This is a genomic window from Caloramator quimbayensis (genome assembly GCF_900167605.1).
Lineage (GTDB): Bacteria > Bacillota > Clostridia > Clostridiales > Caloramatoraceae > Caloramator_B > Caloramator_B quimbayensis.
Window position 1 is genome coordinate 1 of record NZ_FUYH01000018.1, and the last position, 54,586, is coordinate 54,586.

The window sequence follows — 54,586 nt, forward strand, 5'->3', positions numbered from 1 at the left end:
AAACAAAACTACAAATGTAATCGTTGAAATTTCAAATGGGGATTTCACTCTTTTTTTATTTAAGGTATTGATTTTTTCTCCAAGATGATATACTTTAGAAAAGTAAGTGAGCATTTGTTTTAAATAACTTTTGTTCATTTCATCAGCATCCTTTTTATGTTTGTTTGTGGTAAAACTATTATAAAAAGGATGCTTTCTTTATGCAATTTTTTTCTCTATATTTTCCAGTAAAAATCGGAAAATACCTAATTTCTACTTACTATTTCTTAACCATTATAAATCAACGGGCTTATCGCCCTAAAAATTTTCAAGTGCGAAATCTCTGCTATTTTTTAAATTTTACCTACGATTACAAGATATTGAATATTATTTTAATATCTATAGGATTTGTAGGGATATTTTTATTGATTAACTTGACTATTATAAAGATAGATATATCTATAGAAGAAGGTAAATACTATAGATTTGATAAAGACAGCAGTGAATTTTTAATCATCAATTTAATAGTGTCCATTTTATTAACAGCGCTGCTTTGTATAGTACATGAAGCCTCAGGGATTATAGGAACAGCATTAGTCTTATTTAATATTTTGATTACTCATTACTGCTTATATATATATCGAAAGCTTTTTGACAGAAATGAGGCTATAAAAAGCCTTCTTAAAGTAACCTGCGATATTGTAAAATACGGAGATTTTAGGGACAAGTGTAAGCACCTGCTTGTAAGCCTAAATGAGCTCATACCATATACTCTTTGTGCAATATATACTTTTGACATTAATAATGATAATATAAGTTATCCAGTTGCATATAATAGTAAGGATATAATAGACATTGGAGATTTAGGATTTAATCTTACTGAGGATTCAATTACATTAAAAATTGTAAGGCAAGGTAAAATATACGTATGTAAAGATATAAAAAAAGATAAGAAAGTGAGAATAGAGGGAAGATTATTAGAAATAGTAAATTCTATGGTTCTCGTTCCAATAGTTATAGGTGAAAACGTTGAAGGACTCATATTGATTGGAGGAGATCAAGAGTTATTAGACTTTACTTATAAAGGAATTGAAGATATATTAAGTATATTATCAAACCAGATGGCCCTTGCAATAGAAAATGATATCTTCTATAGAGGTATTAAAAATAAAGCTGAGGTTGATTCTTTAACAAAGCTTTACAATAGAAGAGTTTTTAATAGAGAAATAGAAAAATTAATAAAAACAAATACAAATTTTTCCCTTGTAATATATGATATAGATAATTTTAAACAAATAAACGATACTTATGGGCATCTTATTGGAGATGAAGTGTTAGAGAGAATATCGGGAGTAATTTTAAAATCCATTAGAAAAACTGATGTTGCATGCAGATATGGAGGAGAGGAAATAGTTATAATATTTAAAGATCTTGGAAAAGAAGATGCATTAATAATATCTGAAAGAATTAGACAAAGCATAGAAAGCACAATAATACATTCAGGTGCTGCGGATATTTCAGTTACAGTTAGCGGAGGGGTTGCTTCATTCCCAGAGGATGGACCTCATAAAGAAGACATTGTAGGAAATGCAGATAAGGTTCTATATTCTGAATGTAAACTCAAGGGAAAAAATAAAGTGTTTGCATATGGCAGAACAGAAAAATATGCTCTTTATAATTAAGTAATAGAAAATTCACAGAATATGCATCAATATTTAATAAAGATTTTATAAAATAGTAGACAAGATATATTATAGCGAGGGATTATTAATGAGAAAGATGATTGAAATACTTGTTAAAGATTATAAAAAAGTAGCCGGAAGGCTATTTTCCCTTATATCTATTATTTTTACATCTGCAATTTATAGATATCTTAATGTCTATAGAGGAAGGGTATATCATATACCAACCGTTATAGATAGTATGATACCCTTTAATAAGTATTTCGTCATACCATATTTAGGCTGGTATATATATCTTGGTTTTTTCCTATTTTATTATTCGGTAGTAGATGAAAAAAAGTATTTTAAGATTCTATGGGGAATTAATGCGGGTATGATGATTTGTTACATTATTTACTATGCTTTTCCGACATATGTTCCCCGCCCTGAAATTCATGGAAACGATGTATTTGATTATCTGATGAGATTTGTGTATAATAGGGACAACCCATATAACTGCTTTCCAAGCATTCATGTGTTTGATGCTGTACTTTTTGGAATATATATTAATAGAGACAACAACTTAAATATTTTTACAAAGATAGTATCAAGCAGTACTGTTATTTTGATAATTTTTTCTACATTTTTCGTAAAACAACATTACATTTATGATGCGGTTTCTGGTATTTTTATTGCATGGTTAATTTATATATTGTTTAATTATAAAGAGGTTATAGTAAAACTCCAAGAAAAACAGGCAGTTTATAAATTAGAAAATAAAATAGGAGAATGATTTGCTTGAAAATAAAATGTAATATATGTCCAAGGTTTTGCAATGTTGATAGAGATAAAGAGATTGGATACTGTAGAGCAAATAGCAGCATTAAGGCAGCAAAGGCTTTTTTGCATATGTGGGAAGAGCCTTGTATATCTGGGGAAAGAGGCTCAGGAACTGTTTTTTTCACAGGGTGTAATCTAAGATGTGTTTTCTGCCAGAATCATGATATAAGTCAAGATGGTAAAGGAAAGGAGATTACTGTAGATAGACTATGTGAAATTTTTTTAGAGCTTCAGGATAAGAAAGCTCACAATATTAATCTTGTAACTCCAACCCATTATACCCTTCAAATACGTGAGGCGTTAATTAAGGCTAAGAGCGAAGGGCTTAAAATACCTGTTATATATAATTCTAACGGTTATGAGAGAGTTGAAACATTAAGGCTCCTTGAAGGGCTTATAGATGTATATCTTCCTGATATTAAGTACTATGATGACAAATACAGCATTAAATATTCAAAAGCTCCGAGATATTTTGAATATGCCTCAAAGGCTGTATTTGAGATGTATAGACAGGTAGGCTCTCCGGTTTTTGACAGTGAGGGTATTATTAAAAAAGGTATTATGATAAGGCATCTTATGCTGCCAGGACTTTTATTTGATTCCAAAAAAATAGTTGATTTTGTTTTAGATAATTTCCCGACAGAAGTTTATTTAAATATTATGAGCCAGTATACTCCAATGCATGATGCAAATAATTATAAAGAGATTAATAAGAAAATTGATAAGAGACATTATGAATCATTAATAGATTATGCAGTTTCTAAAGGACTTAAAAATGGATATATTCAAGATTATGAGAGTTCTACTGCTGAGTATGTACCGGATTTTAATTTTGAAGGAATTTAAAGAGCCCCTATGGGCTCTTTAAAAATTGCTTTTTATTATTTCTTTATAATCAGTTATTTCGATGTTTTTATAAAAAATCTTTAAAATATCTTCATAATCTTTTCCTTCACGAACAAGGCCTATAACACCATATTGACTCATACCTGCCCCGTGCCCAAAGCCGCCGCCGTATAATGTTATTCCCTGCAATTTATTATTTGTCACTTGTTTGTCGATTATAAAAAAACCAGAAGGAATTGCTGATGCATTTTTTATTTTATCTCCGTATAAAGGCGTTATATCAAAATTATCGCTTTTAGGCGTAATAACGTTTCTAATGTTGGACTCCTTTATAATTTTATATTCTCCCGTATCTGAAACTATAACTGCCTCCATTATTATTCCAGATTTTCCTCTTTTGCTTATATATATGTCTTTAATGTTTCCTATGCCTTCTTTAGGTATATCTGCTTTTCTATATATATTAAGAAACCATTTCTTTTTAAAAAATTCAGGATTATTTTTAGCTCTTGAATATATGTTTTCATTTATTGTTTTGCTTAAGACGGATTTATCAATTTCTATTTTCCATCTGAAATATGGGGAATTAGAGTCGTAGGCTTTTACTGTCCAATCCTTTAAAAATTTAGAAGCTGATTCCTCATTAGACAAATCTTTAATGCCGCTATTCGTATAATCTTTAAAGTCGAGATAAGGCTTTGAGTTCTTTTTTAAATCTTTGTTTGTATTAAACCATATTTCATTGAAGGGTGCTCCAACACCGCAGGATGTTGAAAAATATTTTGCATCGATTATCTTTTTATCATAGGAAAGAATTTTACCTCTCGTTTCTTCTATAGCTTTGTCGCATATTGAATTGGAGGGCTGACTGTTATAGGATTGGCTTAAGGTTGTATCATCAAGGTTAAAACCGTATTTTGCAAAACGGCCCGATAGAGTATCTGAAAGAGCATAGGTTCTTGCTGCAATAGCTTGAACTTTATAACCTTCAAGACCTCCGTAGCTGAGCATTTCAGATGGAACAACAAACCTTAAATAATCCTCAATATTAGTTTCGTTTATAAGTCTCATATTATTATCTACTATAGATATTTCAAGCTCGCCGTAATATAAAGGTGTATACCCGTTTTTCCTTTTAAGGCTTGATATTGAAATAGGATCCTTTGAAGAAGATGAAACATATATCCTTTGACTGAATAGTCCAAGGTCTAAAACCTTTTCTTCAGTTGTTTTGCTTATTTTATATATAGAGAGTGAAATAAAATGGTTTTTTAAATCTGCCTTTAAACTCTCGTCTTTTTTAGTTTTATATTCACCCTTTTCAGTTTTTACTATAAGACCTTTTTTTGATGAAAATATTATACTTGAGTGGTTTAATGAGGTAAAGTCAGCATTAGATATACCAATTCTTAAAGCATCAATATCGGGTATATCAACAAGCACAGCACCAATCTTTCCGCTTTCGTCGGCTATGAACTTATAGGAAGAGTATCCTACTATCACGCTGCTATTGGGAAGTTTTTTTATTTTTCCGTCTATTATTTGATAATAGAGAACATACGAACTCAGATTAAGTGTAGATGAATCAATTTCAATTTGGTCTTTGTTTTTCATAAGTACCTTACCTGCATATACTTTTGATGGAGATATTGATATTATTTTTTTTCCTTTAAGGTGTATATTATATGCTAATGAATCAGGTCTATAAAATCTTCTTGGTATATTTATCCATTTAATATTATCTTTGTAATATATTTTTAATGATATATTATTTTTAGATTCTTTCTTATCAAGTACAATTCCGCAGGTAATGTTCAGTGGTTTTAAAAAAAATATATAAAAAAGTCCAATGCTCATTAAAATAAGAATAAACATTGAAATAAAAATTCCTTTATAATTTTTTCTTCTTCTGTTTCTTCTCAAGCTATCACCTACAATCTCTAATATTAACATATCATATTATATAAAATATTGTATAACATTTTAAAGATATATGGATTAAAAATTTAAAAAATATTTTTCAAATGATTACAAATTATGGTCAAAACTTAATCGTATTTTAAGTTCTATTTTAGAGTAAAATATTTTAATATACATCCAAAAACGAATACAAAACTTACTGCACCAAAGGGAGGATACAATAACTTTATTAAATTAGTAAATCCAATAAAAGAGAAGGGAACAGATATTGTTATTACTATTAAAACTGAAATTCTGTAGGATATTTTATATGAATATGAAATTCTTTTGCATAAACTATAGATATTTCCTATTTCCGTCGAAAACATTTCAAGCCATATTACTATTGTAAGAAAAGAAGGAAGTATTATACCAAATTGTTTTGCAATATAAAGATTTGGGATTTCAACGTTAAAACTGTAAGGATAGTATAAAAGTATAGAATAGTTTATTATTAATGAAATAATTGTTAATACTATGCTTCCTAAGATGCAGCCCTTTACAAAGTTATTTTTGTTTTTTATCTCTGCAGTCATTGGACATAGTACGCCAATTGCACTCATTAGGTTAAAGGAAGAATAAAGAATGGAAGAAAGCAGCCAAGTATTTTTCATAGGAATAATATTCTTGAAAATAGAGTGTACTTGATATATTGAAGAACAGGATTTTAAAACAAAAAAACCTATTGCTAATATAGATATAGTTGAAAGAGGTACTATAAATTCATTTACTGTAATAAGGCCCTGTGTAGAGAAAAAACTTATTATTAAGACGAAAAATGCCATGATTAGAGTTCCTGCGGTTTTATTAATTCCTAAATATTCATTTAGCATTGCTCCTCCGCCAGATATCATTATTATGTTGCTTCCAAATATAAAAAATGTTAAGAATACGTCCACAACCGCTCCAACTTTTTTCCCAAGTACTGAATATATTATTTCTTTATAGGATTTAAAATTTAGTTTAAAACATAAAGCTATTATTATAGTTGATATAAAGATGTAGATTATACAGCACAGAATTATTCCAAAAAAACCTTTTATGCCGTATAAACTGAAAAATTGAAGTATTTCTTGACCAGAAGCAAGTCCTGCACCTATTATTATTCCTATGAAAACAGAAGCTATTTTAAAATCTTCTTTCATATTATTCTCCAAATATTGTTACATAAAATATTATTCTTTTAGATTTATAAAAATTCCAAAGCAATGAATTTAATAAAGTAACTATAATAATAAAATAAGTATATTTAAGGAATAATAGAATTAATAAAATATATACTATTTGAAGTAGTAATACCGAGGGTAGGTGAATAATATGAAAAAATGGTTTTGTATGTTTTTGATAATAATTTTAATTTTTACAACGGGCTGCCCCGGAAATGAGAAGAAAAAATCAAATGAATCAAACAAGGTTGAAGTAAATAAGAGTGAAAACAAAATAGACAAAAATGCAGCTTCTGCGTTTATTAACAATTATTTAGCCTATGTACTAAAAGGTGACTTTGATGGAATGAAGTCATTCTATAATGATGAGGTAAAATCCCAGATTAAAAGCATTCCCGTATCTTCAAGTTCAAGGCCTGTGGGTTATAAAATTGATACTGATGACAGCGGACTTGAAGAAAGTCAAAACGAGGGGAAGAGTGCTGCTTTTAAGGTTCATTTATTCAATAGCGGACAGGACATACCTTATTTTTCAGACGATTTGTACAAATATACAGTTGAACTTAAGAATAATAAAATGGTCATATCAAAAATAGAGAAAGAAAAAAGCACTGAAATTTATGAGAAAAATAAAGTTTTATATAAAAGGGAAGGGGACAAGATAAAAGGAGAAAAAATATTATCTTTAAGTGAGATGCCTGATTTTATAAGTTTGAGCAATACTTTATATCCAGGTCAAAAGATTCCTCTTCCTAAAGATGGTTTTGGTCCCTGTGCAATTTCTCCTGATGGGAAAAATATATTAATTACAACAAAGGGTACTTTAAAGACAGCGGGTGCGTCAGGAGGGAGTATAAAAAATGATGTTACCTATGCTTTTATTGCGATATTGAGTATGAAAGAAGATGAGCAGCAGAGTATTCAGCAGAATAAAAATACTAAGGACAGCAAGCAGGTAATCAAATTAGAGGGAGGGGGAGATGAAAAAAATAAAGAAGAGTCTTCGGGAAATGAAGAAAGCAAAACTGGAGCGGAAGGACAGGAGAAGGAGAAAGTCCAATTACCTTCTATAAAAACCCTCGATCTTTATGTAGAAGCAAAAATTAAAACGGCGGCATTTTCGCCGGATGGAAAGTTTATTATAGTTGAATATATACCTCCTTCGGGTTTAAATAGAATAAAAATGTATAAAGTTCAGGAGAGAGAGATAGTTGAACTTATCGTTGACAGACAGTTTTTACCTGATAGGTTTGGGATAGTTTCTCCAGCTTTCATATCTTTTGAAGAGCTGTCTTTCAAAGTAGTACCTTCAAAGGATGCAACATCTGAAGAGCAAAAATACGAAGGAATATGGAAGATGGACATTAAAGAGCAAAAATTAAAGCCCTTTTAATAAAATATAGCAATAATAATAATTCCGTATGTTTTGTAAAAACTTTAACTTTGTTGAAAATTAAAAATTGTTGGCCTATAATGAAAGTGAAAAAATATGATTGGGGTGGGGGTAATATGAGTTTTAACGAGGAGCATAGAGTGATAAGCTTGTGCCGTAAAAAGTTAGAAAAAAGAATCGATAAAATCATTCTGTTTTTTGATAAGCTCAACTTTTTCTTAAGGGAAACTAAAGATGAAAGGCAGAAAAATAATTACAAGACACCTATTGCGCATTGATTTTTGTTTAATATGTACAAACTATTCATATAATTTTGATATATCAATAATATTTAATTGATGTTAAAATTTTAATAAATAATTGAATTTGGGGGTTTTGTTATGGCAAAGGTGTTATTAAAGAATATTTACAAGGTTTATCCTGGAAATGTAGCTGCAGTTAAGGATGTTAATCTCGACATTGAAGATAAGGAATTTGTGGTTCTCGTTGGACCTTCAGGATGCGGAAAGTCAACTACTTTAAGAATGATTGCAGGTCTTGAAGAAATAACTTCTGGTGAATTGTATATAGGAGACAAGCTATGTAATGATGTTGCACCAAAGGATAGAGATATAGCGATGGTTTTCCAAAACTATGCACTATATCCACACATGACTGTTTATGAGAACATGGCTTTTGGATTAAAGCTTAGAAAAATTCCAAAGGATGTCATAGATAAGAAGGTTAGAGAAGCTGCAAAGAGTCTTGACATTGAACATCTTTTAGATAGAAAGCCAAAGGCATTATCAGGAGGACAAAGACAGAGAGTTGCTTTAGGTAGAGCAATAGTTCGTGAACCTAAAGTATTCTTAATGGATGAACCTTTATCAAATCTTGATGCAAAACTAAGGGTACAGATGAGAGCTGAAATTTCAAAGCTTCATAAAAGATTAAATACAACATTTATATATGTTACTCATGACCAGACGGAAGCTATGACTATGGGTACAAAAATAGTTGTTATGAAGGATGGAGTAATTCAGCAGGTAGACAGCCCTCAGAGGATATATGAGCATCCAGCAAACATATTCGTTGCAGGATTTATGGGAAGTCCTCAAATGAACTTTATAAATGCAAAGCTTACAAAAGAAGGAGAGAAAGTTTTTGTAAACTTTGGAAAAGTAAAACTATGTCTTCCACAGGATAAAGCTAATATAGTTATTGAAAAAGGATATGTTGGAAAAGACGTTGTATTTGGAATAAGACCTCAGCACATAGATGACAGCGTTGATGCTGTAAGCCAAAATCCTGAAACAGTTGTTGAGGCTAAAGTTGAATTGATTGAACATATGGGTTCAGAAACTTATTTGTATCTTGTTTGCGAGGAAAATAATATAATAGCAAGGGTTGCGCCAACAAGTAAGGCTCAAACTGAGCAGGTTATTAAAGTTGCATTTGAGATGAGCAATGTTCATATATTTGATAAAGAAACAGAATTGGCTGTTTTTTAATGGAGGATTTTATGGGCTTTTGTGAAGGTATCGAAAAGGCACTAAAATGCAATATAGGTATATATGATTTAAAAGGTAATATTATTTGCGGGAGCAATATTGGTTTTTGCTATACAGATGATATCTTGTATAGGGATAATTTAACTTATATTAGATGTGACAGAATTATTATTAGTGCAGATTGCTTGCTTTCACAGGATGCCATTAGTTTAATTAGGTTAATATCATCTTATGAACGGGGAAAAGAGGCTGCAGTTTTTGTGCAGCCTCTTGAGTATATTTTGAAAAATGATGTATCCTATGAAAGTTTAATAGGGAGATATGAAGGATATACTTCGTTATATATAAAATGCACGGAAGACGTAGAGGATGTTCTTTTTAATATCTACAGCGGATATGATGTAGAAATTATTAAGGATGAGAGTGGAATATACCTCATAAAGAAATTTGAAGATGTTGAAAATGAGGCAAATTCAATAATAAATGGGATTTGGGATGAAAGAGGTATAAATATAATAATAGGATCGGGAAGAATAGTTAAAGATAAATATACTATAAAGCACTCTTTTGAGGATGCAAAACTTTCAGCAATGCTTGCTGAAAAATTAGGGTTTAAGAACGGATACTTTATTTATGAAAAAATGGTAATTTATGATTTGATTAATTCCTTAGATAGAAATGATTTAGAAAAACTTTACGATGGAATATATGATGGTTTTTTTGATGTCATAAGGGACAGGGAGCTTATAAATACAGCAGAGGAATTTTTGAAGTGCGATTTAAATATTAGTGAGGCGGCAAGGAGACTTTATATTCACAGGAATACTCTTCTTTATAGAATAGAAAAAATAAAATCATTTACAGGGCTTGATATAAAATCCTTTGAGGAAGCAATGGTATTTAAGCTTCTTCTAACAATTTATCGTCTTAAATCAAAATGATATGGAATATTTTGTTTATACTTTTCCCCCATAATAGGTTAAAATATTATGGGGGTTGATTTTTATGAGGATTAATTTGATACCATCTATTGAATATATAAAAGAAGAAGAAATGGAGGGAAAAAATGTTGTTGTAATAGATGTTTTAAGGGCAACATCTGTGATAACAACTGCCCTCTATAATGGAGCATCTGAGGTTGTAACTGCAGTTGAAATCGATGAGGCTTTAAAATATAAAGATGAAAATACTCTTCTTGGAGGGGAGAGAAGGGCTCTTAAAATCGATGGATTTGATTTTAGTAATTCCCCAATAGAATACAGCAGGGAAGCGGTTTTTGGGAAAAGGATTGTTCTTACAACAACAAACGGAACAAAAGCTATAAATAAATCAATGAGGGCAGAAAAGATATTTATTGGCTGTATGATGAATGGAAAAGCAGCAGCAAAAAAAATAATTGAATATGATAAAGATGCTTTTATCGTTTGCGCGGGTACGTATGGAAAGTTCTCCCTCGATGATTTTATATGTGCAGGGAAAATAATAAATGATGCTGTTGAAGAAAAAGATGTACAGATAGATGATTTTGCTGCAGCAGCTCTTCTATCCTATAGAGATAATAGGGATGATGTAATATCCTATGTAAAAAACGCATATCACTATAAATATCTTATATCTATAGGACTTGAGGATGATATAAAATATTGCTTTAGGGAAGATGTTTTTGATGTCGTACCTGAGTATAGGAATGGGAGCATAAGGCTGTAAGTGTGATAAGCTATAATAAAGCTTCATTAAAAAGCAGAAGATTTTTAATGAAGCTTTATTTTTTCATAAGTTATATTCATATGGATTTAGTTGAAAATTTAAGTCTATATTACTTGAAGGATTAAAAATTTAAGATACAAGGTTTCTCCTGAATTCCAAAGCACGGGGTGGTCCTTTGCCTGAGTCCTATATTCTATCTGCCTTATGGTCTTTTTGGCATCCCTTGCCGCATCCATTATAACCTGCATAAATAATTCAGGATACATATAATGCGAGCAGGAACATGTTATTAAAAATCCACCGGGTTTTAAAAGCTTCATACCTCTAAGGTTAATTTCCTTATATCCTCTAAGAGCTCCTTCTATTGCAGAGCGGCTCTTAGTAAAGGCAGGAGGATCTAAGATTACAACATCGTATCTTTTACCTTCCTTTGCCCATTTGTGAAGAACGTCGAAAGCATTATGTGCTTCAAATTTACATACATCTGATAGATTATTTAACTGAGCATTTCTTCTTGCGAATTCTACTGCATGTTCAGAAACATCAATCCCAAGTACGCTTTTTGCACCGTAATATCCTGCATGAAGAGAAAAAGAGCCAGTGTGGCAGAAACAGTCGAGAACATCAGCACCTTTAACTATATCTTTAAGAGATGCTCTGTTTTCTTTCTGGTCAAGGAAATAGCCTGTCTTTTGACCTTCTGCTATATCTACGAAAAACTTAACGCCATTTTCTGAAGTTTCCACAGTTGTATCAAAGGGAGCAGATAAAAAACCTTTTACTTGGCTTAGGCCTTCAAGCTCTCTTACAGGAACATCGTTTCTCTCATAAATACCCTTTGGATTTATTACTTCGTTTAATACTTTTACTATAGTGTCCTTCCATTTATCTATTCCAAGAGCGAGAGTTTGTATTACAAGGTAATCTCCATATTTATCCACTATTAGCGCAGGAAGAAAATCGGCTTCACCAAAAACTACTCTGCAGCAGGTTGTTTCTATTGTTTTTTTTCTGTATTCATAGGCAGTTTCTATTCTTTTTCTAAAAAAATCTTCATTTATTTCTTCATCTTTATTTCGTGTCATAATTCTAACGGTTATCTGTGACTTTGGATTTATGTACCCTTTTCCAATAAATCTTCCTTTGAAATTATAAACCTCAACTATATCTCCAGCTTCATAATCCCCATCAATTTTTTCAATTTCATTAGAGTATACCCAAGGATGCCCTTCTTCAACTCTAAGCCCTTTTTTATAACCAAGATACACCTTTGCCATGAAAATTCCTCCATATTATAAATTACATATGTAGTATAGCATAATATTGAAAAAAATAAACAGGCATATGCCTGTTTATTTATGTTTGCTTACATAATTTCTTAATATATGTATGTCGTTAAGATTTAGAGATATGAATTCCCCTCCAGATGTATACCAGCCGTTTTCTGCTTTACTCCATTTAACCTTTATAAGAGCCTTGAAGGGGATGTTGTCTTCTACCCTGAAATAAAAGGACAAAAAACTTTCAACTGGAATAAAAAAATTTGATTGAAGGCATATCCCGGTTTCGGAAACGTTTAACACAAAAAGATGCCCTTCTTCTTTGAAGGTTCTTTGCTCCCCATTATATATTAAAGTTGGATATAAAATTTCACAATCCATCCTTGCTCTTTCATATTTACGTTTTTCTACCCCAACTCAATCCCTCCTATAAATATTTTATAATATTATATCAAATTTAAGAATTATTTGTAATATTAAATATTTTATATCTTTTATTTATAATACATCAAAAGTCATAAATGGTGCAAAATAATATTAAAGAATGGAGGGATATTATGAAAGTTTTCCCGATTGTAGCTATAGCAGATATAGTAATTATAATCGTTTCTTTTGCACTTTTTTCAGCTTTGATATCAGGTGAAAAAAGGCATAGGATATGGGAAAAATACATAAGTTCATTTTCGAGATTTGTAATATATATCTTTATAGTTACTATTGCAGTAAACGTTATAACTGCATTAATAGTTTATGCCTTAAGATATGAGCGATATCTTAATATAATTGCACCATCAATACAATCCATAATAATTGGATTTATTGCATCCTGTGTTCCAAGACGTGGCGTTGAACATAACAAGAGCAAAGATAAATAGTTTTAGCATCTGACAAAATGTCAGATGCTAAATAAAAATAAAAAATAATGCTTGCAAAAAATTAAAATCTGATATATAATTATCAATGTCAGGCATCGGGGTGTAGCGCAGATGGGAGCGCGCGTGGTTTGGGACCATGAGGTCGCAGGTTCAATCCCTGTCACCCCGACCAGTTGGTTTAGCTTATGCTAAACCAATTTTTTTAAACTTTAATATTTACGGGGCGTAGCGCAGATGGGAGCGCGCGTGGTTCGGGACCATGAGGCCGCAGGTTCAAGTCCTGTCGCCCCGACCAGTAAAGAGCTTGCAACTTTTAATGTTACAAGCTCTTTTGTTATATACAAAGAATTTATTTTCTTTTTTCAATCAGCTTATTAAAAAATCTGTTGTTATAAAATTCCATAATAACAATTAAGAATAGTGCTGCTATTAAAAACATCTTACTTGAGTTTAAAGTAATGACGTAGCTGAAAATACCTTCTCCATATATTCTTCCAAGAATAAACTTTAAAATTATTATCATTACTGCCATAAGAGCCAAGCCGTATACCTCTAACTTGCCGCTTTGCCTGCCGGAGAGCATTATTCTTTGAGATAGGGATGTTAAATAGGATTTTTCCTGAGAAGCTTTTTTTACTATTGGTATTATTATAAGAGATACTAAGCTTATTATTATAAATTGATTTACATTGATTCCAAAGGCAGCAATAGAATTATCCATCCTATTTAATGCAGCCATAAAAAAGGAAGTTAAAATCAAATAGAATAAGTAATTTTGAAAAAAATTAAAGATTGTGTAAAATACATTTTTGTCACTTGAATATTCTTTTATTATGGAATCACAGAATTTTTCATAATCCTTTCCTATGACAAAGCTTGCTGTTTTGTTTTGGTTTTGTGCTTCAAGGAGCATATCGAGTATCTGCTGAAGAATTTCTTCTTTTTCTACATCTGTAAGGCTACTGTTTCTTATATAAATTGTAATGCTTTTAAAAAGATATAGGTTTGTCTCGCTTAATTTTCTTTGCTGTTTTAATCTGAGCCTCTTAAGGTTTAATTCTAAAAACATATTTTATCCCTCCAAAACATTATCCACACTATTTTTTATTTCTTCCCATGATAATATGAACTGTTCAAGCTCTTTATGGCCTTCCTCGGTTAAGTAGTAGTATTTTCTCATAGGGCCTAAAGGAGATTCTTTTAAAACAGAGTAGAGCAGTTTTTTCTTCTCAAGCCTTATAAGAATAGGATAAACGCTCCCCTCGGATATTTCTTCAAATCCATATAAGCTGAGTTTTTCGCATATTTCATAGCCATAGGTTTCGTTTGAACTTACTATTTTTAATATGCATCCTTCAAGAAGTCCCTTTAGTATTTGTGTTGTACTTGCCAAAGAATCACCTACTTTGTAATACATAATAGATTATATAAAAATAATAACACTGCTATTATGCAATGTCAAGTAGTGAATAACCCATAATACTAAAAGTCAAAATTTTGTTTTTTAGTATTATGGGCTTTAAAATTAAATATAAATTATTTCAAAAACTCTTCTCCAATTTTATAAACATCTCCGGCACCCATAGTGATTAATAAGTCTCCATCTGAGAGTTCTTTCTTTGCATAATCTACTATTTCATCAAAGGATTTTATATATTCTGCATCAACACCATTTTTACAAATCGCATCACAGAGCATTTCAGAGCTTACAATTCCCGTATCCTTTTCTCTTGCTGCATATATATCGGTTAGTATCAGCTTATCTACATCGTTAAATGCCTTAGAAAATTCATCAAAAAGTGCTATGGTTCTGCTGTAGGTATGGGGCTGGAAAACGCAGCAGAGCTTTTTATGGGGATAATTTTTTGCAGCCTTAAGAGTTGCTTTTATTTCTGCTGGGTGATGAGCATAATCATCGATTACAGTAACTCCATCTTTTTCACCTTTCTTTTCAAACCTTCTATGGGTTCCTTTAAAGTTTATAAGGCTTTGAAACATTGTTTTTTTGTCAACTCCAAGAAAACTGCAGCATGCAATCGCAGATAGAGCATTTAATACGTTGTGTTCACCGGGGATTGAGAGTTTGAAGTCGTAAAAAAATTCTCCATTATAAAGCGCTCTAAAGGATGCACAGCCCTTATCATCATAAGCTATATTTGAAGCTGAAAAATCTCCACTGCTTAATCCGTATGTTATTTTATGGCAGGCAACTTTGCTCATTATGTCCATTACTCTTTTATCTTCACTGCAACCAATAAGACAGCCCTCATCAGGGATTAGTTTAGCAAAGCTTAAAAAAGTCTCATGTATTTCATCTATATCTTTATAGCAATCGAGATGATCGGCATCGATGTTAAGTATTATTCCGATATAGGGATAAAATTTGAGAAAACTCTTTTTGTATTCACAGGCTTCGGTTACAAAATATGGACTTTTTCCAGGCCTTACATTTCCTCCTATTGCATCCACTTCTCCTCCAACCATTATAGTAGGATCAAGATTTGCATCGAGGAGCATAAGGGATATCATAGAGGTAGTAGTGGTTTTGCCGTGGGTTCCTGAAACGGCTACACCTTTTTCATATTTTTTCATTATTTCTCCTAAAAACTCCGCCCTATCCATAACTAAAAGATTTAATCTTTTAGCCTCTATAAGTTCTGGGTTATCTTCCTTAACAGCAGCGGTATAAACAACTATATCTGCTCCGTGGACGTTTGAAGCGTCATGACCTATATATATTTTTGCACCAAGGTTATAAAGCTTTTCTGTCAGTCTTGAGGCTGCTCTATCGGATCCGGATACATTATAACCATAATCTATTAGTATTTCAGCAAGGCCGCTCATACTTATTCCGCCTATGCCTATAAAATGTACTCTTTTATTTACATCATTATAAAGGTCAAACATATAATCACTCCTAAGTATCTATTATTAATAATTATGGACAAAATAATTATAACATAATACATTTTTATATAATAATAAAAAATAAGTTTATGCTATACAATACTTATTATTTTCTTGAAATATATACTTTTTTGTTTTAGAATGAAATATATGATAAAAAAAAATAAAATTATTCGTATTTTAAGCCTTCTTATTAGATTTATGAATAAAATTTAACTTTTATGACAAAAATATATAAGAATGATAGGATGTGGTACTTTGAAACGTTTACATAGAAAGGAACGAGTAGCAGCAATATTAAAAATACTTTCTGATAATCCTAATAAAGTGATAAGCTTAGGATATTTTTCAGATTTGTTTCAGTCTGCAAGGTCTACTTTAAGCGAGGATATTGCAATAATTAAAGGTGTAGTTGAAAGCCTCGAATGCGGTGTTGTTGAAACAATACCAGGTGCTGCTGGCGGGGTAAAATATGTTTCTGGCGTTTCAAAAAATGAAGAGACAGAGTTTATAAATGAACTTTGCAATATGATAAAGAATCCTACAAGGATTATTCCAGGCGGATTTTTATATATGAATGATATAATATATTCACCAGATATTGCCTCGAAAATTGGTATTATATTTAGTCAGCATTTTAAAGATAAAAATCCTGATTATGTTATTACAGTAGAAACTAAGGGAATACCTATTGCGCTTATGACAGCAAAAGCTCTTAATGTTCCTTTAATAATAGTCAGACGAAACAGCAAAGTTACAGAGGGCTCAACAGTAAGTATTAACTATGTTTCGGGTTCTTCAAAAAGAATACAGACCATGAGCCTTTCAAAGCGCTCGGTGGAAAAAGGAAGCAGATGCATATTTATTGATGATTTTATGAAGGCTGGAGGAACGGCTAATGGAATAATTGAACTGATGAGAGAATTTGATTCTTCAGTTGTAGGAATAGGAATACTTATTGAATCTTTTACCGAGAGCAAGAGGCTTGTTGATGATTATGTATCATTAATGAAGCTTAAATCTGTAAATGAAGAAAGCGGAGAGATTGTACTATATCCTTCAAAGCAAATTTAAAAAAATTTTTAAAATTTATGTTAAAATAGCAGGAAAATTAAAAAAAATGAAGAATTATAAAGTAATAAGCAACTGGGAAGGTGGTGAAACCATGCAAATTACAGATGTTAGAGTAAGAAAAATAACTAATGAAGGTAAGATGAAAGCTATTGTTTCAGTAACATTTGACAATGCATTTGTAGTACATGATATCAAAGTTATAGATGGGCAGAATGGTCTTTTTATTGCTATGCCAAGCAGAAAGACTCCCGATGGAGAATTTAAAGATATAGCTCATCCAATCAACACTGAAACAAGAGAAGCTATCCAGTCAGCAATTCTTGCTGAATATGAAAAGGTAAAAAACAGTTCCGATGCAGAAGTAAATCAAGAATAAAGAGGAAGTCAATAGGCTTCCTTTTTATATGTATTTATGAAAATATTTTGAAAAATTCAATTGCAATTGAATAAAGTTCAGTATTGAAATATAATATAATAGGTTAATTAAGAATTTAAAACTGATTGAGGTGCAGTGTATGGATAGTTGTTATGGTATAGTTCTGGCTGCTGGTGAAGGCAAAAGAATGAAATCTAAACTGCCAAAGGTTCTTCATAAAATCTGCGGCAAAGCCATGATAGATTATGTAACTGATTCTATAAAATCTGCAGGAGTTAATGATTTTGTGGTAGTTATAGGTCATGGTAAAGATATAGTAAAGTCTCATCTTGGAAGTGAAGTTAAGACGGTAGAACAAGACAGGCAGCTTGGTACTGGTCACGCAGTAATGTGCTGTGAGGACTTTTTGAAGGGAAAAGATGGTGTTGTTATAGTTCTTGCTGGTGATGCTCCTCTTATTAATGCAAATACCATTTCAAATGTACTTCAATATCATTCTTTAAATGGTTTTTCCACTACGATTCTAACGGCAAATGTTGAAAATCCAAAGGGTTTTGGCAGAATCATAAGAGATAATGACGGAAATGTTGAAAGGATAGTCGAGGATAAAGACGCTACATCTGATGAAAGAAAGGTTAAAGAGATTAATTCAGGAACCTATTGCTTTAACATTTCAGAGCTTTTGTTCGCACTAAAGAAAATAAATAATAATAATGCACAGGGAGAATATTATCTTACTGATGTTATTGAAATTTTAAAAAAAGACGGAAAGAAAATTGGAGCATATGTTTCTGACTTTACAGAATTTATGGGAGTAAATTCAAGGGTTCAGCTTTATGAAGCAGGCATCGTTATGAAAGAGAGAATAAATAAAAAGCTGATGGAAGATGGAGTTACAATAATTGATCCACTTAGTACCTATATCGATGCAAGTGTAAAGATAGGGAAAGATACGGTTGTTTATCCTAATACTATAATAGAGGGTAATACTTCAATAGGTGAGGACTGTATAATAGGGCCAAACAGCAGGATAGCTAACAGTATTATAGAAAATGGAGTTGAGTGCCAGTATTCCGTTGTTTTGGAAAGTATTATAAAGTGTGATGCCAAAATTGGACCCTTTGCATATATAAGACCTGAATCTGAGATAGGTAAAAAAGTAAAAATAGGAGATTTTGTTGAAGTTAAAAAATCAAAAATAGGAGACGGAACTAAGGTGCCCCATTTAACATATGTTGGGGATGCGCAGATTGGTGAAGGATGCAACCTTGGCTGTGGAACTATTACAGTAAATTATGATGGCACTAATAAGCATAATACTATAATTGGAGACAAATCTTTTATAGGATGCAATACGAATCTTGTGGCACCAGTTAAGATTGGAAACAATGCATATGTTGCTGCAGGTTCAACTATAACTGATGATGTTCCAGATGGGGCATTGGCAGTTGCAAGAGAAAAACAGGTGAATAAGGAAGGATGGGTTGAAAAGAGAGGTCTTTGGAAAAAATAAATTATACAGGAGGAAAATATATGATAACACACGGGAAAAATATAAAGATATTTACAGGCAACTCCAATCCCGACCTTGCGGCAGAAATTGCTGATGTAGTTGGAGTAGAACTTGGAAATGCAGAAGTAGGAAGGTTCAGCGACGGAGAAATTTCGGTCAATATTAATGAAACAGTAAGAGGTGCAGATGTATTTGTTGTACAGTCAACCTGTGCACCTGTAAACGACAATTTAATGGAACTTTTAATTTTAATGGATGCTTTTAGAAGAGCTTCTGCAGGAAGAATAACAGCAGTTATACCATACTATGGCTATGCAAGACAGGATAGAAAGGCAAAGGCGAGGGATCCAATTACTGCTAAACTCGTTGCAGATTTAATACATGCAGCTGGTGCAGACAGAGTTCTTGCTATGGATTTACATGCAGCTCAAATACAGGGTTACTTCAACATACCTGTAGATCATCTTTTAGGGGTACCGATATTAAGCAAATATTTCCTCGATATGGGGCTTTGTGATGAAGATGTGGTAGTAGTATCTCCAGACCTTGGAAGTGTAACAAGAGCAAGAAAGTTTGCAGACAGACTTCATGCTCCTATAGCTATAATAGATAAGAGAAGGCCAAAGGCAAATGTTGCAGAAGTTATGAACGTTATAGGAGATATAAAAAATAAAAAGGTAATACTTGTTGATGATATGATAGATACTGCTGGGACTATTGTAAATGGTGCAAATGCATTAATGGATCTTGGAGCAAAGGAAGTTTACGCTTGCTGCACCCATGCTGTTTTATCAGGTCCGGCAATAGAGAGAATAAGAGATTCTAAAATAAAAGAACTAATAATGCTTAATACTATTCCTCTATCAAAAGAAAAGCAAATCGATAAGATAAAGGTTATTTCAGTTGCTCCTGTCTTTGCTGAGGCTATAAAGAGAATATATGAAGATTTATCAGTAAGTAAATTGTTTGATTAAAGGATGCGTTTGCATCCTTTTAATTTTGTAAAATTATATTGAACATTTTATATATAAAGGTATAGGAAGTTGAATTTAATCGCTTAAAATGAGAAAATATTAATAAAAATATGAGGAGGGTTAATATGGTTGAGACAAAGGTGTTAGTCGTTGATGATGACAGCAATATTTGTGATTTAATAGAACTTTATCTTCAAAAGGAAGGATACAGGGTTTACAAGGCACATAATGGTTCTGAAGCTATAAAAATTTATAGGGATAAGACGGTAGATATAATTGTTCTTGATATAATGATGCCGATTATGGATGGATATGAAACGCTTAAGGAAATAAGAAAAACATCTTCGGTTCCTGTTCTTATGCTTACAGCAAAGGGGGAAACTTTTGACAGGGTATTAGGACTTGAACTTGGAGCAGATGACTATATAGTAAAACCCTTTGAACCTAAAGAACTTGTTGCAAGAATAAAGGCTGTATTAAGAAGATATAAGCCTCAGACTCAGAAAAGAGCTCTCGAATTTTCAGATCTTATAATAGATGCAGATTCATATATAGTTAAATATAAAGGTCAAGAGATGGAAATGCCTCCTAAGGAGTTTGAGCTTTTATATTTTATTGCCTCAAATCCTAATAAGGTATTTACAAGGGATCAGCTTTTGTATGAGGTTTGGGGATATGATTATCCAGGGGATTCGAGAACTGTGGATGTTCATGTAAAGCGTCTCAGAGAAAAACTTCCTGATAATAAAGAGTGGCAGATTAAAACTGTATGGGGAGTAGGGTACAAGTTTGAGGTGAAATAAATGAAAAAAAGCCTTTTTACTAAGCTTATAACCACGTATTTTATAATACTTGTTATATCCTATAGTCTTGTTGCAGTATTTTTGTCTTATTGGTTTTACAGTTATTATAAAGATCAGAAGACAAAGGAACTGATTAGAGAAGGAGTAAATCTTAACAGCATAGTTTCAAACTATGTTCATGGAAAGGCTGATGCATCTAAGCTTAAATATGAATTGTCTGTTATCGACAGGCTTTTAAATGCAAGAATATGGCTTATAGATAATTATGGATATATCTATGGATATTCTGGGGATGAAACGGACAAAATAACAGGTAAACAAATTACAAGTACCGAAATAGATGAGGTCCGAAAAAGAAACATAATAGTAAAGACTGGAAGTTTTAAGGGAATGTTTTCAACACCAATGCTGACGGTTGGAATGCCTATAATAATAGACGGTCAGGTTAGAAGTGTTGTATTTTTACATTCACCTTTAAATGAAATAACTAATGCCTTAAAAAGAGTATTCTTTGTTATTTGGATGGCTGCTTTCTTTGCCATACTTATTTCTGCCTTTATAATATATTATTTTTCAGATAGAATACTAATAAAACCCCTTGGAAGGATAAATGAAACAGCAAAACTCATATCAAAGGGAGAATTTGACAGAAGAGTTGATCTGACATCCGATGATGAAATTGGAGATTTAGCAAAATCCTTTAACTACATGGCAGATTCCCTTGAAAATCTTGAAAAAATGAGGAGAAGTTTTATTGCAAATATTTCTCATGAACTGAGATCTCCAATGACTTCAATAAATGGCTTTTTATCGGGTATTATAGATGGTACGATACCTCAGGAAAAGACATCCTATTATTTAAAAATTGTTTACGATGAAATAAAAAGGCTTATTAGACTTATAAATGATCTTTTAGACCTTGCAAGATTAGAATCCGGTGAATTTTCTTTATCCATAGGTACTTTTGATATAAATGAGCTTATAAGACAAAGAATAATAAAGTTTGAAGATAAGATTAATAAAAAGAAAATAAATGTGGAGGTTGTTTTAACAGGCAATAAGTTAAAAGTAAAGGGAGATAGGGACAGAATTGATCAGGTTATAACTAATCTTGTTGACAATGCAATTAAATTTGTTCCTGAGGAAGGGTTAATCGAGATTAAAACAGAGATAAAAGAAGACAGGTTGCTTGTTAGCGTTTTTAACAATGGACCTTCTATACCAAAGGATGAAATAGCATATATCTGGGATAGATTTCATAAAGTTGATAAAGCACGTTCAAAAGGCGGAGGTACAGGACTTGGGCTTTCTATTGCAAGGCAGATTATAAATCAGCATAAGCAAACTATATGGGTAGAGTCAGGAGATAAGGGTACCAAATTTACTTTTACTCTAAGCCTAAGTTAATTCTTAATATTTTCAATAATAGTTCATATTTTATTAAAAAAGCATATTTATAATTAAATTAGAAATGTGAGGAGGTGCTGCAATGGACTTTAATAATAACTCTTGGGAAAGCGGCGTAAGATTTGTTGAAGAAAGAAAACCAAAGAAATTTATGAGGTTTTTAGGACTTATACTGATTGTATTTTTTTCAGCTTCTATAGGCGGTATTCTTGGGGGATATTATGTTAAAAAGAACTATGATAATGGATATGTCTATCAGGAAAAGTCACAGGAAAACATTAAAAATCTGTCTCAAAACAATGAAACGGCGGACATACCAAAGAATTCAATAAATCAAGTTGCTGATGCTGTTGGTCCTGCAATTGTTGGAGTTGACAATAACGTTAGAACTTGGGGAGGGGGAACAGCTCTTCAGGGAAGCGGCTCGGGTATAATATTTGACAAGTCAGGATATATAGTAACAAATGAACACGTAATAGATGGAGCTACAAATGTAACTGTAACCCTTCCAGGAGGGAAAAAGTTACCTGCAAAGGTAATAGGAAGCGATATCAGAACTGACCTTGCAGTACTAAAAATAAATGCTACAAACCTTCCAGTTGCAAAGTTTGGGGATTCATCTAAAGTAAGAGTTGGGGATACAGCAATTGCAATAGGAAATCCGCTTGGAGAGGAATTTGCAGGTTCTGTAACTGCGGGGGTAGTAAGTGCTGTTAATAGAAAGCTCTACCTTGATGGTAAAGTATACAGGCTTATTCAAACGGATGCGTCAATAAATCCAGGAAACAGCGGAGGTGCTCTTTGCAATACTGCAGGAGAGGTTATAGGTATAAATACTTTAAAAAATGTTGATGCAGAGGGCATGGGATTTGCAATTCCAATTAATGAAGCGATACCGATTATACAATCTCTTATGAAAAACGGATATGTCTCAAGACCATATATAGGTATTGAATATCAATTTATTGATGAAGATACAGCAAAGGAAAATCAAGTTCCAATTGGAGGATATGTGGTAAGAGTTGTAAGAGATGGAGCAGCTGAAAAAGCAGGAATACTTCCTGGAGATATAATAGTAGCTCTTGATGGGGCAAATATAGATACTTCTGATTCCTTAACAGAAATACTTTCAAAGCATAAAGTAGGCGATGTTGTAACTATGAAAATATATAGATCCGGAAGATACCAGAATGTGCAGATAAAGCTTCAGGATTCAAATGGTAGATAAGGCCTTTTGGCCTTTTTCTTTTTTAAATAAAATGTTTATGATATGATATAATATATGTTATTTAGTAAGAAGGAGTGTTTTAAATGTATCTTGTTGCAGGCCTTGGGAATATTGGAAATGAGTACGCTGATACAAGACATAATATAGGATTTATGGTTGTTGATTTTATATCGAATAAGCTTGATTTTAAAATCTCGAAGATAAAATTTAAAGGCCTTGTTGGAGAATGTATGATTAAAGATGAGAAGGTTATATTTTTAAAGCCCTCTACATATATGAATTTAAGCGGTGAAAGTATTAGAGAGGCTGTAGATTTTTATAAAATTCCAATTTCAAATGTCATCGTTGTTTATGATGATGTTGATATAATGTTTGGAAGGATAAGGATTAGGCCTTCAGGAAGCGATGCAGGCCATAATGGAATGAAGAGCATAATATATCAATTAAACAGCAATGAATTTCCAAGAGTTAGAGTAGGAATAGGAAGTCCAGATAAAAATATGATATCCCATGTTCTTGGAAAGTTTTCTCAAAATGAAAAGGAAGTTTTAAGTAAAGTTATAGAAACATCATCAGATGCAGTAATTGAAATAATAAAAAATGGAATACAAAGCGCTATGAATAAGTATAATTGTTTAAAAATTAGTAAAGAATAGAAATGTACTCTTAAAAGGGGGTGGATTCTTGAGGTTTGAAGGTTTAAACAGTGTGTTTAGACAGCATGAAGGCTATGAGGCCATAATTTCATCATTAAATTCACGAAAAACTCCATGTCAAGTTCACGGCCTTTCGGAATCTCAAAAGGCCTATGTTTCGTGCTGTCTTTTTGATTCTTTAAAAAGACAGATTTTAATATTAACACATAATGATATTGAAGCGAGAAAGATATATGATGATATTAAAACTTTTACAGATAAATGTTTTTATTTCCCTATTAAAGAAATGGTTTTTAATGTAGACGTTACTTCTGGTGAGGTTAAAACAGAAAGGCTCAAAACTATATATAAAATACTATCTGGAGAGCCTATAATAGTTGTTGCATCTATAGATTCAGTTTTCTATAATATGCCTCCAAAGAATTTATTTATTAAAAACAATATCCTTTTAAAACCTAATGATTCATTTGAAATAGAGAATTTAACCGCTAAACTTATAGAAATTGGATATGAAAGGGTTGAAATGGTAGAAGGTGTTGGCCAATTTGCCCAAAGAGGAGGAATAATAGATATATTTTCCCCTCTTTATAATGAACCTTTTAGAATAGAGTTTTTTGGAGATGAAATCGACACAATCAGAACCTTTGATGTAATAAGCCAAAGAAGCAGAAGTAAAGTCGATGAGGCACTGATTTATCCAGCAAGGGAAACAATAATAGAATCTGAAAAAATACCATTAATAATTAACAATTTAGAGAAGGACTTTGAATTAAAATATAAATCATTTTCAAAGAAAAATAAAGAATCGGCAGACAGACTAAAACAAAGGGTAAAAGAAAATATAGAAAAGCTCAGAAATTTTAAATACTTTGAAGGCATTGACAGTTACATGTTATATTTATACAATTCATCAAACTTCTTTATAGATTATTTTAATAATCCTTTAGTAATACTCGATGAATCGGGGAGAATAGCTCAAAGGATTAAAACATCATATGATGAATTTGAGGAAACCTTTAAGGCGCTTCTTGAAAAAGGGGATGTAATGCCCAAACAGGGGGAGTATTTTTTGCCTCCTGAATATATACTCGATGCTGTTAAAAAAAATAATATCATAGCTTTAAACATGCTTCCAAGAGTAGTTGAAGATATAAAGCCTCTGTCGGTTGTTAACTTCAATGCTGTATCTATGAATCCTATATCGGGCAACATTGAATTTTTGTTAAACGAAATTAAAAGTAAAATTAAGAATAGATATCATATACTTATCATGGCAGGTACAGCAGCAAGAGCTGAAAGACTTGCAAGAAGCCTTAGGGACGAGGAAATAGATGCGATATTCAGCGAGCAGGTTAATGAGATAAAAGCAGGGAGTATAGTAGTAACTTTTGGAAGTTTGAGCAGAGGAATGGAATTCCCTGATTTAAAGCTTATCGTAATATCTGATAAAGAGGTTTTCAAAGAAAAAACTGAGAGAAAAAAAACCTTTACAAAAAAAGCAGGGAAAATACAAAGTTTTACAGATTTAAGAGCAGGAGATTATGTTGTCCATGTAAATCATGGAATAGGAATTTATAAGGGCATAAGCCAGCTTGAAATAGATGGAATAAAAAAGGATTATCTTCTTTTACAATATCAAGGCGGGGACACCCTTTATGTTCCAGCAGAACAGCTTGATATGGTTCAAAAGTATATAGGGGCGGATGACAACCCTCCTAAGGTTTATAAGCTTGGAGGAAGCGAGTGGGCAAAGACAAAGAAAAAGGTTAAAGAATCGCTAAAGGAAATGGCTGAAAACTTAATTGAGCTTTATGCTGTAAGAAGGACTATAAAGGGATATGCTTTTTCAAAGGATACTCCATGGCAAAAGCAGTTTGAAGAAGAATTTCCCTATGATGAAACTCCAGACCAGCTGACAGCTATAGAAGAAATTAAACGGGATATGGAAAAGACGCAGCCCATGGACAGACTACTTTGCGGTGATGTTGGATATGGCAAGACTGAAGTAGCTATGAGAGCTGCTTTTAAGGCAGTTATGGATGGCAAGCAGGTTGCGGTTCTTGTACCAACTACGATACTTGCAGAGCAGCATTATAACAATTTTAAGCAAAGGTTTATGGATTTCCCTGTAACTATAGATATGATAAGCAGGTTTAGAAGCAGAGAACAGCAAAAAAAGACTCTTTTAGAGCTTCATTCAGGCAATATAGATATAGTAATAGGAACACATAGGCTTCTTCAAAAGGATGTCAGGTTTAAAGATTTAGGGCTTTTAATAGTAGATGAAGAGCAGAGATTTGGAGTTTCTCACAAGGAAAAGATAAAACTTCTTAAAAAAAATATAGATGTTTTAACGCTTACAGCCACTCCAATCCCAAGGACGCTCCATATGTCCATGATTGGCGTTAGAGATATGAGCATAATTGAAACTCCTCCTGAGGAGAGATATCCTGTTCAAACCTATGTTATGGAATATAACGAAAACATCATTAGGGATGCGATAATAAGAGAAATGTCAAGAGGAGGACAGGTTTTTTTCGTATATAACAGAGTCGAAACGATAAAGGACATGCAATCGGCTTTAACAAAATTGGTTCCAGAGGCTAAGATTACCATAGGGCATGGAAAGATGGACGAAAAGGAGCTTGAAGAGGCTATTTTATCATTTATTTCAGGCGATGGGGATGTGCTTTTATGTACAACCATTATTGAAACAGGAATAGATATGCCCAATGTAAATACTCTAATCGTATATGATGCAGACAAAATGGGCTTATCACAGCTCTATCAGCTTAGAGGAAGGGTTGGAAGATCTAACAGGCTTGCTTATGCTTATTTTACTTATAAAAAAGATAAGATTTTAACTGAAGTTGCTGAAAAAAGGCTAAAGGCTATAAAGGAATTTACTGAGTTTGGTTCTGGCTTTAAAATAGCAATGAGAGACCTTGAAATAAGAGGAGCTGGCAATCTGTTAGGAACTCAGCAGCATGGACATATGGCTGCTGTTGGATATGATTTATACTGCAGGCTTCTTGAAGAGACAGTAAGGGAGCTAAAGGGTGATGCAGAGGAGGAATATATTGAGCCTTCTATAGAAATAACAACTAATGCTTATATACCTGATAATTTCATAGGGGATGAAATGATAAAGATAGAAACATATAAAAAGATTGCTTCAATTGAGAATATGGAAGATAAGATTGAGGTTGAAGAAGAAATTATTGATAGGTTTGGAGATATTCCGCCTTCAGTTGAAAATCTAATAAATATAGCCTATATAAAATCTTTGAGTAAAAAGTTAAAGATAACAAATATTAAGCAGGTAGAAAGGGACATATATATTCATTTTAAAGATGCAAGCTTTATAAGTATTGATGTTTTAAGAGATGTAAACCTTAAGATGGATAGAGCTTTAAGTTATGGCAGTACTACTCAGCCAATAATAAAGTTAAAAATTAAAAATATTTCTCAGAATGTAAATTTAATAAAGAAATTTTTGGAACTTATAAGTGATTTGCATAATATAAGCAAATAGATTATAATATTTTTATACGTTAAGAGAGAGAGGGATTAAAGTGGGGAAAGTTAAAAAGTTAATTCTAAATTTATCAATCGGTTTATTTTTAATGGGTCTTACAGGGTGTGATTTAATAGCTAAGACACCTGAAGGAGTAAAGAATACAGTGGTTGCAACTGTAGGCAGCGACAAAATTACAAAGGGAGAATTTGATAAGAGAATGTCTCTTCAAATAGCACAGTATGAGGCATATTACGGTAAAGGATTTTTTGATAAAAAAGAAAATGCGGAATATCTTAAAGAATTGAAGTCTCAAGCGCTTGAACAGATGATAGATGAAAAAATATATCTTCAAAAAGCAAAGGAGCTTAATCTTATTCCAGATGAAAAAACTTTAAGCAGCGATGTAGATAAAAAAGTAGATGAAGCAAAAAAAGCAGCTGGCGATGAGAAAAAGTTCAATGAACAGCTTTCAAATTTAAAAATTACTATAGATGATTATAAAGAACTTGTTAGAAACAGCATTATCTTTGAAAAACTATATGATAATCAGACTAAGGATGTAAAAGTAACTGATCAGGAAATTACTAATTATTATCATGAAAATTCCTATGACTATACAGAAAAGCCTAATGTTATGAATGTATCACATATACTTGTTAATACAGAAGAAGAGGCAAAAAAGGTTAAGGATGAAATAGATAAGGGCATGAAATTTGAAGACGCTGCAAAGAAATACAGTACAGATCCTGGTTCTAAAGATAAAGGGGGAGAATTAGGAGACATTTACTACAGCGATAAGAATTATGATAAGGATTTTATGATTGCAGCTATTGCGCTGCCTGAGGGTAAGATAAGTACACCTGTTAAGAGCCAATTTGGATATCATATTATAAAAGTAAACAAAAAAACTGAGTATCCTTTAGTGCCTCTTGAAAAAGTTAAAAACGAAATAAGTGGAATGCTTTTAGAACAGAAAAAATCTGATAAGTTCCAAGAAACTATTAATGCTTGGAAAGAAAAGATAAAGATTAAAAGCTACGAGGATAGATTATAGGCTGCTATATAGCGGCCTTTTGTTTACTATAAAAATATATGTAGAAATATGGCGAACCAAAATATTGCTAAATTTTATGCAATGGATGTATAATATTAATATACCTAATCATAAGACAATTTGGACAATTCAGAAAAAACATAAATGAAATTATAGCTGCTTTGTGATTTTTGGACTATATGTCCTAAAATAAATTTAAATGAGGGGGACTTATTTATGCAAAAAGAAAAAAAACTGGGGTTATTCCTACTGACAGGGCTTGCTATAGGTTCCATGATAGGTGCAGGTATATTTAACAGCCCTACAGACCTAATTGGAAGCGCCAATCCTCAGGCAACAGTTATTGCATGGCTGTTAGGCGGTTTTGGAGTTTTGATGATTGCGCTGGTTTTCCAAATGCTAGCTAATAAAAAGCCAGAGCTTACAGGAGGTATTTATTCCTATGCAAGGGAAGGTTTTGGAGATCTTGTTGGTTTCAGCTCTGCCTGGGGATATTGGTTTAGTGCAGTTATTGGTAATGTTGCATTCATATTTTTAATTTTTAAAACTATTAACAGCTTCTTCCCAGAAGGCCAAGGACTTAAGCCTGTTGTTTCATTTATTCTTGGTTCATTATTGCTATTGTTGTATCATTATGTTATTAGCCGAGGAATTAAAAATGCAAGCGTTATAAATGCATTGTTTACAATTGCCAAGATAATTCCTCTATTACTTGTTATATTGTTTGGATTATTCGTTTGGAAATCGAGCATATTCAGTGTACCTGATTGGAAAAATCTTCTTGCAGCAACAAAGGAAAGTACAAACCTATACAGCCAAATAAATGGAGCTATGGGAACTATTCTTTGGTGCTTTATAGGTATTGAAGCTGCGGTTGTTATGTCAACAAGAGCTACAGATCAAAAAACTGTTGGAAGGGCAACAATACTTGGATTTTTTATTACTTTAATTATTTATATGTTAATATCCGTTGTTGCTATGGGTGTTATTTCAGCAGATAAGCTTGCAAGTGCTGGAACACCTCTCGCAGATGTTCTTGCTGCTACTGCCCTTGGAAGCGTTGGAGGGACGATAGTAAGATTTGGAGTTTTAGTTTCAGTATCAGGTGCTCTTTTGAGCTGGATATTATTAACAGCAGAACTCCCATTCATTGCAGCGAAGGACCGTGTAATGCCAAAATGGTTTGAAAAAGAAAACGCTGCAGGAGTACCGATTAACTCATTGAGATTAACAAATATAGTTACATTTATTTTTATATTTGGACTCCTTTCTGAAAAGCTTCAGAGCGCATATAATATAGCTTATACATTAGCAACTACAGTTTATTTAATTCCATACCTTTTATCAACTATATATGCTATTAAAATATGTATAAATGAAAAAGGAAAGGCTTCTGAAACAATAATAGCAGTTTTGGCTACAATATACTCTGTTTATGTAATATATACAGTAGGATTGATGTATTTTGGACTTGCAATAATTATATACACAATAGGATTGTTTGTTTACTATATGGCAAAGAAGGAGAAAAATGAAAAATTCAGCAAAGCTGAAACAATTGCAATATCTGTATTAGTTTTAGTTTCGGCTGTAATGATTGCTTTGATTGCATCGGGCAAAATAGCTTTATAAAATTTCAAGATGTTATAAAAGCTGTCTCAAAGATAAGAATATTTAATTTGAGACAGCTTTTATAGTTTTAATATATAACATATCTTCCTTTCTCGTCTACTTTTACATTTGGAATAATTTTAGTCTTATCAAATATATTATATATTTATTTTAGATTTCCCCAAAAATTTATTAAAGAATCATTTTTTTTATATTCATTTAATAGAATTGTAAAATTATAGTCATATTAACCTCCATTAATTTTGAAAATATTATTATAAAAAGTATATGTAAAATATTATATTACACTGAATATAAAATAAACATATTGTCAGTAAACGAATAAAAAAATTACTATTATCTATGTAAAGTTTACTATGTATACAATAAATATTCATAGTACTGAAATATCTTGAAAGGTTTGCAGATGCAAAAATGGATAATTAAACAAAAAATATGAATAAATACTTGAATATATAAATATAATGAATTATAATAAGGATATGAATAATGATACAAATATAATGTATAATATAAATAATAAAAGGTGGAGTGATTTTTATGGAAAAAAATTTTACAAATGTAAGTATAGATTTGAGAAGCATTGAGAGAAGTCCTTACAGAAACAGAGAGCAAAAATGCATGGGATGCGGATACATGCAAAGACCATCTTCCTATGGAGTTTGTTCTTTTTGCCATTTAAATTATCTGAAAAAACAGGACAAAAGATAAAATTTATCTTTATACTTAGGTGTTTTTCCTAAGTATTTTTTTTATGTTAAAAATTAAGAAATTTTGTTCTATTTTGGGTATAATTTTCTGTAATTTGAAGAAATTAATATTAAGGTAAAATATATAATCTAATACACATTTAAGGAGGTAAAGTAATGAAAGCAACCGGAATAGTAAGAAGAATCGATGACTTAGGAAGAGTTGTTATACCTAAAGAGATAAGACGTACATTAAGGATTAGAGAAGGAGACCCTCTTGAAATTTTTACAGACCGTGAGGGAGGAATAATACTAAAGAAATATTCTCCAATTGGAGAACTAAGCGATTTTGCAAAGGAATACGCTGAAGCTCTGCAGCAATCCATCGGTCATGCAATACTTATATGCGATAGAGATTCAATTATAGCTGTTGCAGGAGCAACAAAGAAAGAATACATGGAAAAAAGGATTAGTGAAGATGTTGAAAAAATATTAAACGAAAGAAAGACTGTTATGCATAATGCAAAGGATGGCGGAAAAGGCTTTGCTATAACTAATGATGAAGAAGATGGCACAGCATATATGGCTCAGGTTATTTCGCCTATAGTAGCTGAAGGTGATGCAATTGGTGCAGTAATTATAATGTCAAAGGATGAAAATGTCAGCATGGGAGATCAGGAGAAAAAGCTGTCAGAAACAGCAGCTGTATTTTTAGGAAAACAGATGGAACAATAATTTTTAAATAGCAGCCTTAGGCTGCTTTTGTTTTGCATATAATTTTTAAAACTCTAATATTTTATTATAAGAAAATATAATTAGAAGCTCTTTCGATTAATTTAACAGGGGGATATGGATGAAAAAAAATATTGTAAGGGGAACGCTCATACTCGGTATTGCTGGGATTATTGCTAAACTATTAGGATTCTTTTTTAGAATACCATTAATATATATGATTGGAGAAGAAGGTATAGGATTATATCAACTGACTTATCCATTATATACCTTTCTTCTCGGTATATCCTCAGGAATTCCTATTGCAATATCTAAAATGATATCAGAGAGAATGGCATTAAACAAAACTAAAGAAGCTTATCGTATATTTAAAATTGCACTCATAATTATGGGTATATTCGGAGGGTTATCAAGTATATTTTTAATAATTTTTTCAAAAACCATAATATACTCTTTGAGATGGAGTAAAGATGCCTATTATTCACTTCTTGGAATATCACTTGCACCTTTTTTTACATGTGCCTTATCGGCTTTTCGAGGTTATTTTCAAGGTATTCAGGATATGACTCCACCAGCAGCGTCTCAGATAATAGAACAAATCATGCGTGTTATTTTTGGCGTTGGGCTTGCGTACTTACTGCTTCCATATGGCATATCAGCTGCTGCAGGCGGGGCATCCTTTGGAGCCGTAGCAGGTTCAATAGCAGGACTTTTTTGGATGATATTATGTTACTCAAAAAAGAGATTAAGATATATGGAAAAACAGCCATCGTCTCCTGCTGCTTTGATTTTAATTGAAATATTTAAAATAGCAATACCTATATCAATAGGTCAGGCAATAGGGGCAATAATGTCGCTGATAGATTCAATAATGGTTGTAGGATTGCTTAAAATAGCTGGTTTTAATGAACAATATGCTACTGTACTCTACGGACAGTTGACAGGTAAGGCCTTTGTACTTATAAACGTACCACTAACTCTTTCGATAGCACTTTCACAAAGCACTGTCCCTGCCATATCTGAAAGTTTTGCAATAGGCAACAGAACGAAAATAAACAGGGATATAAAAATGTCGTATAAACTTGCGATGATATTAGCCCTTCCCTGCTGCAGCGGACTTTATGTGCTCGCTGAACCAATACTTTCCTTAGTATTTCAGGGCCTTAGCCAAGGATGGAATCTTATGCAGATATTATCTATTGCAGCATTTTTTATTATAATTGCTCAAGCTTCAACAAGTATACTTAATGGTATCGGGAAAACTTTTATTCCTGTTTGTATAATGATATTTGGGAGTATAATTAAAATAATTATAAATATAATATTTATACCTATTCCGGCTTTAAACATAAAATCTGCGGCTTATGGAACACTTATAGCTTATTTTATTGTTGCTTTAATTGATTTTATACTTGTGGTAAAATATACAAAGGTTAAAATTGACTTTAAGGAAATAGTAATTAAACCATTGATATGTACAATTACTATGGTTTTTGTTGTTATGATTAGTTATACTTTTATTTATAGTTTAACTTTAACAAAAAGTCTAACAACAATAATATCAATTTTATCAGGAATTTTATCCTATTTAGTTATGCTGCTTTTAACAAAAACTTTAACTTTTAGTGAAATTAAAAGAATAGTTTAATAAGGAGATGAACTGATGATAAAGATAGTAGGGTTAGGTCCAGGTTCAAGGGATGATTTAACTTTAAAATGTATAAATGTAATTAAAGATGCTAATAATCTATATTTGAGGACAGATAAACATCCTTGTGTTGACTATATAAAAAGTCTTGGAGTAAAATTTGAAACCTTCGATAGCTTTTATGATAAAAGCGATAATTTTGATGATGTTTATGAGAAAATAGCAAGGCATATAGTAAACTTAGAGGATGTTGTCTATGCTGTGCCTGGGCATCCTCTTGTTGCTGAAAAGTCAGTATCTTTAATACTAAACTATGCAAAGGAAAAGGAAATTTATGTTGAGGTTATACCTGCATTAAGTTTTGTTGATGTAATAGTAAATGCGCTTAAAGTCGATCCTATTGATGGGTTAAAAATAATTGACGCTCTTCAGATTGAAAAACAGATGCCCGATATTAATGTTGGAAATATCATAACTCAAATATATTCAAAAATGGTAGCTTCTGATGTAAAGATAAAGCTAATGGAGTATTACAGCGATGAGCAGGAAGTATTTTTAATAAGGGCTGCAGGAGTAAAAGACCTTGAAAAAATACAAAAAATGCCTCTGTTTGAGATTGATAGAGTGGACTGGATTGATTACCTTACAAGTCTATATATTCCGCCATCAACTAAGCGTATAAGGTATGATATGGAAGATTTAACGGAGGTAATGAAAAAACTTAGAAGTGAAAATGGATGTCCTTGGGATAGAGAGCAGACCCACGAAAGCCTTAAAAGATATCTTATTGAAGAAGCTTATGAGGTTATTGATGCTATTGATAATGATGATATGGAATCCCTTTGTGAAGAACTTGGAGATGTATTACTGCAAGTCGTATTCCATAGTCAAATAGCAGAAGAATTTGGGGAATTTAATTTAAAGGATGTGGTACATGGAATAACAGATAAAATGATTAAAAGACATACTCATGTTTTTGGTGAGGACATATGTAAAATATCTGAAGATGTTCTTCAAAATTGGGAAAAGATAAAAAGAGATGAAAAAAATATAGAGTCATATACGGATAATTTAAAAGCAATACCAAAACCCCTTCCAGCACTTTTAAGAAGCTATAAAGTTCAGGAAAAGGCCGCACAGGTTGGTTTTGACTGGGATAAAGTAGATGAAGCAGTTGATAAAGTTAAAGAGGAACTTAATGAATTTCTTCAGGTATATAAAACAAATAATTATGGAAATATAATAGAAGAAATTGGTGATTTATTGTTTGCTGTTGTAAATGTTGCAAGATTTTTTGATATAAATCCTGAATTTGCCTTGACAAAAACGATAGAAAAGTTTATAACAAGATTTGAGTACATTGAAAAGTCAGCAGAAAAAAATGGAAAAAAACTTGAGGACATGACTTTAAAAGAGATGGATCAGCTTTGGGATGAGGCAAAAAATAAAAAAAATAATACAAAAAGAAGGATTTTTTGAACTTATGAAGAATTAACTACTGTAATCTATTTAATAGATTAACTAAGGAGGGTATTAAAGTGAACAAAGCAGAATTAATTACTTCAATAGCAGAAAAGAGTGCATTAACAAAAAAGGATGCAGAAAAGGCACTTAAAGCATTTATGGAAAGTGTCGAAGAAGCATTAGAAAGAAACGACAAGGTTCAGCTTGTTGGATTTGGAACATTTGAAGTTAGAGAAAGAGGAGAAAGAAAAGGAAGAAATCCAAAGACATTAGAAGAAATAACAATCCCAGCATCAAAAGTTCCAGTATTTAAAGCAGGAAAAGAATTAAAGGATAAGGTAAATAAGTAAAAAAATCAGGTCTTGTACCTGGTTTTTTTAAATTTAAGGAAGTGTTATTGTGAGATTAGATAAATTTTTAAAAGTTTCAAGGATAATAAAAAGAAGGACCGTAGCAAAGGAAGTTTGTGATACGGGTAAGGTATTAGTAAATGGAAGGGTTGCAAAACCTGGTACTGATGTTAAAGTTGGAGATATAATAGAGATTCAATATGCATCGGGGGCTATAAAGGCTCAGGTAAACGATGTTTCAGAACATGTAACAAAAGCAGAGGCTGAAAAGATGTATAAAATAATCAGCGGTAAAGAAATAGAGTAAAAGGTCAAGCAAAGCTTGACTTTTTTTATGCACAATCTGTGGATAACTCTGTGGATATATTGTGAGAATAATGTGAGTTTGTGTTAGTAAGTTAAAAAATCAAGTCATAAATTTAAGAGTAAATGCATAATAATATATGAGATTGGAGGGATTATATGGAAAATAAATCTTTAAAATCTCAACATAATCATATAGTTCATATAGATAACCGGCAAAGGATAGATATAACTGGAGTCATTAACGTGATTACGTTTAATGAAGAAAACATTGTGCTAATGACTGAGATGGGAGGATTAAATATAAAGGGAAAGAACATGAAGGTGAATAAACTAAATGTGGATAATGGGGATATGTGTATTGAAGGAGATTTCATATCAATGGTATACACTACAAAGGAGGCAGGGAAAAAAGAAAGTATGATTAAGAAATTGTTTAAATAGTTTTATAAAAGTTTCAAAGGAGTATTCATTATGATACTTCCAATAAATATTCAAATATTTTATTTTCTATATACAGCACTTGCAGGTATAATAATAGGTATAATGTTTGATGTTTATAGAATCCTAAGGGGATTTAACAATCCCAATAAATTCATAACTGCAATCTCTGATTTGCTGTTTTGGATATTAGCTGCTATAGTAGTATTTATATTTTTTTTCCATACAAATAATGGAGAGTTAAGGTATTATACTTTTGTAGGAATTATAATCGGGATTTTTTTATACTTTAAGCTGTTTAGCAGGGGCATATTGAAAACTTTAAGATTTATAATATATTATTTTATTAAATTTATCAGGATATTAGTGATTTTAATTTTTTATCCGATAAAGTTAATAGGCTATGGATTAAAATTAATGAAATATGAAATTAAGAAATATATAGTTAAAGTTTTTAAAAATAAAAAATTTATATTTAAGAAGGAAAAAGAGATAAGATAAAGAATATTAACTTATAAAACATTACAAAGGAGAATAGATATGAAAAAAAGTGAGCTGGTTATTTTACTATGTATAATATTATTTTTTGGAGCGATATTTGTAAAACAGCAGTTGATTTTGAACAAGCTGAATAAGGAGTACAAGCAATATAATGACCAGCTTTCAAAGATTAAGATGCAGAATGAACAATTGAATGAGCAGTTTAATATAATGCAAAGAGAGGATTATATTGAAAAACTTGCAAGGGATAAACTTAGGCTTATAAAACCTGGTGAAACTTTGTTTATAGATAAAAATAAGAAAAAATAAGTTAAAGCTTTAATAGAAATTGACTGATAAAATAAATTTTTGTATAATGGTAATATTAAAAAACTATTAAGGAGGAATTTCTACAATATGACCCTGCAAATAGGAAGCGTTTTAGAGGGCACAGTAGTTAATATTACTAATTTTGGAGCCTTTGTTGAGTTATCTGGGAAAACAGGATTGGTTCATATCTCAGAAATATCAGACACCTATGTAAAAGACATAAGGCAGCATCTGAAAGAAAAGGACAAGGTTAAAGTAAAGGTAATTGGAATTGATAATGATGGGAAAATAAGTCTTTCGATAAGACAAGCAAATCCTCAAAAAAAGACAAACAAACCAGTTGAAATAGATTGGGATTATGAGAGGAAAAAGGTTACAGCTTTATCCTTTGAAGAAAGATTAGCAAAGTTTTTAAAGGATAGTGAAGAAAAGTTTCAGGATATAAAGAAGAATCAGGAATCAAAACGCAGTGGAGGCTATGCAAGAAGATAAATTTAAAAGATTTCAAGGCAGTAGAATAATATATAAAGCTTTGAGGGTTATGTTCTTTGCAAGCAGGGGTATGGGGAAGAAGTTTAAGCATTAAAATCTTCTTTCCCTATCTTTAAAATAATATATAACAGATGTAAATAATTTACTAAAAAAATATTTTAAAATCATGTTGACTTAAATCTAAAATCGTTATATAATTTATATTGTCGCAAGAGCGATTCGCCGGAGTGGCGGAACAGGCAGACGCACAGGACTTAAAATCCTGCGATCCCTAAAGGATCGTACCGGTTCGACCCCGGTCTCCGGCACCAATTTAATATCGCGGGGTGGAGCAGCTAGGTAGCTCGTCGGGCTCATAACCCGAAGGTCGAAGGTTCAAATCCTTCCCCCGCAACCAAAATGGCGGCGTAGCTCAGTTGGCCAGAGCATTCGGTTCATACCCGAAGTGTCAGCGGTTCGAATCCGTTCGCCGCCACCAAATACATAAACAGCACCAGTTAGGTGTTTTTTTTATGTCTATTTAATTCAAACTCCTATAGTAAAACCTTTATTAAGATTTATTGAAATGCTTAATAAAGGTTTTTATCATTATTAGGATTTTTTTAATTCTTTTTTCTTCTTTTTTAGATTATATGCCGCAGGTATTTTTAGCATATTTTATCTGATTTAAGTCGAAGATTATTTATTACTATATTATTTTATTAATATATGTCATAAATTTTTCAAATTTAATGTATTCATAATGACAAACATTTTTGAATATATTTGATATAATAACCTCACATCTAAAATGTGGGGTGATAATATGATGTATAAAGGAGCAGCTGTGCCATATAAAAGAGTGAATAGAGAATTTAAATTTGGTGAAAAGGAAAAGTTGAAACTTTTTGGTTATCAATATTTGCTTCTCTATATTTCAATGTTTTTTTTACCAAGAGTTTTTGTATTTAAATCATTAATGCCCTTTGGCATAGCCTTCTTTTTAGCTGCCTGCGGATTTATATCAAAGAAAAACATGTTTGTTTCAGGACTTATTACTATCCTTGGATATATTAGCACTTTTAAAGGTTATGTAGCCTATTATCACGTTTTAACTATCCTTTTTCTCATGATTATAGCATTTTTGTTAAAAGAAAATAAAAATAAAATATTTAAGATGTCTATATTTGCATTTATATTTAATTTAATAAACAGCATATTTTTTCATATAAAATTTCTATCAAAGGGCTTCTTAACCTATGATGTGGTTTTATCACTGCTTGAATCTATGATGATTTTAGCATCCTGCTATATATTTACATATGGTATGCCGGCATTATTAAGTAATAGAAAGAGGAAAGTGTTTTCAAAAGAAGAGCTGATATGTATTGGTATTTTAATTGCAGGTATAGTTTCGGGGATGTGGGATGTAAATTATTATGGGATTTCACTAAAGAACATGTTTGCATTTTTCGTGGTGCTTGTTACTGGATATGTAAAAGGAGCTGATATGGGCTGCGCAATTGGAGCTATACTTGGGTTTATGATAAGCATATGCGATACAAAGATGCCTGTTGCTGTTGGAATATATGCTATTTGCGGACTTATAAGCGGTATATTTAAGGAAGTTGGTAAGATAATCACCTGTATAGCTTTTATAACATCAACTGCTCTTTTATATTTTTATACTATTGGATTAACAGATATAAATATGATTTTTCTTGATACTATTATACCTATTATAATTTTTCTTATGATTCCTCAAAGGGCATATGATAAATTTTCTATTTTATTAGACGGAGAAAAACAAGAACTTCAGCTTCAAAAATCTTACATAGAAAGAATAAAAGATATTACAGGATTAAAACTCAATAACATATTCAATACAGTGTCCTCGCTCTCTAAAATATTAGAAGAAAATGTTAATAATGAGCTCTCTAAAAAATCAGAAATAAATGAACTTGTTGAAAAACTTGCAGATAAAGTCTGCATAAATTGTGAGAGGAGAAATTCCTGCTGGGATAAAGAATTATACTATACCTATGATTCTTTTATTGAGCTTTTAAGGTACATTGAGAAAAAAGGAATGATAAGTTCAGCGGATATACCTGAAAGTTTAAAGAAAAAGTGCAGGAGACCAAATGAACTTTCAAAACAGGCAAATCATCTTTTTGAAATATTAAGATTAAATAACAGGTGGAGAAAAAAAATAACTAATTCAAGAAAAATTGTAGCTGAACAGACAAAGGGCATTTCACAGCTATTAAAAAATATGATAGATGAAGTTGCTACTACAGTTGAGTTTAAAAATGAAATTGAGAATGAAATTGAAGTTGCTCTTGATAGAAAAGGTCTTGAATTTGAGGATGTTCTTGCAATTAAAAACAGCAGGAACAAATTTGAAGTTACTGTCTATAGGAAACCTTGTTCAGGGAAACAGCTGTGCAGCAGGGAGTATGCGGCAGTAATATCAAAAACCCTCGGAGTTAATATGGAAAGAGAGTCTAATAAATGTACTATAGATAAAAACTGCTTTATGTGTCAATTCAGGTTTGTTGAATCAGTAAATTATAATATTATAACTGCAGTTTCTAAAGCATCAAAAGAAAACATTTCCGGGGATAATTATACGTTTGGAAATATTGGTCAGGGAAGATATATGATTGCACTTAGCGATGGTATGGGAAGCGGTGCGTCAGCTTCCAATGAAAGCAAAACTACTATATCTTTGCTTGAAAAATTTATGGAAGCAGGATTTGAAAGAAATGCTGCAATAAAAGCAATAAATTCTGTACTGGTTTTAAGGTCCTGTGATGAATGCTTTTCAACAATAGATATGGGGCTTATAGATTTATACAGCGGTGTTGCAGAATTTGTAAAGATAGGAAGTGCTCCTGCTTTTATAAAATCTAATTTTAATGTTGATGTAATAAACAGCATGAGCCTTCCTGTAGGTATACTTGATGATATAGATATTGAAAGTCAGATTATTCAGCTTAGGAATGGTGATATGATTATCACGGTATCAGACGGGGTTATTGATTCTAATCCTGAAAAGGAAAAATGGATAAAGAGAGCTTTGAATGAATTTGATAGCGGAAATCCTAAGGATGTTGCAGATTACCTCTTGTATAAAGCCAAAGAAAACTATGGGAATAAAATCGGTGATGATATGACGGTGATGGTATCAAAAATATGGAAAAACATTTAAAGCTGGATAATCCAGCTTTTTTTTTTAAGTTTTATCTGGTATATTGGTATATATGTATGAGTAAAGGAAAAAATTAAAAGAGCAATTGTTTTAAAGTGGTGTTAAAATGAGAAAGAAAGTAATAAATACAATTAATAAATATAATATGATTTCAAAGGGCGATAAAATAGTAATAGGCTTCTCTGGAGGCCCGGATTCTACAGCATTAATTCATGTTTTACATAGTTTAAGAGAAGATTATGATATAAAACTTTATGCTGCACATATTAATCATATGATAAGAGGGGATGAAGCTTTTAGGGATGAAGAGTACTCAAAGTCATTATGTGAAAAACTCAATGTTCCCTTCTTTTTAAAACGTGAAGAGGTCATAAAATTTGCTAAGGGAAAAAAGATGTCTCTCGAGGAAGCAGGAAGATATATAAGATACAGCTTTTTTAGCGAAGTGGCAAAAGAGGTTGGAGCAAACAAAATCGCACTTGCCCATAATATGAATGATCAGGCAGAAACAATGATTATGAGGTTTTTTAGAGGATCCGGCATAAGCGGATTATGCGGTATTAAACCTGTGAGAGATAATAAATATATAAGGCCTATAATAGAATGCAGCCGAGAAGAGATAGAAGAATACTGTAAAGTTAATAACCTAAATCCAATTGTAGATAGTACAAATGAAGAGAGCATATATATTAGAAATAGAATAAGGCTTGAAGTTATACCTTACATAAAAAATTATTTTAATTCCAATATAGTTGAGAGCCTTTATAGATCCTCTGAGATTATAAGGGATGAGGAGAATTTTATAAAAAATGAAGCAATAAAATGTATTGAAGTTATAAAACTGAGGGATGGATACGATGCAAAAAAATTTAATTGTCTCCATACTGCAATTAAAAGAAGAATTCTAAGAAGTATTATTGAGGATTTGAAGGGAAACCTTAATGGTATAGAAGGCAAACACATAGAAGAGTGTATTGAAATAATAAAAAACGAGGATACAGGTAAAAGAGTATCTTTGCCAGATAATATTGAATGTTTAATAGAATACGATATATTTAAAATTAAAAAGAAGATAAATGTGAAAAACTTTGAATCTGAACTTGAAATTCCAGGGAAAGTTACTCTTGATTACGAAAATATTGAAGTATATACTAAAATAATATATAAAAGTAATGATACTTATAAAGATACTATGTTCATAAAATATTTTGATTATGATAAAATAAAAGATAAGTTATGTATTAGAAACCGAAGAGATGGGGATTATATGTACCCTAAAGGCATGGAAGGAAGAAAGAAAATAAAGGACATATTTATTGATAAAAAAATTCCAAGAGAAGTTAGAGAAAAGATTCCCTTAATAGCCTTAGGAAATGAAATATTGTGGATACCCAAAATCAGGGATACGAGAAACTATAAAATAGATGAAAATACTAAGCGTATTCTTGAAATTAAAATAAAAAGGAGTGATATTGTTGAATGAAGCAATAAGGGAAATACTATTGACGGAGGAGGAAATAAAAAATAAAGTTAGAGAGCTATCAAATCAAATAATAAAAGATTTTCCTGATGGAGATGTTATTTTAATTGGGATTTTAAAGGGTTCAGTAATATTTGTAGCAGATTTAATGAGAAGTATGAATATTAATGTAACGATGGATTTTATGGCTGTTTCAAGCTACGGGATGTCTTCAAATACATCTGGAATTGTAAGGATACTTAAGGATCTCGACTTTGATATTGAAGATAAAGATGTTGTCATAGTTGAAGATATTATAGATACAGGAACAACTCTAAAGTATCTTTATGAATATTTAAAGGCAAGAAATCCAAGGAATCTTAAAATATGCTGTCTACTCGATAAAGCAGATAGAAGAAAGGCTGATATTAAGGCGGATTATATAGGTTTTTCTATACCAGATGAATTCGTAGTTGGTTATGGACTTGACTATGCAGAAAAATTCAGAAATTTACCCTATATAGGTATACTTAAAGAAGAAGTTTACAAAAAGGATTAAATAAGTTAATTGTTTATACATAAATTATATGATAAAATTTATAAGTAACGACCTAAATATGAAAGGGGGGCTATAATGAAAAAGTCATTTTTTAAGAGTGCCAGCGCATGGATTTTGATTATATTTGCCTTTTTTGTAGCCCTAGCATTGTATGGGAATGGCCCAACAAAAAAGGCTAAAATAGATTATACGAGGCTTATAACAGAAATTCAGAATAATAATGTAAAGAGTGTGGTTATCGATTCCGAAATCGGAGATGCAAGCGGTGAATTCAATGATGGAACACCCTTTACTGTAAATATAGGAGATAAAGCCTCATTCCAAAGCTATATAACAGATTATAATAAAACTCATACAGAGAAGGTTAAAGTGGAATTCATACCTCCAACGAGATTCCCTGTATGGGTATCAGCGATACCTAACATATTAATGCTTATAATGCTTGGGGTTATATGGTTCATTTTCCTTCAACAGTCGCAAGGCGGCGGTGGTGGAAAGGGTGTCATGAACTTTGGCAAGAGCCGTGCAAAACTGGTTACTAATGATAAAAAGAGGGTAACGTTTAATGACGTTGCTGGGGCAGATGAAGAAAAAGCGGAGCTTCAAGAAGTTGTTGACTTTTTAAAGCAGCCAAGAAAATATATTGAACTTGGGGCAAGAATTCCAAAAGGAATATTGCTTGTGGGACCGCCTGGTACAGGTAAAACTCTTCTTGCAAAAGCTGTAGCAGGAGAAGCTGGAGTACCGTTCTTTAGCATAAGCGGTTCAGACTTTGTTGAAATGTTTGTTGGAGTAGGAGCATCGAGGGTTAGAGACCTTTTTGATAATGCTAAGAAAAATGCACCATGCATAGTTTTCATAGATGAAATAGACGCAGTAGGAAGACATAGAGGCGCAGGACTCGGAGGAGGCCATGATGAAAGGGAGCAGACTCTTAATCAGCTTCTTGTTGAAATGGATGGATTTGGAACAAACGAAGGCATAATAGTTGTTGCTGCAACTAATAGGCCGGATATATTGGATCCTGCACTTTTAAGACCTGGAAGATTTGACAGACAAATAGTTGTTAATTCTCCTGATGTAAAGGGCAGGGAAGAAATATTAAAGGTGCACTCTAAAAATAAGCCATTAGATGAAAATGTAAAATTAGATGTTTTAGCAAAGAGAACACCAGGGTTTACTGGTGCAGACCTTGAAAATCTGATGAATGAAGCGGCGCTTTTAACCGTTAGACGAGGCAAAAAGCTCATAGGTATGGATGAACTTGAAGAAGCAATAACAAGGGTTATAGCTGGAACTGAAAAGAAAAGCAGAGTTATGAGCGAAAGGGAAAAGAGGCTTACTGCATATCATGAAGCAGGTCATGCAGTTGTTATGAAACTTCTTCCTAATGCCGATCCTGTTCATCAAATAAGTATAATACCAAGGGGAAGAGCAGGAGGATATACTCTGTCCCTTCCTCAGGAAGACAGATACTATGCATCAAGAACGGAACTTGAAGAGGAAATCGTAGGCCTCTTAGGAGGAAGAGTAGCTGAAAAACTAATATTAAACGATATAAGCACTGGGGCAAAAAATGATATAGAAAGAGCTACAAGCATTGCAAGGAAGATGGTTACTGAATATGGTATGAGTGAAACATTAGGGCCTATAGAATTTGGAACAGGACACGATGAAGTCTTCCTTGGAAGAGATTTTAATAAAACAAGAAACTATAGTGAAGAGATAGCAGCACTTATAGATAAGGAGATTAAGAGAATAATAGAAAGCGCATATAATAGAGCAGAAAATCTTCTAAAAGAAAATATTAACAGACTTCATAGGGTTGCTGAGGCTCTTCTCGAAAAGGAAAAGCTTGAAGCTGAAGAATTTGAAACTATATTCAATCAAGCATAAAGAGAGCGGAACGCAAGTTCCGCTCTTAATAATATAATAGGGGGAAAAAAATTGAGCGAAATTGAAGTAATGGATAAAATAAAAGTTGGTTTAAATTCATCCTTTGAAACTGATGTAAAAAATGAACATTTAGCAAGCAGATATGGAAGCGGTTTAGTTGATGTTTTGGCAACTCCTGCCATGATAGCTCTTATGGAGTGCACTGCAAAAAATGCAGTTGATCTTCATCTTCCTGTCGGATATACTACTGTAGGGACAAAGGTTGATATTGCTCATATAGCTGCGACGCCTTTAGGGATGAAAGTAACCATAAATGCGGAGCTTATAAAAATAGAAGGCAAAAAACTCGTATTTAAAGTTGAAGCCTTTGATGAAGTAGAAAAAATAGGTGAAGGTATTCATGAAAGATATGTAATAAACTCAGATAAGTTTATGGATAAAATAAATAAAAAAGGAAAGTAATTTTTGTATTGAGTAGGGTGTTTTAAACACCCTTTTTTAGCATTTAACGATGAAGGTGATAAGATGAAGAAAATAAATTATCATGATGAAATAATAAAAAAGTCCCATGAACGTTCAAATGAATATGGAATAGAAATAAACAGAGTTTATCCTAAGAAGATTTTAAGCAAAGAAGAAATACCTATTCTAATTAAAAGGAATAGAGATTTAATAAGAATAGCTTCTCCCTTTATGAAGATACTCTATGATTTCTTAGAAGGTTCAGGCTTTTTTATAGTTTTAACTGATAATGAAGGCTGTATATTAAGTACAATAGGGGATAAGGATATAATCCTTGCTGCAAAAGAAATGAATTTGGATGTAGGAGCATATATGAATGAAAACAGTATAGGCACAAACGCTATGGGAACAGCAATCAAAGAAGATATGCCTATACAAATTTCAGCAAAGGAACACTTTATTACGGCATATCATAGATGGACATGTTCTGCTGCACCGATTCATAATATAAAGGGTGAAATAATTGGAACTCTTAACTTGACTGGAAACAGCAATCTTGTACATCCCCACACTCTTGGACTTGTTGTTGCTGCTGTCCGTTCTATTGAAAATCAAATTAAAAGCGATGAAGCAAATAATAGACTTATTGAAACCTATAGTTATTTAAATACTATAATAGAATCTATAAACTTTGGAATAATTGCTGTTGATAAAGATGGATTGATTAAAAATATTAATGGGGCTGCCTGCAGCATGTTTAACTGTAGCAAGGATTATTTAAATGAACAGCATGTTCAGAGGATACTTCCTTCATGGAATGAGATTGAAATGAAAATTAAATCAGGAAATAAAATAGTTGATGAGGAGATTCATTTTAAAATAAACGGAAAGTCTCAAAAATATATAATAAATATTCATCCTATAAAAGATGAAAAGGACAGCCTTTTAGGAACAGTGATTAGCTTTAAAAATATGCAGAATGTATATAACCTTATAAATAAATATACTGGAATGAAAGCCCGTTATACCTTTGAAGATATTATATATAAAAGCAGCAGTATGGGAAAAATAATCGAATATTCAAAGAGCATAGCCGACAGCCCTTCTACTGTTTTGATAACAGGGGAGAGCGGTACAGGAAAGGAAATACTGGCACAAGCTATTCACAACAGCAGCAGCAGAAAGGACAATGGCTTTGTAGCAATAAATTGCGGTGCTATACCTCAAAATTTAATAGAAAGTGAGCTTTTCGGTTATGATGAAGGAGCTTTTACTGGGGCAAAAAAAGGAGGCAATCCAGGGAAATTCGAACTGGCAAATGGAGGCACATTATTTCTGGATGAAATTGGAGAAATGACTCCCGATATGCAGGTAAAGCTGCTGAGAGCTTTACAGGAAGGCTGTATTACAAGAATTGGAGGCAGCAAATATATAGAGGTTGATGTCAGAATAATTGCAGCTACAAATAGAAATCTGCTAAGTGAGGTTCAAAGAGGAAATTTCAGAGAGGATTTGTATTATAGAATATCAGTTATTCCAATTCTTCTTCCTCCTCTTAGGGAAAGAAGAGAGGATATTCCACTTTTAATAGAACATTTTCTTGAACTTAAATCTTTAAAGCTTAAAAAACCAATACCTAAATTAAATCAACTATTATATGATAAGATTTTATCCTATAACTGGTGGGGCAATATCAGAGAACTTGAAAATTTTATAGAGAGTGCAGTAAACTTTAATGGTAATACAGAGTTTTTGATGAATAAATTTCAAGATTTAAATGAAATAAAGGAAGATAAAGTATATGAAAGAAATACTTTATCTGATGAATTTATAGGACCTCTTGAAGAATTAGAGAGAAGAGCCATTATAAACTGTTTAAAAAAGTATGAAAATAATATTACGAAATGTTCAAAAATATTGAATATTAGCAGAAATACACTGTATTTAAAGATGAAAAAATACAATATAGATTTATAGTTGTTAGAAAATAATACAATGTACTAAAATAGGACAATAGTTCAGCCTAAATCTGTACTATTATTGAGCGATTTTAGGCTGGATTTTTTTATGCCTTGATTACACTACATTGTTTGTTAATTAACTAACTGGCATGAAGTTTGCTTATTATAATTTCAGATAATACTAAGGGAGGTAAAAATCATGTCAAGATTTACGCTACCAAGAGATATTTATTTTGGAAAGAACTCATTAGAGGAATTAAAAAATTTAAAGGGTAAAAAGGCAGTTATAGTAGTGGGAGGAGGCTCAATGAAAAAGTTTGGCTTCCTTGACAAAATAGAAAGTTATCTTCATGAAGCAGGAATTGAAACAAAACTTATTGAAGGTGTTGAACCAGACCCGTCCGTTGAAACAGTAATGAAGGGTGCACAGGTTATGAGAGAATTTGAGCCAGATCTTATTGTCGCAGTGGGAGGAGGCTCACCTATAGATGCAGCAAAGGCTATGTGGATTTTCTATGAATATCCTGATTTTACTTTTGAAAAGGCTATAGTTCCTTTTGGAATTCCTGAGCTTAGAAATAAAGCTAAATTTGTAGCTATTCCATCTACAAGCGGTACAGCAACAGAAGTTACAGCATTTTCAGTTATAACTGATTATAAGGCTAAGATAAAATATCCTTTAGCTGATTTTAACATTACTCCAGATGTTGCTATAGTCGACCCAGAACTTGCGCAGACTATGCCAAAAACTTTAACAGCTCATACTGGTATGGATGCACTAACTCATGCTATAGAAGCCTATGTTGCATCATTAAAATCGCCTTTCTCAGACCCTCTTGCTATGCAGGCGATTGTTATGATTAAAGATTATCTTATAAAATCCTACAATGGAGATAAGGATGCAAGAGAGCAGATGCACTATGCACAGTGCCTTGCAGGTATGGCATTTTCCAATGCGTTATTAGGAATTACTCATTCAATAGCCCACAAAACTGGTGCTGTATTCCATATACCTCATGGATGTGCAAATGCAATATATCTTCCCTATGTAATTCAATATAATGCAAAGGAATGCAAGGAAAGATATTCAGCTATAGCAAAGAATCTTGGACTCTCAGGGAAGAATGAAGATGAACTCGTAAATTCACTTGTTGAAATGATAAGAGACCTTAATAGAAGTATGGAAATACCTCTAACATTAAAAGACTATGGAGTAAGTGAACAGGATTTTGCAGCCAATGTAAAATCTATTGCTCATAATGCAGTTCTTGATGCATGTACAGGTTCTAACCCAAGAGCTATAGATGATAATGCTATGGAAAAACTTCTTGAATATATATATAACGGCAAAGATGTTGATTTTTAATAAAAAAGTTATATTAAAAACATTAAGCTCTCATTTGAGAGCTTAATGTTTTTAGAGGGTAAATGGAATAAAATAGATATACTTATTTGTTAAAATTTAAATATTTGACATAGCAAATTTTCTGTGAAAAAATAAAAATATAAATAGCGTAAAAACCACTGTATAATTATGAAAAGGAGGAATGAATGTGGGATGCTCATGTGATAAAAAATTAGCTCTAAACTTCGATGATAAAAATGTAGATTTATCCTTGATGGAGCCAATACTTAAAAAATATGAAGGGCAAAGCGCAAGCCTTATAAGTATACTTCAGGAAACTCAGGGGCTTTACGGTTATCTTCCCTTATCAGCACTTAATCTTATTGCTGAGAGGACAGGCAATAAGAGGGCAAAAATATACGGTATTGCAACTTTTTATGCACAATTCAGGTTAAATCCTACGGGTAAATATATAATACTTCAATGTCAGGGAACAGCATGTCATGTTAACGGTTCAGAGGAAGTAAGCAGAGCGATTTGTGAAGAACTTAATATTAAACCTGGTGAGACTACTGAAGATGGAATTTTTACTTTAGAGGATGTTGCATGTTTAGGATGCTGCAGCCTTGCACCAGTTATGATGATAAATGGGGAGGCTTATGGGAATTTAACTCCTGACAGTGCAAGAAAGATTATAAGGGAAATTTATGAGAAGGAAAGGAGGGGAAACAGTGATGAAAATTAGAATAGGGCTTGGAAGCTGTGGTATTGCAGCTGGCGGAAGAAAGATAAAGTCAAAATTTGAAGAGATTTTTAAAGAAAAGAATATTGATATTGAAATAATATCAACAGGATGTATAGGTATGTGTTATTATGAGCCTCTTGTTGATATTATTGACGATAATGGAACTTATACCTATGCAAATGTAACTCAATCTATGGTAGAAGAAATAGTAGATGAGCATATTTTAAAGGGATGCCCCATTGAAAAATATATAGTTTCCACGGATAAAAAACCCTATCCTCAGCTAAAAAAGCAGGTTAGAATTGTACTTAGAAACTGCGGAATTATAAACCCAGAAAAAATAGAGGATTATATAGCATCTGGAGGTTATACTGCACTTAAAAAGGTTCTAATGGAAATGACTCCGCAGGAGGTTATAGAAGAAGTTAAAATATCGGGATTAAGAGGAAGAGGAGGAGCAGGTTTCCCCACATGGTTTAAATGGAATGCTGCAAGAGCTTCAAAGGGAGACGAAAAGTATATTGTTTGTAATGCAGATGAGGGAGATCCAGGTGCATTTATGGACAGAAGCGTAATTGAGGGAGATCCTCATTCTCTAATTGAAGGTATGATAATAGCTGCCTATGCAATAGGTGCTCATAACGGTTTTGTCTATGTTCGTGCAGAATATCCTCTTGCAATAGAAAGATTAAATCTTGCCATAGAGCAGGCAAAGGATAATAACCTTTTAGGAAAAAATATATTGAATTCCGGATTTGATTTTGAGCTTAAAATAAAGATGGGAGCCGGTGCCTTCGTATGCGGAGAGGAAACTGCGCTTATTGCATCCCTCGAAGGGGAGAGGGGAATGCCAAGGCTTAAACCACCCTTTCCTGCACAATCAGGTTTTTTTGGTAAGCCTACCAATATAAATAATGTTGAAACCTATGCGAATGTTCCTTGGATACTTAAAAACGGTGGAGCTGAATTTGCAAAATACGGTACTGAAAAGAGCAAAGGTACTAAGGTATTTGCCCTTGCAGGAAAGATAAAAAGAGGAGGACTTATTGAAGTTCCTATGGGAATGACCTTAAGAGAGGTTATATATGATATAGGCGGAGGAATAAAAAATGATAAGGAATTTAAAGCCGTTCAGATGGGAGGACCTTCCGGAGGATGTATTCCTAAAGAACTTTTAGATACTCCTGTTGATTATGAATCAATTAATAAAACTGGAGCTATTATGGGTTCCGGCGGTATGATAGTTATGGACGAAACTACCTGTATGGTAGATATAACAAGGTTCTTCCTCGATTTTACCTGCAAAGAATCCTGCGGTAAATGTATATACTGCAGAATAGGTACAAAGAGGATGCTTGAAATTCTAAATAAGATTACACAAGGTAATGGAACATTAGAAGATATTGAGATGCTTGAAGAACTTTGCTACAGCGTAAAAGACGGCTCACTGTGTGGCCTTGGGCAAACAGCACCAAATCCAGCATTAACAACTTTAAAATATTTTAAGGATGAATATATAGCTCACATAAAGGATAAAAAATGTCCAGCAGGGCAATGTAAATCTCTTATTTCTTATAAGATTAATGCGGAAAAATGTGTTGGATGTACTATGTGCTCAAAGCAGTGCCCTGTAAATGCTATACATGGAGAGAGAAAGCAGACTCATATTATAGATCAGGATAAGTGTATAAAATGTGGAAATTGCATAAAAATATGTAAGTTTAATGCAATATATACTGAATAGAAAAGGAAGTGATGAAGGTGTCTTTGATAAGAGTTAATATAAATAACAGAGAGATAGTAACAACTGATGATAAAACTATTCTTCAGATAGCTCTTGAAAATGGAATTGATATTCCTAATCTTTGTTATAATCAAAAGACGAAGCCCTATGGTTCCTGCGGGCTTTGCGTAGTTGAAGTTGAGGGAAGCCCAAAGCTTGTTAGGGCATGTTCAACATATCCAGCTGATGGTATGATTGTTAGAACAGATACAAAAAGAACGATAGCAGCAAGAAAGACAGCCCTCGAGCTTTTATCATCGGATCATAGAGGAGACTGCAGACCACCCTGCGTTAATGCGTGCCCTGCCCATACTGACTGCCAGGGTTATGTTGGGCTTATTGCAAACGGTGAGTATGATGAGGCAATTAAACTTGTCAAAAAGGTTATACCTCTTCCTGCAAGTATAGGAAGGGTGTGCCCTCATCCTTGCGAGAGCGAGTGCAGAAGGGGTATGGTTGATAAACCAATTGCTATTGCTGACCTAAAAAGATATATAGGTGAAATAGATGTAAAAAAGGGAACCTTTGTGCCTGAGGTTAAGCCTTCAACGGGTAAAAAGGTAGCAATAGTTGGAGCAGGTCCTGCAGGAATTTCCTGTGCATATTTTCTATCTCAGGAGGGGCATGAGGTTGTTATATATGAGGCACAGGCCTACCCAGGAGGTATGCTTCGATATGGTATACCTCAATATAGGCTTCCAAAGGAGCTTCTTGATGCGGAAATAAATACTTTAAATAAGATGGGCGTTGAAATTATTTGCAATACTAAACTCGGTGAGGATATAACTCTATCCTATCTAAAGAAAACCTATGATGCAGTATTTATTGCAATAGGTGCTTGGGCAAGCATGCCTATAGGCTGCGAAGGACAGGATATGGAAGGGGTTATTGGAGGTATTGAGTTTTTAAGGAAGGCAACACTTTCTGAACCTATTTATCTTGGGGAGAAGGTAGTTGTAATCGGCGGCGGGAATACAGCAATGGACGTTGCAAGAACGGCGGTAAGGCTTGGAGCAAAGAGTGTTCAGGTATTATATCGAAGGACTAAGGAAGAAATGCCTGCGGAAGAAATAGAAGTTAAGGAAGCTGAGGAAGAGGGAGTAGAATTCAAATTCCTCGTTGCACCTATTGAAATAATAGGGGATGGTAAAAGGGCAAAGGCTATAAGATGCCAGAAAATGAAACTTGGAGAGCCTGACAAATCAGGCAGAAGAAGCCCGATTCCAATTGAAGGCGAAGAGATAACCTTCGAAGCCGACCTTATTGTATCAGCTATTGGACAAAGGGTTAACCCTGAGTGCGTAAAGGAACTTGAAACTACAAAAAGAGGAACTATTTTAGTTAATTCAAATACCTTTGAAACAAGTATGGAAGGAATTTTTGCAGGAGGAGAAGCTTCAACAGGGCCTAAGATAGCTATTGAAGCTATAGCACAAGGGAAAAATGCTGCCCATGTTATAGACAGCTATTTAAATGGATGCCTTGTTTCTGTAAAAAATCCATGTTATATAGTTCAGGATGACTTAAAGGAAGAGGATTTTAAAGATAGAGAAAAACAGGAAAGACAGGAGCAGTATGTAATAAAAGGTGAAGAAAGAAAAATAAGCTTCAGGCCTATTTCAAATGCACTAACAGAGGAGCAGGCATTAAAGGAAGCATCAAGATGTCTCGAGTGCGGATGCCATGACTATTTTGAATGCAGGCTTATAAACTATATACAAAAGTACGACATAAAGGTTGATAAGATAAAGGGTGAAAAGCATAAGAGGGATATAAATAAGACTCATCCATTTATAGTTAGAAACCCTGATAAGTGTATACTCTGCGGTCTTTGCTATAGAACCTGCGAAGAGGTTATGGGAATTACTGCCCTTGGTCTTAAAGGAAGAGGATTTGATTCTGTAGTTATTCCAGAGTTTAACCTTCCATTAAATGAAAGCTCCTGCATATCCTGCGGTCAATGCGTAGATGTTTGCCCAACGGGAGCATTAATCGATACAGCTTCGGTTAAAAAACAGGTTCCTGTTGAATTCAACAATACTAAATCAGTGTGCAGCTATTGCGGTGCTGGATGTGAAGTTGTATATCAGTCTAAAGGCGATTTAGTATTTAAATCTTTACCTGACAAGGAAAAGGGCGGTATACTCTGCGCAAAGGGAAGATTTGGAATAGAACATATAAATAGCGATGAAAGACTTAAAACTCCATTTGTAGTTTCAGGGGATATAAAATCTGAAGTTACATTCGATGAAGCACTTTCTCTCATTTCAAAGAAAGCAAAGCTTATTGAAGGACAATATGGAAAGGACAGCATTGGAATTTTAGTATCTCCTAAGTTTACAAACGAAGAGGCCTATATTATAAGAAAAATAGCTGAAAAATTAAATACAAAGTATGTAGGTTCAATGGCTATAAAAGGTGGAGCCTTAGAGAAGGTATTTGGATATAATGCCTCCACTAACAGCTATGATGAACTTTACAGCACTGAGCTTATAATATCCTTTGGAAATGTTGCTGAAAATCATCCTGTGCCTGCTGTTAGAATAAAAGATGCATCAAAGAAGGCAAAACTTATATCAATTTGTGATAAATATACGAGGATGAATGAATGGGCGCATTATAGCTATAAAGTTGATAATAATATAGACTTTTTAAAGGGATTCCTTAAAGCTTTGATTGAGAACCATGTGGACGAAAATGAAGTCATAAAAACATGTAATAACTTTTATGAATTAAAGAACTTTGTTTCAGATGTAAAAATTTCAGAAGATAATAAACGCCTTGCAAAAATGTATGCAGAAGCGAAGAAGGCTATAATAGTTGTTGATGAAGATACTATAACTGATGCTGCTTTATGCCTTTTAGCTGATGCTGCAGCGATTTGCAGAAAAGTTGGGAAGCCTCACAGCGGTATAATAATAATACGTTCAAAGGCAAACTCTCAGGGCTTTATCGATATGGGAATTAAAATGTCAGGAAAGGCTATACTTGAAAAGGCTAAAAGCGGTGAGATTAAAGGCCTTATAGTATTTGGAGAGGATGTATCAGATGAATTGAAGGATTTAAAACCTCTTGCAGTCTTTGATTTACTAATGACTGATACAGCTAAAAATTCCAATATAGTAGTACCTCTATCAGCTTCAGCGGAAGGATACGGAACTTATACAAGGTCCGATAGAAAGGTTCAGGCTTTAAGTAGAGCTGTAGAGAGTGCTATAGGCATTGATAACTTTAACATTCTTTTAAAACTCTCTAATAAATTTGGAATAGAATTAAAAGATATGAAGGATGTAGTCGAAAATATTTCCAAGGAAATAATAAATTATAAAGGATTAAATAAAGCCTATAATAATCTTGAAAATGTTTATGTTCCGCTTCCGATGAATTTTAAAGGAGTGCAGGTTCTATATACAGAAGGATTTGAAACAGAGGATAAAAAGGCTGATTTAAACTTTGAAGAATCAAATAGTATGTTCCTTGAAAAAAAGCTGTATGATACAGTAGAAAAGGACTTTGATGAATTTACTAAGAAAAACGGAATAAATATATGATTAAAAGCTGCAAAGCATTGCTTTGCAGCTTTTTTCAGTGCGCCCGGCATGGGCAACAGCTTGGCGGTGAAAGTCCGCTATGGGCTTGGTAGTGGGAACCATTAGCCAATGGCAAGGGTGTCCATCGTGAGGTGGAATCTGAAGGAAGCCGGAGGCAAAGTCTCGGCTCGATGAACAAGAACCACATACGAGGCTGATTTGAGGCGGACGAGTTTGCTGTACAAAACAAAGTCCAACACTACCCGAACCTCATACAGTAAATGTGGCGAGTATATGGGATGAAGGCGGTTGCTCTTACCCGGGGAGGTCTAACAGATATGCCATAAAAAGAATGAACTTTCTCAATGGCAACCTATTCAGCGATGA

The 54,586-nt window shown here is 32.6% G+C and carries 46 protein-coding genes, 5 tRNA genes and 1 pseudogene; 45 read left to right on the forward strand and 7 right to left on the reverse strand.

The genetic code is table 11. The features are described from left to right. Positions 1–404: 404 nt before the first annotated feature. The 3 genes from B5D15_RS10920 (at position 405) to B5D15_RS10930 (ending at position 3,326) form a co-directional block, all read left to right on the forward strand. Complete coding sequence (locus B5D15_RS10920) at positions 405–1,661, forward strand: sensor domain-containing diguanylate cyclase (RefSeq protein ID WP_179122275.1); 1,257 nt, start codon at positions 405–407, stop codon at positions 1,659–1,661. 88 nt (positions 1,662–1,749) lie between these two features. Then, positions 1,750–2,433: a phosphatase PAP2 family protein gene (locus B5D15_RS10925; RefSeq protein WP_078697166.1), complete on the forward strand. Its 684-nt coding sequence runs from the start codon at positions 1,750–1,752 to the stop codon at positions 2,431–2,433. Then, entirely contained in the window at positions 2,430–3,326 is an 897-nt protein-coding gene (locus tag B5D15_RS10930) for a radical SAM protein (RefSeq protein ID WP_078697167.1), read from the forward strand. The genes B5D15_RS10925 and B5D15_RS10930 overlap by 4 nt, the downstream gene beginning before the upstream one ends. Positions 3,327–3,344: 18 nt before the next feature. Here the strand turns inward: B5D15_RS10930 and B5D15_RS10935 are convergent, their stop codons facing one another. Both B5D15_RS10935 and B5D15_RS10940 read right to left on the reverse strand, forming a co-directional pair. Then, positions 3,345–5,249, reverse strand: a complete 1,905-nt coding sequence (locus B5D15_RS10935) for a SpoIID/LytB domain-containing protein (protein ID WP_179122276.1) — start codon at positions 5,247–5,249, stop codon at positions 3,345–3,347. A 143-nt stretch (positions 5,250–5,392) separates the two neighbouring features. Next, positions 5,393–6,430 carry a YkvI family membrane protein gene (locus tag B5D15_RS10940; RefSeq protein WP_078697169.1) on the reverse strand — a complete coding sequence of 346 codons (1,038 nt, stop codon included), beginning with the start codon at positions 6,428–6,430 and terminating at the stop codon, positions 5,393–5,395. A 172-nt stretch (positions 6,431–6,602) separates the two neighbouring features. Between B5D15_RS10940 and B5D15_RS10945 the strand changes: the two genes are divergently transcribed. The 5 genes from B5D15_RS10945 to B5D15_RS10960 all read left to right on the forward strand — a co-directional run bounded on the left by B5D15_RS10945 (position 6,603) and on the right by B5D15_RS10960 (position 11,041). Beyond that, positions 6,603–7,844 (forward strand): hypothetical protein, encoded by a 1,242-nt coding sequence (locus B5D15_RS10945; RefSeq protein ID WP_078697170.1) that lies wholly within the window; start codon positions 6,603–6,605, stop codon positions 7,842–7,844. Between the two features lie 116 nt (positions 7,845–7,960). Further along, a complete protein-coding gene (locus B5D15_RS15475; RefSeq protein ID WP_179122277.1) occupies positions 7,961–8,122 on the forward strand; it encodes a hypothetical protein in 162 nt (53 codons plus the stop codon). A 102-nt stretch (positions 8,123–8,224) separates the two neighbouring features. After that, positions 8,225–9,334 carry an ABC transporter ATP-binding protein gene (locus B5D15_RS10950; RefSeq protein WP_078697171.1) on the forward strand — a complete coding sequence of 370 codons (1,110 nt, stop codon included), beginning with the start codon at positions 8,225–8,227 and terminating at the stop codon, positions 9,332–9,334. Between the two features lie 11 nt (positions 9,335–9,345). Beyond that, positions 9,346–10,275: a PucR family transcriptional regulator gene (locus B5D15_RS10955; protein ID WP_179122278.1), complete on the forward strand. Its 930-nt coding sequence runs from the start codon at positions 9,346–9,348 to the stop codon at positions 10,273–10,275. A 64-nt stretch (positions 10,276–10,339) separates the two neighbouring features. Beyond that, complete coding sequence (locus B5D15_RS10960) at positions 10,340–11,041, forward strand: 2-phosphosulfolactate phosphatase (protein WP_078697173.1); 702 nt, start codon at positions 10,340–10,342, stop codon at positions 11,039–11,041. A 104-nt stretch (positions 11,042–11,145) separates the two neighbouring features. Here B5D15_RS10960 and B5D15_RS10965 read toward each other — a convergent pair whose 3' ends face one another. Together B5D15_RS10965 and B5D15_RS10970 are read right to left on the reverse strand one after the other, a co-directional pair. Next, on the reverse strand, positions 11,146–12,318 hold the full coding sequence (locus tag B5D15_RS10965) for a class I SAM-dependent rRNA methyltransferase (RefSeq protein ID WP_078697174.1): 1,173 nt from the start codon (positions 12,316–12,318) through the stop codon (positions 11,146–11,148). A gap of 75 nt (positions 12,319–12,393) precedes the next feature. After that, positions 12,394–12,717: pseudogene (locus B5D15_RS10970) on the reverse strand (PilZ domain-containing protein); the annotation flags it as partial. A 161-nt stretch (positions 12,718–12,878) separates the two neighbouring features. Here B5D15_RS10970 and B5D15_RS10975 point away from each other — a divergent pair. The 3 genes from B5D15_RS10975 to B5D15_RS10985 all read left to right on the forward strand — a co-directional run bounded on the left by B5D15_RS10975 (position 12,879) and on the right by B5D15_RS10985 (position 13,491). Next, on the forward strand, positions 12,879–13,196 hold the full coding sequence (locus B5D15_RS10975; RefSeq protein WP_078697176.1) for a hypothetical protein: 318 nt from the start codon (positions 12,879–12,881) through the stop codon (positions 13,194–13,196). A gap of 96 nt (positions 13,197–13,292) precedes the next feature. Next, a tRNA-Pro gene (locus B5D15_RS10980) sits at positions 13,293–13,368 on the forward strand. Positions 13,369–13,415: 47 nt separating this feature from the next. Further along, positions 13,416–13,491 (forward strand) — tRNA-Pro (locus tag B5D15_RS10985). 54 nt (positions 13,492–13,545) lie between these two features. Here B5D15_RS10985 and B5D15_RS10990 read toward each other — a convergent pair. The 3 genes from B5D15_RS10990 to murC all read right to left on the reverse strand — a co-directional run bounded on the left by B5D15_RS10990 (position 13,546) and on the right by murC (position 16,103). After that, positions 13,546–14,265, reverse strand: a complete 720-nt coding sequence (locus B5D15_RS10990) for a DUF1048 domain-containing protein (RefSeq protein WP_078697177.1) — start codon at positions 14,263–14,265, stop codon at positions 13,546–13,548. 3 nt (positions 14,266–14,268) lie between these two features. After that, positions 14,269–14,589 (reverse strand): PadR family transcriptional regulator, encoded by a 321-nt coding sequence (locus B5D15_RS10995; RefSeq protein WP_207651466.1) that lies wholly within the window; start codon positions 14,587–14,589, stop codon positions 14,269–14,271. A 143-nt stretch (positions 14,590–14,732) separates the two neighbouring features. Next, positions 14,733–16,103 carry a UDP-N-acetylmuramate--L-alanine ligase gene (gene murC, locus B5D15_RS11000; RefSeq protein ID WP_078697179.1) on the reverse strand — a complete coding sequence of 457 codons (1,371 nt, stop codon included), beginning with the start codon at positions 16,101–16,103 and terminating at the stop codon, positions 14,733–14,735. A 258-nt stretch (positions 16,104–16,361) separates the two neighbouring features. On the opposite strand from murC, the gene purR reads away from it, so the two are divergent. The 34 genes from purR (at position 16,362) to B5D15_RS11165 (ending at position 54,220) form a co-directional block, all read left to right on the forward strand. Then, complete coding sequence (purR, locus tag B5D15_RS11005) at positions 16,362–17,177, forward strand: pur operon repressor (RefSeq protein ID WP_078697180.1); 816 nt, start codon at positions 16,362–16,364, stop codon at positions 17,175–17,177. Between the two features lie 91 nt (positions 17,178–17,268). Further along, a complete protein-coding gene (spoVG, locus tag B5D15_RS11010; protein WP_078697206.1) occupies positions 17,269–17,553 on the forward strand; it encodes a septation regulator SpoVG in 285 nt (94 codons plus the stop codon). Positions 17,554–17,692: 139 nt separating this feature from the next. Further along, positions 17,693–19,066, forward strand: a complete 1,374-nt coding sequence (gene glmU, locus B5D15_RS11015) for a bifunctional UDP-N-acetylglucosamine diphosphorylase/glucosamine-1-phosphate N-acetyltransferase GlmU (RefSeq protein WP_078697181.1) — start codon at positions 17,693–17,695, stop codon at positions 19,064–19,066. Between the two features lie 20 nt (positions 19,067–19,086). Continuing rightward, positions 19,087–20,040, forward strand: a complete 954-nt coding sequence (locus B5D15_RS11020; protein WP_078697207.1) for a ribose-phosphate diphosphokinase — start codon at positions 19,087–19,089, stop codon at positions 20,038–20,040. 125 nt (positions 20,041–20,165) lie between these two features. Beyond that, the gene (locus B5D15_RS11025; protein ID WP_278305850.1) at positions 20,166–20,843 is read left to right on the forward strand and encodes a response regulator transcription factor; all 678 of its coding nucleotides are present in this window, start codon (positions 20,166–20,168) and stop codon (positions 20,841–20,843) included. Beyond that, entirely contained in the window at positions 20,844–22,250 is a 1,407-nt protein-coding gene (locus tag B5D15_RS11030; RefSeq protein ID WP_078697183.1) for a sensor histidine kinase, read from the forward strand. An 82-nt stretch (positions 22,251–22,332) separates the two neighbouring features. After that, on the forward strand, positions 22,333–23,478 hold the full coding sequence (locus B5D15_RS11035) for a S1C family serine protease (protein WP_078697184.1): 1,146 nt from the start codon (positions 22,333–22,335) through the stop codon (positions 23,476–23,478). 83 nt (positions 23,479–23,561) lie between these two features. Further along, positions 23,562–24,134, forward strand: coding sequence for an aminoacyl-tRNA hydrolase (gene pth, locus B5D15_RS11040; protein WP_078697185.1), 573 nt, complete (start codon positions 23,562–23,564; stop codon positions 24,132–24,134). A 28-nt stretch (positions 24,135–24,162) separates the two neighbouring features. Further along, positions 24,163–27,669: a transcription-repair coupling factor gene (gene mfd / locus B5D15_RS11045; protein WP_078697186.1), complete on the forward strand. Its 3,507-nt coding sequence runs from the start codon at positions 24,163–24,165 to the stop codon at positions 27,667–27,669. A gap of 40 nt (positions 27,670–27,709) precedes the next feature. Further along, entirely contained in the window at positions 27,710–28,708 is a 999-nt protein-coding gene (locus B5D15_RS11050) for a peptidylprolyl isomerase (protein WP_078697187.1), read from the forward strand. A gap of 216 nt (positions 28,709–28,924) precedes the next feature. Next, entirely contained in the window at positions 28,925–30,340 is a 1,416-nt protein-coding gene (locus B5D15_RS11055; protein ID WP_078697188.1) for a basic amino acid/polyamine antiporter, read from the forward strand. Positions 30,341–30,880: 540 nt separating this feature from the next. Continuing rightward, the gene (locus B5D15_RS15480) at positions 30,881–31,051 is read left to right on the forward strand and encodes a hypothetical protein (RefSeq protein ID WP_179122279.1); all 171 of its coding nucleotides are present in this window, start codon (positions 30,881–30,883) and stop codon (positions 31,049–31,051) included. A 155-nt stretch (positions 31,052–31,206) separates the two neighbouring features. Further along, entirely contained in the window at positions 31,207–31,764 is a 558-nt protein-coding gene (gene spoVT / locus B5D15_RS11060) for a stage V sporulation protein T (protein ID WP_078697189.1), read from the forward strand. 118 nt (positions 31,765–31,882) lie between these two features. Beyond that, a complete protein-coding gene (locus B5D15_RS11065) occupies positions 31,883–33,409 on the forward strand; it encodes a putative polysaccharide biosynthesis protein (RefSeq protein ID WP_078697190.1) in 1,527 nt (508 codons plus the stop codon). A 15-nt stretch (positions 33,410–33,424) separates the two neighbouring features. Next, positions 33,425–34,888, forward strand: coding sequence for a bifunctional methyltransferase/pyrophosphohydrolase YabN (gene yabN, locus B5D15_RS11070; protein ID WP_078697191.1), 1,464 nt, complete (start codon positions 33,425–33,427; stop codon positions 34,886–34,888). Between the two features lie 59 nt (positions 34,889–34,947). Next, positions 34,948–35,223 (forward strand): HU family DNA-binding protein, encoded by a 276-nt coding sequence (locus B5D15_RS11075; RefSeq protein ID WP_078697192.1) that lies wholly within the window; start codon positions 34,948–34,950, stop codon positions 35,221–35,223. Between the two features lie 49 nt (positions 35,224–35,272). Continuing rightward, a complete protein-coding gene (locus B5D15_RS11080; RefSeq protein WP_078697193.1) occupies positions 35,273–35,530 on the forward strand; it encodes an RNA-binding S4 domain-containing protein in 258 nt (85 codons plus the stop codon). 155 nt (positions 35,531–35,685) lie between these two features. Continuing rightward, positions 35,686–35,970 (forward strand): sporulation protein YabP, encoded by a 285-nt coding sequence (gene yabP, locus B5D15_RS11085; protein WP_078697194.1) that lies wholly within the window; start codon positions 35,686–35,688, stop codon positions 35,968–35,970. Between the two features lie 30 nt (positions 35,971–36,000). After that, positions 36,001–36,468, forward strand: a complete 468-nt coding sequence (gene yabQ / locus B5D15_RS11090) for a spore cortex biosynthesis protein YabQ (RefSeq protein ID WP_078697195.1) — start codon at positions 36,001–36,003, stop codon at positions 36,466–36,468. A gap of 39 nt (positions 36,469–36,507) precedes the next feature. Then, positions 36,508–36,777, forward strand: a complete 270-nt coding sequence (locus B5D15_RS11095; protein WP_078697196.1) for an FtsB family cell division protein — start codon at positions 36,508–36,510, stop codon at positions 36,775–36,777. 87 nt (positions 36,778–36,864) lie between these two features. Continuing rightward, a complete protein-coding gene (locus B5D15_RS11100; RefSeq protein ID WP_078697197.1) occupies positions 36,865–37,269 on the forward strand; it encodes a S1 domain-containing RNA-binding protein in 405 nt (134 codons plus the stop codon). Positions 37,270–37,490: 221 nt separating this feature from the next. Then, positions 37,491–37,580: transfer RNA gene (locus tag B5D15_RS11105), tRNA-Leu, on the forward strand. A 9-nt stretch (positions 37,581–37,589) separates the two neighbouring features. Then, positions 37,590–37,666, forward strand: a tRNA-Met gene (locus B5D15_RS11110). Positions 37,667–37,670: 4 nt separating this feature from the next. Then, positions 37,671–37,747: transfer RNA gene (locus B5D15_RS11115), tRNA-Met, on the forward strand. Positions 37,748–38,074: 327 nt separating this feature from the next. Next, positions 38,075–40,459 (forward strand): stage II sporulation protein E, encoded by a 2,385-nt coding sequence (gene spoIIE / locus B5D15_RS11120; protein ID WP_179122280.1) that lies wholly within the window; start codon positions 38,075–38,077, stop codon positions 40,457–40,459. Positions 40,460–40,565: 106 nt separating this feature from the next. After that, positions 40,566–41,942, forward strand: a complete 1,377-nt coding sequence (gene tilS, locus B5D15_RS11125) for a tRNA lysidine(34) synthetase TilS (protein WP_078697199.1) — start codon at positions 40,566–40,568, stop codon at positions 41,940–41,942. Further along, on the forward strand, positions 41,926–42,477 hold the full coding sequence (gene hpt, locus B5D15_RS11130) for a hypoxanthine phosphoribosyltransferase (RefSeq protein WP_179122281.1): 552 nt from the start codon (positions 41,926–41,928) through the stop codon (positions 42,475–42,477). Before tilS ends, hpt begins: the two co-directional genes overlap by 17 nt. Positions 42,478–42,552: 75 nt before the next feature. Beyond that, complete coding sequence (ftsH, locus tag B5D15_RS11135; RefSeq protein ID WP_078697201.1) at positions 42,553–44,373, forward strand: ATP-dependent zinc metalloprotease FtsH; 1,821 nt, start codon at positions 42,553–42,555, stop codon at positions 44,371–44,373. Positions 44,374–44,424: 51 nt separating this feature from the next. Then, entirely contained in the window at positions 44,425–44,835 is a 411-nt protein-coding gene (locus B5D15_RS11140) for a thioesterase family protein (protein WP_479722850.1), read from the forward strand. 63 nt (positions 44,836–44,898) lie between these two features. Then, a complete protein-coding gene (locus B5D15_RS11145; RefSeq protein ID WP_078697202.1) occupies positions 44,899–46,812 on the forward strand; it encodes a sigma-54-dependent Fis family transcriptional regulator in 1,914 nt (637 codons plus the stop codon). 183 nt (positions 46,813–46,995) lie between these two features. After that, positions 46,996–48,162 carry an iron-containing alcohol dehydrogenase gene (locus B5D15_RS11150; RefSeq protein WP_078697203.1) on the forward strand — a complete coding sequence of 389 codons (1,167 nt, stop codon included), beginning with the start codon at positions 46,996–46,998 and terminating at the stop codon, positions 48,160–48,162. A 187-nt stretch (positions 48,163–48,349) separates the two neighbouring features. Next, positions 48,350–48,886, forward strand: a complete 537-nt coding sequence (nuoE, locus tag B5D15_RS11155; protein WP_423236576.1) for an NADH-quinone oxidoreductase subunit NuoE — start codon at positions 48,350–48,352, stop codon at positions 48,884–48,886. Next, positions 48,876–50,630 (forward strand): NADH-quinone oxidoreductase subunit NuoF, encoded by a 1,755-nt coding sequence (nuoF, locus tag B5D15_RS11160; RefSeq protein WP_078697205.1) that lies wholly within the window; start codon positions 48,876–48,878, stop codon positions 50,628–50,630. The genes nuoE and nuoF overlap by 11 nt, the downstream gene beginning before the upstream one ends. Positions 50,631–50,647: 17 nt before the next feature. Continuing rightward, positions 50,648–54,220, forward strand: a complete 3,573-nt coding sequence (locus tag B5D15_RS11165) for an NAD(P)-binding protein (protein ID WP_242948741.1) — start codon at positions 50,648–50,650, stop codon at positions 54,218–54,220. The last annotated feature ends 366 nt before the right edge of the window (positions 54,221–54,586 follow it).

What these genes read in the sequence shown, in the direction of transcription:
- B5D15_RS10925 (WP_078697166.1), top strand. Translation starts at nt 1,750, where the DNA reads ATGAGAAAGATGATTGAAATACTTGTTAAAGATTATAAAAAAGTAGCC.
- B5D15_RS10930 (WP_078697167.1), top strand. Translation starts at nt 2,430, where the DNA reads ATGATTTGCTTGAAAATAAAATGTAATATATGTCCAAGGTTTTGCAAT.
- B5D15_RS10940 (WP_078697169.1), bottom strand. Translation starts at nt 6,430, where the DNA reads ATGAAAGAAGATTTTAAAATAGCTTCTGTTTTCATAGGAATAATAATA.
- B5D15_RS10945 (WP_078697170.1), top strand. Translation starts at nt 6,603, where the DNA reads ATGAAAAAATGGTTTTGTATGTTTTTGATAATAATTTTAATTTTTACA.
- B5D15_RS15475 (WP_179122277.1), top strand. Translation starts at nt 7,961, where the DNA reads ATGAGTTTTAACGAGGAGCATAGAGTGATAAGCTTGTGCCGTAAAAAG.
- B5D15_RS10950 (WP_078697171.1), top strand. Translation starts at nt 8,225, where the DNA reads ATGGCAAAGGTGTTATTAAAGAATATTTACAAGGTTTATCCTGGAAAT.
- B5D15_RS10955 (WP_179122278.1), top strand. Translation starts at nt 9,346, where the DNA reads ATGGGCTTTTGTGAAGGTATCGAAAAGGCACTAAAATGCAATATAGGT.
- B5D15_RS10960 (WP_078697173.1), top strand. Translation starts at nt 10,340, where the DNA reads ATGAGGATTAATTTGATACCATCTATTGAATATATAAAAGAAGAAGAA.
- B5D15_RS10965 (WP_078697174.1), bottom strand. Translation starts at nt 12,318, where the DNA reads ATGGCAAAGGTGTATCTTGGTTATAAAAAAGGGCTTAGAGTTGAAGAA.
- B5D15_RS10975 (WP_078697176.1), top strand. Translation starts at nt 12,879, where the DNA reads ATGAAAGTTTTCCCGATTGTAGCTATAGCAGATATAGTAATTATAATC.
- B5D15_RS10990 (WP_078697177.1), bottom strand. Translation starts at nt 14,265, where the DNA reads ATGTTTTTAGAATTAAACCTTAAGAGGCTCAGATTAAAACAGCAAAGA.
- murC (WP_078697179.1), bottom strand. Translation starts at nt 16,103, where the DNA reads ATGTTTGACCTTTATAATGATGTAAATAAAAGAGTACATTTTATAGGC.
- spoVG (WP_078697206.1), top strand. Translation starts at nt 17,269, where the DNA reads ATGCAAATTACAGATGTTAGAGTAAGAAAAATAACTAATGAAGGTAAG.
- glmU (WP_078697181.1), top strand. Translation starts at nt 17,693, where the DNA reads ATGGATAGTTGTTATGGTATAGTTCTGGCTGCTGGTGAAGGCAAAAGA.
- B5D15_RS11020 (WP_078697207.1), top strand. Translation starts at nt 19,087, where the DNA reads ATGATAACACACGGGAAAAATATAAAGATATTTACAGGCAACTCCAAT.
- B5D15_RS11025 (WP_278305850.1), top strand. Translation starts at nt 20,166, where the DNA reads ATGGTTGAGACAAAGGTGTTAGTCGTTGATGATGACAGCAATATTTGT.
- B5D15_RS11030 (WP_078697183.1), top strand. Translation starts at nt 20,844, where the DNA reads ATGAAAAAAAGCCTTTTTACTAAGCTTATAACCACGTATTTTATAATA.
- B5D15_RS11035 (WP_078697184.1), top strand. Translation starts at nt 22,333, where the DNA reads ATGGACTTTAATAATAACTCTTGGGAAAGCGGCGTAAGATTTGTTGAA.
- pth (WP_078697185.1), top strand. Translation starts at nt 23,562, where the DNA reads ATGTATCTTGTTGCAGGCCTTGGGAATATTGGAAATGAGTACGCTGAT.
- B5D15_RS11055 (WP_078697188.1), top strand. Translation starts at nt 28,925, where the DNA reads ATGCAAAAAGAAAAAAAACTGGGGTTATTCCTACTGACAGGGCTTGCT.
- B5D15_RS15480 (WP_179122279.1), top strand. Translation starts at nt 30,881, where the DNA reads ATGGAAAAAAATTTTACAAATGTAAGTATAGATTTGAGAAGCATTGAG.
- spoVT (WP_078697189.1), top strand. Translation starts at nt 31,207, where the DNA reads ATGAAAGCAACCGGAATAGTAAGAAGAATCGATGACTTAGGAAGAGTT.
- B5D15_RS11065 (WP_078697190.1), top strand. Translation starts at nt 31,883, where the DNA reads ATGAAAAAAAATATTGTAAGGGGAACGCTCATACTCGGTATTGCTGGG.
- yabN (WP_078697191.1), top strand. Translation starts at nt 33,425, where the DNA reads ATGATAAAGATAGTAGGGTTAGGTCCAGGTTCAAGGGATGATTTAACT.
- yabP (WP_078697194.1), top strand. Translation starts at nt 35,686, where the DNA reads ATGGAAAATAAATCTTTAAAATCTCAACATAATCATATAGTTCATATA.
- yabQ (WP_078697195.1), top strand. Translation starts at nt 36,001, where the DNA reads ATGATACTTCCAATAAATATTCAAATATTTTATTTTCTATATACAGCA.
- B5D15_RS11095 (WP_078697196.1), top strand. Translation starts at nt 36,508, where the DNA reads ATGAAAAAAAGTGAGCTGGTTATTTTACTATGTATAATATTATTTTTT.
- B5D15_RS11100 (WP_078697197.1), top strand. Translation starts at nt 36,865, where the DNA reads ATGACCCTGCAAATAGGAAGCGTTTTAGAGGGCACAGTAGTTAATATT.
- spoIIE (WP_179122280.1), top strand. Translation starts at nt 38,075, where the DNA reads ATGATGTATAAAGGAGCAGCTGTGCCATATAAAAGAGTGAATAGAGAA.
- tilS (WP_078697199.1), top strand. Translation starts at nt 40,566, where the DNA reads ATGAGAAAGAAAGTAATAAATACAATTAATAAATATAATATGATTTCA.
- ftsH (WP_078697201.1), top strand. Translation starts at nt 42,553, where the DNA reads ATGAAAAAGTCATTTTTTAAGAGTGCCAGCGCATGGATTTTGATTATA.
- B5D15_RS11145 (WP_078697202.1), top strand. Translation starts at nt 44,899, where the DNA reads ATGAAGAAAATAAATTATCATGATGAAATAATAAAAAAGTCCCATGAA.
- B5D15_RS11150 (WP_078697203.1), top strand. Translation starts at nt 46,996, where the DNA reads ATGTCAAGATTTACGCTACCAAGAGATATTTATTTTGGAAAGAACTCA.
- nuoF (WP_078697205.1), top strand. Translation starts at nt 48,876, where the DNA reads ATGAAAATTAGAATAGGGCTTGGAAGCTGTGGTATTGCAGCTGGCGGA.